General features: G+C 73.3%; 49 protein-coding genes and 3 pseudogenes. 30 read left to right on the forward strand and 22 right to left on the reverse strand.

From position 1 onward, the window contains the following. Nucleotides 1–388: 388 nt before the first annotated feature. Nucleotides 389–1,825 (forward strand): aldehyde dehydrogenase family protein, encoded by a 1,437-nt coding sequence (locus ACFVYK_RS17890; RefSeq protein ID WP_389774617.1) that lies wholly within the window; start codon nt 389–391, stop codon nt 1,823–1,825. Nucleotides 1,826–2,020: 195 nt separating this feature from the next. Here the strand turns inward: ACFVYK_RS17890 and trxA are convergent, their stop codons facing one another. Next, the gene (gene trxA, locus ACFVYK_RS17895; protein ID WP_389774619.1) at nt 2,021–2,425 is read right to left on the reverse strand and encodes a thioredoxin; all 405 of its coding nucleotides are present in this window, start codon (nt 2,423–2,425) and stop codon (nt 2,021–2,023) included. Nucleotides 2,426–2,567: 142 nt separating this feature from the next. Between trxA and ACFVYK_RS17900 the strand changes: the two genes are divergently transcribed. After that, nucleotides 2,568–3,986, forward strand: a complete 1,419-nt coding sequence (locus tag ACFVYK_RS17900; RefSeq protein WP_389774622.1) for a dihydrolipoyl dehydrogenase family protein — start codon at nt 2,568–2,570, stop codon at nt 3,984–3,986. 149 nt (nt 3,987–4,135) lie between these two features. Here ACFVYK_RS17900 and ACFVYK_RS17905 read toward each other — a convergent pair whose 3' ends face one another. Then, nucleotides 4,136–4,780, reverse strand: coding sequence for a peptide deformylase (locus ACFVYK_RS17905; RefSeq protein ID WP_389774623.1), 645 nt, complete (start codon nt 4,778–4,780; stop codon nt 4,136–4,138). 209 nt (nt 4,781–4,989) lie between these two features. Between ACFVYK_RS17905 and ACFVYK_RS17910 the strand changes: the two genes are divergently transcribed. Further along, nucleotides 4,990–6,417: a PepSY-associated TM helix domain-containing protein gene (locus ACFVYK_RS17910; RefSeq protein ID WP_389774625.1), complete on the forward strand. Its 1,428-nt coding sequence runs from the start codon at nt 4,990–4,992 to the stop codon at nt 6,415–6,417. Nucleotides 6,418–6,576: 159 nt separating this feature from the next. On the opposite strand, the gene ACFVYK_RS17915 is transcribed toward ACFVYK_RS17910, so the two are convergent. The 3 genes from ACFVYK_RS17915 to ACFVYK_RS17925 all read right to left on the reverse strand — a co-directional run bounded on the left by ACFVYK_RS17915 (nt 6,577) and on the right by ACFVYK_RS17925 (nt 8,705). Then, nucleotides 6,577–6,951 (reverse strand): tetratricopeptide repeat protein, encoded by a 375-nt coding sequence (locus ACFVYK_RS17915; protein WP_389774628.1) that lies wholly within the window; start codon nt 6,949–6,951, stop codon nt 6,577–6,579. Between the two features lie 126 nt (nt 6,952–7,077). Continuing rightward, a complete protein-coding gene (locus ACFVYK_RS17920; RefSeq protein ID WP_389774630.1) occupies nt 7,078–7,578 on the reverse strand; it encodes a MarR family winged helix-turn-helix transcriptional regulator in 501 nt (166 codons plus the stop codon). A gap of 641 nt (nt 7,579–8,219) precedes the next feature. Continuing rightward, complete coding sequence (locus ACFVYK_RS17925) at nt 8,220–8,705, reverse strand: MarR family winged helix-turn-helix transcriptional regulator (protein WP_389774633.1); 486 nt, start codon at nt 8,703–8,705, stop codon at nt 8,220–8,222. 148 nt (nt 8,706–8,853) lie between these two features. Here ACFVYK_RS17925 and ACFVYK_RS17930 point away from each other — a divergent pair, with 148 nt between their 5' ends. Both ACFVYK_RS17930 and ACFVYK_RS17935 read left to right on the forward strand, forming a co-directional pair. Continuing rightward, nucleotides 8,854–10,017 carry a PP2C family protein-serine/threonine phosphatase gene (locus ACFVYK_RS17930; RefSeq protein WP_389774635.1) on the forward strand — a complete coding sequence of 388 codons (1,164 nt, stop codon included), beginning with the start codon at nt 8,854–8,856 and terminating at the stop codon, nt 10,015–10,017. Nucleotides 10,018–10,203: 186 nt separating this feature from the next. Continuing rightward, entirely contained in the window at nt 10,204–11,400 is a 1,197-nt protein-coding gene (locus ACFVYK_RS17935) for a PP2C family protein-serine/threonine phosphatase (RefSeq protein ID WP_389774637.1), read from the forward strand. 54 nt (nt 11,401–11,454) lie between these two features. Here the strand turns inward: ACFVYK_RS17935 and ACFVYK_RS17940 are convergent, their stop codons facing one another. Further along, complete coding sequence (locus tag ACFVYK_RS17940; RefSeq protein WP_389774640.1) at nt 11,455–11,961, reverse strand: MarR family winged helix-turn-helix transcriptional regulator; 507 nt, start codon at nt 11,959–11,961, stop codon at nt 11,455–11,457. Nucleotides 11,962–12,301: 340 nt separating this feature from the next. Between ACFVYK_RS17940 and ACFVYK_RS17945 the strand changes: the two genes are divergently transcribed. Both ACFVYK_RS17945 and ACFVYK_RS17950 read left to right on the forward strand, forming a co-directional pair. After that, the gene (locus ACFVYK_RS17945; RefSeq protein WP_389774643.1) at nt 12,302–12,871 is read left to right on the forward strand and encodes a TetR/AcrR family transcriptional regulator; all 570 of its coding nucleotides are present in this window, start codon (nt 12,302–12,304) and stop codon (nt 12,869–12,871) included. A 509-nt stretch (nt 12,872–13,380) separates the two neighbouring features. Continuing rightward, entirely contained in the window at nt 13,381–14,082 is a 702-nt protein-coding gene (locus ACFVYK_RS17950) for an SDR family oxidoreductase (protein WP_389774646.1), read from the forward strand. A gap of 101 nt (nt 14,083–14,183) precedes the next feature. Here the strand turns inward: ACFVYK_RS17950 and ACFVYK_RS17955 are convergent, their stop codons facing one another. From ACFVYK_RS17955 to ACFVYK_RS17965, 3 genes are all read right to left on the reverse strand, one after another. Further along, complete coding sequence (locus ACFVYK_RS17955; protein WP_389774649.1) at nt 14,184–15,149, reverse strand: pirin family protein; 966 nt, start codon at nt 15,147–15,149, stop codon at nt 14,184–14,186. Nucleotides 15,150–15,253: 104 nt separating this feature from the next. Continuing rightward, the gene (locus tag ACFVYK_RS17960) at nt 15,254–15,742 is read right to left on the reverse strand and encodes a hypothetical protein (protein WP_389774652.1); all 489 of its coding nucleotides are present in this window, start codon (nt 15,740–15,742) and stop codon (nt 15,254–15,256) included. 26 nt (nt 15,743–15,768) lie between these two features. Further along, a complete protein-coding gene (locus tag ACFVYK_RS17965; protein WP_389774655.1) occupies nt 15,769–16,230 on the reverse strand; it encodes an ATP-binding protein in 462 nt (153 codons plus the stop codon). 129 nt (nt 16,231–16,359) lie between these two features. Here ACFVYK_RS17965 and ACFVYK_RS17970 point away from each other — a divergent pair, with 129 nt between their 5' ends. Both ACFVYK_RS17970 and ACFVYK_RS17975 read left to right on the forward strand, forming a co-directional pair. Continuing rightward, nucleotides 16,360–16,590: a DUF397 domain-containing protein gene (locus tag ACFVYK_RS17970; protein WP_389774657.1), complete on the forward strand. Its 231-nt coding sequence runs from the start codon at nt 16,360–16,362 to the stop codon at nt 16,588–16,590. Between the two features lie 195 nt (nt 16,591–16,785). Continuing rightward, nucleotides 16,786–17,700, forward strand: a complete 915-nt coding sequence (locus tag ACFVYK_RS17975) for a helix-turn-helix domain-containing protein (protein WP_389774660.1) — start codon at nt 16,786–16,788, stop codon at nt 17,698–17,700. A 57-nt stretch (nt 17,701–17,757) separates the two neighbouring features. On the opposite strand, the gene ACFVYK_RS17980 is transcribed toward ACFVYK_RS17975, so the two are convergent. Then, nucleotides 17,758–18,576: an SAM-dependent methyltransferase gene (locus tag ACFVYK_RS17980; protein WP_389774662.1), complete on the reverse strand. Its 819-nt coding sequence runs from the start codon at nt 18,574–18,576 to the stop codon at nt 17,758–17,760. Between the two features lie 210 nt (nt 18,577–18,786). Between ACFVYK_RS17980 and ACFVYK_RS17985 the strand changes: the two genes are divergently transcribed. From ACFVYK_RS17985 to ACFVYK_RS17995, 3 genes are all read left to right on the forward strand, one after another. Next, the gene (locus ACFVYK_RS17985; RefSeq protein WP_389774665.1) at nt 18,787–19,527 is read left to right on the forward strand and encodes a transcriptional regulator; all 741 of its coding nucleotides are present in this window, start codon (nt 18,787–18,789) and stop codon (nt 19,525–19,527) included. Continuing rightward, a complete protein-coding gene (locus ACFVYK_RS17990) occupies nt 19,524–20,501 on the forward strand; it encodes a threo-3-hydroxy-L-aspartate ammonia-lyase (RefSeq protein WP_389774668.1) in 978 nt (325 codons plus the stop codon). The genes ACFVYK_RS17985 and ACFVYK_RS17990 overlap by 4 nt, the downstream gene beginning before the upstream one ends. Before the next feature lie 143 nt (nt 20,502–20,644). Beyond that, complete coding sequence (locus ACFVYK_RS17995; RefSeq protein ID WP_389774670.1) at nt 20,645–21,010, forward strand: cupin domain-containing protein; 366 nt, start codon at nt 20,645–20,647, stop codon at nt 21,008–21,010. Here ACFVYK_RS17995 and ACFVYK_RS18000 read toward each other — a convergent pair. After that, a complete protein-coding gene (locus ACFVYK_RS18000; RefSeq protein ID WP_389774673.1) occupies nt 21,007–21,423 on the reverse strand; it encodes a VWA domain-containing protein in 417 nt (138 codons plus the stop codon). The two genes, ACFVYK_RS17995 and ACFVYK_RS18000, sit on opposite strands and share 4 nt — an antisense overlap. A gap of 122 nt (nt 21,424–21,545) precedes the next feature. On the opposite strand from ACFVYK_RS18000, the gene ACFVYK_RS18005 reads away from it, so the two are divergent. Further along, entirely contained in the window at nt 21,546–22,121 is a 576-nt protein-coding gene (locus tag ACFVYK_RS18005) for a hypothetical protein (RefSeq protein ID WP_389774675.1), read from the forward strand. 126 nt (nt 22,122–22,247) lie between these two features. Beyond that, a pseudogene (locus tag ACFVYK_RS18010) lies at nt 22,248–22,772 on the forward strand (FAD-dependent oxidoreductase); the annotation flags it as partial. A gap of 16 nt (nt 22,773–22,788) precedes the next feature. Here the strand turns inward: ACFVYK_RS18010 and ACFVYK_RS18015 are convergent. The 6 genes from ACFVYK_RS18015 to rhaI form a co-directional block, all read right to left on the reverse strand. Further along, nucleotides 22,789–23,430 (reverse strand): lactate utilization protein C, encoded by a 642-nt coding sequence (locus ACFVYK_RS18015; RefSeq protein ID WP_389774677.1) that lies wholly within the window; start codon nt 23,428–23,430, stop codon nt 22,789–22,791. Continuing rightward, nucleotides 23,427–24,914 (reverse strand): LutB/LldF family L-lactate oxidation iron-sulfur protein, encoded by a 1,488-nt coding sequence (locus ACFVYK_RS18020; RefSeq protein ID WP_389774680.1) that lies wholly within the window; start codon nt 24,912–24,914, stop codon nt 23,427–23,429. The genes ACFVYK_RS18015 and ACFVYK_RS18020 overlap by 4 nt, the downstream gene beginning before the upstream one ends. Beyond that, nucleotides 24,911–25,666: a (Fe-S)-binding protein gene (locus ACFVYK_RS18025; RefSeq protein WP_389774682.1), complete on the reverse strand. Its 756-nt coding sequence runs from the start codon at nt 25,664–25,666 to the stop codon at nt 24,911–24,913. The genes ACFVYK_RS18020 and ACFVYK_RS18025 overlap by 4 nt, the downstream gene beginning before the upstream one ends. Before the next feature lie 72 nt (nt 25,667–25,738). Continuing rightward, complete coding sequence (locus ACFVYK_RS18030) at nt 25,739–27,175, reverse strand: rhamnulokinase family protein (RefSeq protein ID WP_389774685.1); 1,437 nt, start codon at nt 27,173–27,175, stop codon at nt 25,739–25,741. 5 nt (nt 27,176–27,180) lie between these two features. Further along, on the reverse strand, nt 27,181–29,220 hold the full coding sequence (locus ACFVYK_RS18035; protein ID WP_389774687.1) for a bifunctional aldolase/short-chain dehydrogenase: 2,040 nt from the start codon (nt 29,218–29,220) through the stop codon (nt 27,181–27,183). 116 nt (nt 29,221–29,336) lie between these two features. Next, nucleotides 29,337–30,497, reverse strand: a complete 1,161-nt coding sequence (gene rhaI, locus ACFVYK_RS18040; RefSeq protein WP_389774690.1) for an L-rhamnose isomerase — start codon at nt 30,495–30,497, stop codon at nt 29,337–29,339. A 320-nt stretch (nt 30,498–30,817) separates the two neighbouring features. Here rhaI and ACFVYK_RS18045 point away from each other — a divergent pair, with 320 nt between their 5' ends. The 10 genes from ACFVYK_RS18045 to ACFVYK_RS18090 all read left to right on the forward strand — a co-directional run bounded on the left by ACFVYK_RS18045 (nt 30,818) and on the right by ACFVYK_RS18090 (nt 41,716). Further along, entirely contained in the window at nt 30,818–32,335 is a 1,518-nt protein-coding gene (locus tag ACFVYK_RS18045; protein ID WP_389774692.1) for a sugar ABC transporter ATP-binding protein, read from the forward strand. Beyond that, the gene (locus tag ACFVYK_RS18050; protein WP_389774694.1) at nt 32,332–33,423 is read left to right on the forward strand and encodes an ABC transporter permease; all 1,092 of its coding nucleotides are present in this window, start codon (nt 32,332–32,334) and stop codon (nt 33,421–33,423) included. Before ACFVYK_RS18045 ends, ACFVYK_RS18050 begins: the two co-directional genes overlap by 4 nt. Beyond that, complete coding sequence (locus ACFVYK_RS18055) at nt 33,416–34,423, forward strand: ABC transporter permease (protein WP_389774696.1); 1,008 nt, start codon at nt 33,416–33,418, stop codon at nt 34,421–34,423. The genes ACFVYK_RS18050 and ACFVYK_RS18055 overlap by 8 nt, the downstream gene beginning before the upstream one ends. A gap of 36 nt (nt 34,424–34,459) precedes the next feature. After that, on the forward strand, nt 34,460–35,542 hold the full coding sequence (gene rhaS, locus ACFVYK_RS18060; protein WP_389774698.1) for a rhamnose ABC transporter substrate-binding protein: 1,083 nt from the start codon (nt 34,460–34,462) through the stop codon (nt 35,540–35,542). 40 nt (nt 35,543–35,582) lie between these two features. After that, nucleotides 35,583–35,903 (forward strand): L-rhamnose mutarotase, encoded by a 321-nt coding sequence (locus ACFVYK_RS18065; protein ID WP_389774701.1) that lies wholly within the window; start codon nt 35,583–35,585, stop codon nt 35,901–35,903. A 118-nt stretch (nt 35,904–36,021) separates the two neighbouring features. After that, nucleotides 36,022–37,446 carry a BNR repeat-containing protein gene (locus tag ACFVYK_RS18070; protein ID WP_389774704.1) on the forward strand — a complete coding sequence of 475 codons (1,425 nt, stop codon included), beginning with the start codon at nt 36,022–36,024 and terminating at the stop codon, nt 37,444–37,446. Between the two features lie 91 nt (nt 37,447–37,537). After that, entirely contained in the window at nt 37,538–38,569 is a 1,032-nt protein-coding gene (locus tag ACFVYK_RS18075) for a LacI family DNA-binding transcriptional regulator (RefSeq protein WP_389774706.1), read from the forward strand. Between the two features lie 214 nt (nt 38,570–38,783). Further along, complete coding sequence (locus ACFVYK_RS18080) at nt 38,784–40,085, forward strand: alpha/beta fold hydrolase (protein ID WP_389774709.1); 1,302 nt, start codon at nt 38,784–38,786, stop codon at nt 40,083–40,085. Between the two features lie 28 nt (nt 40,086–40,113). Further along, complete coding sequence (locus ACFVYK_RS18085) at nt 40,114–40,857, forward strand: PIG-L deacetylase family protein (protein ID WP_389774710.1); 744 nt, start codon at nt 40,114–40,116, stop codon at nt 40,855–40,857. Nucleotides 40,858–40,882: 25 nt separating this feature from the next. Beyond that, a complete protein-coding gene (locus tag ACFVYK_RS18090; RefSeq protein ID WP_389774713.1) occupies nt 40,883–41,716 on the forward strand; it encodes a pentapeptide repeat-containing protein in 834 nt (277 codons plus the stop codon). On the opposite strand, the gene ACFVYK_RS18095 is transcribed toward ACFVYK_RS18090, so the two are convergent. After that, on the reverse strand, nt 41,678–43,309 hold the full coding sequence (locus tag ACFVYK_RS18095) for a cytochrome P450 (RefSeq protein ID WP_389774716.1): 1,632 nt from the start codon (nt 43,307–43,309) through the stop codon (nt 41,678–41,680). The genes ACFVYK_RS18090 and ACFVYK_RS18095 overlap by 39 nt on opposite strands. Before the next feature lie 108 nt (nt 43,310–43,417). Between ACFVYK_RS18095 and ACFVYK_RS18100 the strand changes: the two genes are divergently transcribed. Then, nucleotides 43,418–44,035, forward strand: coding sequence for a TetR/AcrR family transcriptional regulator (locus ACFVYK_RS18100; RefSeq protein ID WP_389774719.1), 618 nt, complete (start codon nt 43,418–43,420; stop codon nt 44,033–44,035). A gap of 139 nt (nt 44,036–44,174) precedes the next feature. After that, nucleotides 44,175–44,900, forward strand: a complete 726-nt coding sequence (locus ACFVYK_RS18105; protein WP_389774722.1) for a DUF2470 domain-containing protein — start codon at nt 44,175–44,177, stop codon at nt 44,898–44,900. Here ACFVYK_RS18105 and ACFVYK_RS18110 read toward each other — a convergent pair. The 3 genes and pseudogenes from ACFVYK_RS18110 to ACFVYK_RS18120 all read right to left on the reverse strand — a co-directional run bounded on the left by ACFVYK_RS18110 (nt 44,868) and on the right by ACFVYK_RS18120 (nt 48,238). Continuing rightward, nucleotides 44,868–46,151, reverse strand: coding sequence for a lactonase family protein (locus tag ACFVYK_RS18110; RefSeq protein WP_389774725.1), 1,284 nt, complete (start codon nt 46,149–46,151; stop codon nt 44,868–44,870). The genes ACFVYK_RS18105 and ACFVYK_RS18110 overlap by 33 nt on opposite strands. Nucleotides 46,152–46,346: 195 nt before the next feature. Beyond that, a pseudogene (locus ACFVYK_RS18115) lies at nt 46,347–46,956 on the reverse strand (hypothetical protein). Between the two features lie 28 nt (nt 46,957–46,984). Beyond that, nucleotides 46,985–48,238 carry an aromatic acid exporter family protein gene (locus ACFVYK_RS18120; RefSeq protein WP_389774727.1) on the reverse strand — a complete coding sequence of 418 codons (1,254 nt, stop codon included), beginning with the start codon at nt 48,236–48,238 and terminating at the stop codon, nt 46,985–46,987. A gap of 376 nt (nt 48,239–48,614) precedes the next feature. Between ACFVYK_RS18120 and ACFVYK_RS18125 the strand changes: the two genes are divergently transcribed. The 3 genes and pseudogenes from ACFVYK_RS18125 to ACFVYK_RS18135 all read left to right on the forward strand — a co-directional run. Next, nucleotides 48,615–49,961 carry an ROK family protein gene (locus ACFVYK_RS18125; RefSeq protein ID WP_389774729.1) on the forward strand — a complete coding sequence of 449 codons (1,347 nt, stop codon included), beginning with the start codon at nt 48,615–48,617 and terminating at the stop codon, nt 49,959–49,961. A gap of 149 nt (nt 49,962–50,110) precedes the next feature. After that, nucleotides 50,111–50,350: a hypothetical protein gene (locus tag ACFVYK_RS18130; RefSeq protein WP_389774731.1), complete on the forward strand. Its 240-nt coding sequence runs from the start codon at nt 50,111–50,113 to the stop codon at nt 50,348–50,350. A 23-nt stretch (nt 50,351–50,373) separates the two neighbouring features. Next, a pseudogene (locus ACFVYK_RS18135) lies at nt 50,374–50,882 on the forward strand (hypothetical protein); the annotation flags it as partial. Nucleotides 50,883–50,885: 3 nt separating this feature from the next. On the opposite strand, the gene ACFVYK_RS18140 reads toward ACFVYK_RS18135, so the two are convergent. Next, complete coding sequence (locus ACFVYK_RS18140) at nt 50,886–51,914, reverse strand: SDR family oxidoreductase (RefSeq protein ID WP_389774733.1); 1,029 nt, start codon at nt 51,912–51,914, stop codon at nt 50,886–50,888. Between the two features lie 312 nt (nt 51,915–52,226). Here ACFVYK_RS18140 and ACFVYK_RS18145 point away from each other — a divergent pair. Beyond that, nucleotides 52,227–52,559, forward strand: a 333-nt coding sequence (locus ACFVYK_RS18145) for an alpha/beta fold hydrolase (protein ID WP_389774736.1), incomplete at its 3' end; no start/stop codon positions are given.

Raw genomic sequence — 52,559 nt, forward strand, 5'->3', positions numbered from 1 at the left:
CGGTGCCCCGGGCCGGCCACGGGACGGGCGCGCCGGGGTGTCCCGGGTCGGCCACGCGCCGAGGGTGCCCCGGGTCGGCCCCGCGACGGGTGTCCCGGGTCGGCCCCGCGACAGGTGCCCCGGGCCGGCCACGGGACGGGCGCGCCGGGGTGTCCCGGGTCGGCCACGGGACGGGCGCGCCGGGCGGTCCGATTCTCCTACGACGTGACTAAGATATTGCGTGCTCAACCAGACGGGGATGCGTTCGCTCATCGGATGCAGCGCGCCCGGCTGGGCCGGACCACCGCATCCCGCCATGCCGCCGCCGGACCGGCGGCCACCGACACGGAACGTCTCCTCCACCCCGTGAGAGCGGCGAGTCCCGCGGGTCACCGATCGGAGAGCCCTCATGCCGTTGCTCGACCCCCGCACCTCGCAGCCCCGCCCCCTGTCGGGCCCCCGGTACACCGTCATCGAGCCCGCCACCGGCGATCCGCTGGGCACGGTCGTGGCGGCCGGTGGCGCCGACGTCGCTCCAGCCGCCGAGGCCGCCCACGCCGCCCAGGCCGAGTGGGCCCGCCTTCCGCACTTCGCGCGCGCCGCCGTGCTGCGCAAGGCGGGCGACCTCTTCGCCGCGCACGCGGAGGAACTGCGGGAGTGGATCGTCCGGGAGTCCGGCTCGGTGCCCGGCAAGGCCGACTTCGAGCTGCACGTCGCCGCCCAGGAGTGCTACGAGGCCGCCGCACTCACCTCCCGTCCGGCCGGGCAGGTCCTGCCCAGCGAGGCGCCCCGGCTCTCCTACACCCGGCGCGTCCCCGTCGGCGTGGTGGGCGTCATCTCCCCGTTCAACGCCCCGCTGATCCTGTCGATCCGCTCCGTCGCGCCCGCTCTCGCGCTCGGCAACGCGGTCGTCCTCAAGCCGGACCCGCGCACCGCGGTGTGCGGTGGACTGTCGCTGGCCGCCGTCTTCGCCGAGGCGGGCCTGCCGGACGGCCTGCTGCACGTCCTGCCGGGCGGCGCCGAGACCGGCGCGGCCCTGGTCGCCGATCCGCGCGTGCCGGTGATCTCCTTCACCGGATCCACCGCGGCCGGCCGCGCGGTCGGCGAGGCCGCCGGACGCCATCTCAAGCGCGCCCACCTGGAACTCGGCGGCAACTCCGCCCTGATCGTCCTGGAGGACGCCGACCTCGACGCGGTGATCTCCACCGCCGCCTGGGGCTCGTTCTTCCACCAGGGCCAGATCTGCATGACCACCGGCCGCCACCTGGTGCACGCCTCCCTCTACGGGGAGTATGTCGAGCGCCTCGCGGCCAAGGCCGACGCGCTCGCCGTGGGCGACCCGCACCGCGAACAGGTCCACCTCGGACCGCTCATCGACGACGGCCAACTGGCCAAGGTGCACGGTCTGGTGCAGGCCAGCACGGGCGCCGGCGCGAAGCTCGCGGCCGGCGGCACGCACGACGGCCGCTTCTACCGCCCGACCGTGCTCGTCGGGGTCGACGACGACACCCCCGCCTACGCGGAGGAGGTCTTCGGCCCGGTCGCCCCGGTCCGCTCCTTCACCACCGCCGACGAGGCGGCCGCGCTCGCCGCGCGCAGCTCCTACGGCCTCTCGCTCGGCATCGTCACCCGCGACGCCGCCCGCGGCCTCGACCTGGCCGAGCGCGTGCCGACCGGCATCGTCCACATCAACGACCAGACCGTCAACGACGAGGCCGTGGCGCCCTTCGGCGGGGTGGCCGCCTCCGGCACCGGCGCCCGCTTCGGCGGCGAGGCCAACCTGGAGGCCTTCACCGACGTGCGCTGGACGACGGTGCGGGGCGACGTGGCGCCGTACCCCTTCTAGGGCACAGAGGTTCGAGCCGTCGTCCGGGGATCCCGACGTCGGCAATCGGTCCGCGCCTGAGTCCTGAAGTGGACGGCCGGCTGACCCGGCCCCGGGACCGACGGCCCAGGCGCTGATCCGCCGGCCCGGCGGATCAGCGCCATGGTCCACCCGGTCCGGTCGGCGAGGTGTCCGCGCGCGAGCCCGCCGCGGGGCTCACTCGGCCTTGGCGGCCGGGGAGTCGTCGACCTCGCCCTTGGCCTGCTGCTCCTCGATCGACCTGCGGACCTCGTCCATGTCCAGCTCGCGCGCCTGCCCGATGACGTCCGTGAGGGCGGCCTCGGGCAACGCGCCCGGCTGGGCGAACACGGCGACCCGGTCCCGCACGATCATCAGCGTCGGGATCGACTGGATGCCGAAGGCGGCGGCCAGCTCGGGCTGCGCCTCGGTGTCCACCTTGCCGAACACCAGATCCGGGTTCTCCTCGGCGGCCTTGTCGTAGACCGGCGCGAACTGACGGCACGGCCCGCACCAGGACGCCCAGAAGTCGATCAGGACGAACTCGTTCTCGGTGACCGTCTGGTCGAAGTTCTCCTTGGTGAGCTCCACGGTGCTGCTCATGGCCTGAATCCCTCTTCCCGGCGCCTCCTGCCAGGTGCTTCCTGACAGGGATGAGCCGTTCGCGGCAACGCGGCCGGCCGGTCGCGTATTCCGCGCCCCTACCCGTGTGGCCACCCCGCACACCACCCACCAGACTGACCCCATGACGGATACGGAAACCAACCTGTACGACGTGGTTGTGCTCGGGGCCGGACCCGTGGGGGAGAACGTCGCCGACCGCACGCGCGCGGCCGGCCTCACCACCGCGGTCGTGGAGAGCGAACTGGTCGGCGGCGAGTGCTCGTACTGGGCCTGTATGCCCAGCAAGGCCCTGCTGCGCCCGGTCATCGCCCGCGCCGACGCCCGCCGCCTGCCCGGACTGCGCCAGTCCGTGCAGGGCCCCCTGGACACCGCGGCGGTCCTCGCCCGCCGCGACTGGTACACCGGCGACTGGACGGACGACGGCCAGGTCGACTGGCTCGAGAGCATCGGCGCCGACCTCTACCGCGGCCAGGGCAGACTGACCGGCCCACGCACGGTCAGCGTGGGCGACCGCGTGCTCACGGCCCGCCACGCGGTCGTCGTCGCCACCGGCACCCGCGCCGCGCTGCCCCGACTGCCCGGCCTCGCCGAGGTGCGGCCCTGGACGAGCCGCGAGGCCACCAGCGCCCGCACCGCGCCCGGCCGGCTCGTCGTGGTCGGCGGGGGAGTCGTCGCCACCGAGATGGCCACCGCCTGGCAGGCCCTCGGCTCGCAGGTCACCGTGCTCGTGCGGGGCAAGGGGCTGCTCGACCGGATGGAGCCGTTCGCGGGCGAACTGGTCGCCGAGGCGCTCACCGAGGCCGGCGCGGACGTGCGCACCGGCACCTCGGTGACGTCCGTGACGCGCACGGACGGCGTCGTCACGGTCGTCACCGACACCGGCGAGCACATCGAGGCCGACGAGATCCTCTTCGCCGTCGGCCGCGCACCGCGCACCGACGACATCGGCCTGGAGACGGTCGGCCTGGAGCCCGGCTCGTGGCTCGCCGTCGACGACAGCCTGCGCGTCGACGGCACCGACTGGCTCTACGCGGTCGGCGACGTCAACCACCGCGCCCTCCTCACCCACCAGGGCAAATACCAGGCACGGGTCGCCGGCGCGGCCATCGCCGCCCGCGCCGCCGGAACGCCCCTGACGGACACGCAGGCGTGGAGCGCCCACGCCGCCACGGCCGACCACGAGTGCGTCCCGCAGGTCGTCTTCACCGACCCGGAAGCGGCCTCCGTCGGGCTCTCCCTGGCGGAGGCGGAAGCGGCCGGACACCGGGTGCGCGCCGTCGACGTCGACATGTCGTCGGTGGCCGGCGCCGGCCTGTACGCCGAGGGCTACAAGGGCCGCGCCCGGATGGTCGTCGACGTGGAGCAGGAGATCGTGCGCGGCGTCACCTTCGTCGGCCCGGGCGTCGGGGAGCTGATCCACTCCGCGACCGTCGCCGTCGTCGGCCAGGTCCCGATCGCCCGCCTCTGGCACGCGGTCCCGTCCTACCCGACGATCAGCGAGGTGTGGCTCCGCCTGCTGGAGGCGTTCCGGGACAACTGATGCACGGGTGATCCGCGGTGATTCGTGGTGATCCGTGGACGGGCCACGGGTGACGGACGGGGGCGGGCCTGCGGCGGGGCCTGCCTTCCGGCGCGACCGTGCCGCGGCCTTCGGCCCGGGGCGGGCGAGCGCACGGGAAAGCGGACCGCCTACGGCAGGTCGAAGTCCAGGGCGCTCGCCGCCTCCGCCGGCGTCGGCTGGGCCCAGCGCTCCAGCGCCGTCTGCTGGGACGAGAGCGAGCGCAGTTCGGCCCGGTCGAGGTAGAGCAGGCCGTCGAGATGGTCCGTCTCGTGCTGGACGATGCGGGCGGGCCAGCCGGTGAACACCTCGTCCAGCGGCCGGCCGTGCTCGTCCTCGCCGGTCAGCCGGATCTGCGCGGGCCGGGCCACCACCGCCTGGTAGCCCGGCACGCTCAGGCAGCCCTCGAAGAACGCGGCACGGCCCGAACCGACCTGCTCGTACGCCGGGTTGACCAGAACCCGGAACGGCTGGGGCACCCGGCCGCGGGCCAGCCGCACCTCGTCCGGCACCGGCGCGGGATCCTCGATCACCGCGATCCGCAGCTCCACCCCGACCTGCGGAGCGGCGAGGCCGACACCGGGCGCCGCGAGCATGGTGACGCGCAGGGCCTCGACGAACCGGGCCAGAAGCGCCGGTCCGAGCTCGCCGTCGTAGCGTGCCGTGCCGGACCGCAGGACCGGGTCGCCGGCCGCGACGATGGGCAAGGGGCCGCCGGGCGCGAGGAGTTCCTCGACCCGTTCGGCAAGCGGGGCGCGGGGACTGGGAGATGCCATCCGGCCAGCATGCCACGGCCGGACAGTCGGTGACGCAGGTCACTCGCAGCGGCGGGAACCCGGACGGGTTCCCTTCCGACTACTGGGACGTCACGGCGGCAGAACCGCTTCGACAGCCCTGCACGGACCGCTCTCAGCCCCTCCCCGCCGGCGCTCCCCGCGTTCCGCTCGCTTCACCCCTGCTCCCTCGACCCCGGAGAAGCCCGCCGATGTCCACCGTTCCCTCGACGTCCCCCGCTCCCGGCTCGGCCGACGCGGGGGGACCCCCGTCGGACCAGGCCCCGCAGCCGGCGGCCCCCACCCCCAAGTCCCCGGGCCCATGGGCCCCGTTGCGTCCACTGGTGCTGCGCCTGCACTTCTACGCCGGAGTGTTCGTCGCACCCTTCCTGCTGATCGCCGCCGTCACCGGCTTCCTGTACGCCGGCGCGTTCCAGGCCGAGAGGGTCGTGTACGCCCACGAGATGACCGTGCCCGTCGGCGACACGAAGCTGCCGATATCCCGACAGGTGGACGCCGCCCGCAAGGCCCACCCGGAGGGCGCCGTCTCGGCCGTGCGCCCCTCGCCCGAGGACGACGCCACCACCCGCGTGATGCTCTCGGGCGTCGAGGGAGTCGGCGCCACCCACACCCTGGCCGTGTTCGTCGACCCCTACACGGGCCAGGTGCGCGGCGCCCTGGAACAGTACGGCTCGACCGGCGCTCTGCCGCTGCGCACCTGGATCGACGAGTTCCACCGGGACCTGCACCTCGGTGAGAACGGCCGCCTGTACAGCGAGTTCGCCGCGAGCTGGCTGTGGGTGATCGCGGCCGGCGGCCTCGCGCTGTGGTTCTCCCGCCGCCGCGCCCTGCGCACGGTCCGCGGCACGAGCGGACGGCGCCGCACGCTGGGCCTGCACGGCACGGTCGGCGCCTGGGCGGCGGTCGGCTTCCTCTTCCTGTCCGCGACCGGACTGACCTGGTCGACGTACGCGGGCGCCAACATCGACGAACTGCGCACCTCCCTCGGCCAGTCCACCCCGTCGGTCTCGTCGGCCGCGAGCGGCGGCGACCACGCCGGTCACGGCAGCGCGTCCGGCAGCGGCGGCGACGCCGAGCACGGCGTCGGCCTCGACAGGGTCCTGGCCGCCGCGCGAGCCGAGGGACTGGGCGACCCGGTCGAGATCGTCCCGCCCGCGGACGCGTCCTCCGCGTACGTGGTCAGGCAGGTGCAGCGCAGCTGGCCCGAGAAGCAGGACGCCGTCGCGGTCGACCCGAACACCGGCGAGGTCACCGACGTCCTGCGGTTCGCCGACCATCCGCTGCTCGCCAAGCTGACCCGCTGGGGCATCGATCTGCACACCGGCGTCCTGTTCGGACTGGTCAACCAGATAGCGCTGATGCTGCTCGCGCTCGGCCTGATCCTGCTGATCGTGCTGGGCTACCTGATGTGGTGGCGGCGCGGCCGCGGCTCCGCCTTCGGCCGGCCCGTCCCGCGGGGGGCCTGGGCCAAGGTCCCGCCGTACGTCCTCGTCCCGCTGATGGCGGCGGTCGCCGTGGTCGGCTACTTCGTGCCGCTGCTGGGGATCCCGCTCGCGGGGTTCATCGTGGTGGACGTCGTCCTGGGCGAGATCGCGCACCGGCGCCGCCGCACGGCCTGAGCGCGTCCCGGTCCAGGGGCGCCGACCTCGCCGGTCACCCCTGGACCACAGCCGCCCGCGGCAGCCGCCCGCATCACCCGCGTCACCCGTATCGCCCGGGCCGGCAGGCCGGCGGGATCACCGGCATGATCTGCCGCGTCCGAAGACCGGCCCGCGGGGTCAGTCCTGCGGGAAGTCCCCGTTCAGCGCGGCGGCCAGTCGCAGATGCGGTCCCGCCTCCTCGTGCCGCCCCTGTCGCTCCAGGGTGCGGCCCAGCATCAGCCGGGCGTAGTGCTCCACCGGGTCGCGCTCGACGATCGTCCGCAACTCGGCCTCGGCGCGGCGCAGTTGGGCCGAGTGGTAGTAGGCGCGGGCCAGCAGCAGCCGCGGTCCGGTCTGCTCCGGCTCCTCCTCGACCACTGCGACGAGCACCCGCGCTGCGGCGGCGTACTCCTTCGCGCCGAAGAACAGCTGTGCCCGCTCCCACCGCTCGGCCGGCGTTCCGTGGGCGTAGTACGCGGTGGCGTCGGTCGTCGTCTCGTAGGTCGTGTCCACTGGTGACCTCCTTCGGCGCTCACAACCGGAAGGGTTGGTTGAATATTCCAGCACCTAAGGGTGGACGAGAGCTCGGTGGCGGGCCGCCCCGCAGAGCCGGGGACGGGCCGGTGAAGGGCCGCCTGGTCAGGCGTTCTCCGCCGTCGTCTCGGCGGTGAGGTCGAGGGGGGCGTCGAGAGGCGCGTCGAGCAGGGCCGTCAGCTCGCCGGTGAGCGTGCGGGTGCGAGCGCTGTCCAGGCCCCCCAGGGGTTCCAGCAGCTGTTCCAGCAGCCCCTGGACGACCGTGACGGCTCGCCGGGTGACGTCCTGTCCCCGCTCGGTGAGGGCGAGTTGGACCGCCCGGGGATCGCGCGGATCCCGGGTGCGCTCGATCAGCGCCGCGGCCTCCAGGGCGCGCGCGAGCTTGGAGACGTAGAGCGGCTCCAGGCCGGTGTGGTCGGCGAGCCGGCGCTGGCTGGGACGTTCCCCGTCGCGCTGCATGCCGTACAGGGACGCGACCAGCGAGTACTGCGCGTGGGTGAGTCCCAGGGGGGCGACCGCGCGGTCGACGGCCACCCGCCACTTCGTGGACAGGCGCCACACCAGATAACCGGGCGTGACCCGTTCGGAACCCCTGCTCTCGCTCATGCGAAACACATTACATGGCTACTATCCCGTGGCCCGGCGGGAGGAGGGGCCGGGGCGCCGGTCGGTCCTGGTGCGTGATGCCCACCTCGACGTTCAGCGTGCCGGTTGTCGTCGGAGCAGGACCCGGCGACGTCGTTCACGTCCAGTTGCAGGGCTTGAGCGGGCCGGCGTGTCCGACCTGGGTGCAGAGGGGACGCCGAGTTCCACAATCACCCACGCAGGCCGCGTACAGCGGGGTAGTACGGCCGGTCGGTCGGCGGCGGCTCATCGGGCCCGTACGGCCTTGCCGAGCAATCGCCCACCGAGAGGCGAACGGTATGACGCGGCGGCAGCCACCCGCCCGTGGTGGCCATGCACCGCGGACGGTTCCGGGCGAGTGCCGGTGGCCCGCTCCGCAGCGCGTCGCGGCGGAGATTTTGCCCCCGGTGCGAAGGTCGCCGCCTCAGGGGGTAACCGGTTTCCAACGGCAGAGCGGTCCCGGCGGACAGTTGTCGTTTGACAACTGTAGCCGTGAGGCAAGAAAGTGGAGGTCGGACGTGCAGGGGGAAGGATCCGGATGGTCCAGTGGGCGGAGGCCGCTCCGTTCGCTGAACGCCGACGTCGAACGGCGGTCGGCAGGTGAGGCGTCGACGACCCGTCGCTCAGGCGGTCCGGCTCCCGGCGCCCTGGGCGTCGTCGTGTATCTGCGCGGCCGCGGCGTCGCAGAACGCCTCGAGCCCCTGCAGGAGCGCGGTTCGCTGGGCGGCGGGCATCTGTTCCAGCACCGCCTGCAGCGCCGCCTCGCGGCGCGCGCGCAGATCGGCGAGGAACGCGCGGCCCTGGCTGCTGATGTGCAGGCGCACCTCGCGCCGGTCCGCCGGGCTCGTCCCGCGCTCGACGAAGCCGGCCGCCTGCAGGCGGTCGCACAGTCGACTGGTCGACGGCGGCGTGGAGGCGAGAGCGTCGGTGAGCGCGCGCAGACTGACGCCTTCGCGATGTTCGAGGACGAGCAGCACGCGCAGCTGCGACGCCGACACGGGCGCCGTCGTGGCCCGGCCCCACAGCACTTCCAGCAACTCCGCGGCCGTGGAGGTCACACGGGCGACCTCGTCTGGCTCAGGGCGGGGGCGGAAGGAAGTCACAGTCACACTCTCGCAGGCACCGGGATGACCGCCAGCGTACTAGGCCGGTGAACCGGCCGGAGATGGACCGGATCACGGGCCCGGCCGACGCGACGGCTCGGCGCCGCCCTCAGGACCCGCTTACGTTCGACGAAAGATTGGCTCATTGACAACCGTGAACAGATTCGTGACCGCCGAGCGCGCTCTGCGTACGGCGGCGCCCCACGAGTTGCTCGACGCGGTACGGCGCGTGCTCTGCCAGGAGTACGCGGCGGACGCGGTCGAGCTCTTCATGGCCGACTACGGTCTGACCGTGCTGCAGCCGGTGTCCGTGCTGCCGCACACGCTGGAACCGGTGTCGGTGCACAACAGCCCGGCCGGCCGCGCCTTCGGCGCCCAGCGGCCCCATCTCGAGGGCCGCGCGGAAGGCCGGGTGCGCGTGCACCTGCCGGTGACCGTGCGAGGGGACCGGCTGGGCGTCCTGTCGGTGACCGTGCCCGACGAGGAGCACGCCCGCGGCTGCCTGGGCGAGCTGACGGAGATCGCCGACGTGCTCGCGCACGAGGTGGTCGTGGCCGAACGGGACACGGACCTCTACCTGCAGGCGCGCCGCAAGGACCGGCTGACCCTGGCCGCGGAGATGCAGTGGCAGCTGCTTCCCGGCCGTTCCTGCACCCGGCCGGAGTACGAGCTCGGGGCCCAGCTGGAGCCCGCGTACGCGATCTTCGGCGACAACTTCGACTGGTCGGCGACCGCCGACCGGCTGACGCTGTACGTCTCCAACGGCATGGGCGAGGGGATCGAGGCCTCCCTGCTGACGAACCTGGCGGTCAACGCCCTGCGCAACGCCCGGCGGGCCGGCATCGCGCTCCCCGACCAGGCGGCCCTCGCCGACCAGGCGGTCTACGCCCACTACCGGGGCCGCTGCTATCTGTCGGTCCTCATGTTCGACTTCGACCTCGCCAGCGGGCGCGCCCAGGTCGTGGACGCCGGATCCCCCCAGCTCCTGCGCCTGCGCAACGGCACGGTCCAACGCGTCGACTTCGAGGCGCAGCTGCCGCTGGGCATGTTCGAGGAGACCGACTACGTGGCGCAGGACTTCCAGGTCGAGCCGGGGGACCGCCTCGTCTTCGTCAGCGACGGCGTCCACGAGGTCGCTTCCCCCGGCGGGGAGACGTACGGGGACGCCGCTCTGGCCCGCGCGATCCTGTCGACCCGGCTGCTTCCCGCCGCCGAGGTCCCCCGGGCCGTCCTGCGGGAGCTGACGGGCCACCGCGGCCAGGCCACGCCGAACGACGACGCCCTGGTGCTCTGCCTCGACTGGCGCGGGCGGCGGTGACGGCTCTCACGCCGGCCCGTCCGCGGTGCGGTGCGCCGGCGTTGCGTGCGCGAGCCCCGTTCCCGCCCGGCGGGCCGGCCCCTCCATCCGGGGTTCTCCCCGGCGGGCCGGCCCGTCCACCAGTGGTTCCCCCGCAACCGGAGACGGGAACACGTGGCGATAGTGTGGAGACAACAGGGCGAGAGAGTGGATGCCGTGAAAACATCTGAACCAGTTCCGTCCGCGGAGAGTCGGCTTCGCGCCGCCGCGCCCCACGAACTGATCGACACCGCCCGCCGTCTCCTGACCGACCGGGTCGGCGCGCAGGACGCGACCCTGCTCCTGGCCGACTACGCGCTGAGCGTGCTGCAGCCGGTGACCCGTCTGCCCTACACCGCCGACCCGGTCCCCGCCCACGACGGACCCGCCGGACGCGCCTTCATCAGCCAGACGCCGGTCGTCGAGGTCCCCGCCGGCTCCACGTCCACGCACGTCGTCCACCTGCCCCTCACCGTCCGCGGCGACCGGCTGGGCGTCCTGTCCGTCCGCCTGCCCAGCGGCGCGACCGACCCGGCCACCGTGCTCCGGCTCACCGACTTCGCCACCGCCTTCGCCCATGAGGTCACCACCGCCGGCCGCGACACCGACCTGTACCTGCAGGCCCGCCGCACCCGGCGCCTGACCCTCGCCGCCGAGATGCAGTGGCAGCTGCTGCCCGGCCGGGGCTGCGCTCGCGACGAGTACGTGATCGGCGCCCACCTGGAGCCGGCCTACACGATCGGCGGCGACAACTTCGACTGGTCGACCGGCGCCGACCACCTCACCCTCACCGTCACCGACGGCATGGGCCAGGGCATCGACGCCTCTCTGCTCACCAGCCTCGCCGTCGGCGCCCTGCGCAACGCGCGCCGTGCCGGCATAGGGCTCTCGGACCAGGCCTGCCTCGCCGACCAGGCCCTCTTCGCCCAGTACGGCGGCAAGATGTACGCCTCGACCCTGCTGCTGGGGTTCGACCTGAACACCGGCGCCGTCCGCGCCGTCGACGCCGGCTCGCCCCAGCTCTACCGCCAGCGCGGCGACACCGTCGAGCAGATCGAACTCGAGGCGCAGCTTCCGCTGGGCATGTTCGAAGAGACCCTCTACGACGAGCAGACCTTCCAGGTGGAGCCGGGCGACCGGCTGATCGTGGTCAGCAGCGGCGTACACGGCGCACGGGACGCGGACGGCGGATCCTTCGGGCAGCAGGCCCTGCGCCAGACGCTCAGCGCCACACGCCGGGAGCCCCCGCACGAAGCCGCGCGTGCCATCGTGTCCGGCCTGATCGAACACTTTGGCAGCAAGGAACTCGCCGCCGACGCCGCGGTCGTCTGCCTGGACTGGAACGGCCGGGACGTCGTGCGGTAGCGGCCGAGCACCCGCCCACCGCGGTCGGCGGCGGGGTGTTCGTCGCCCAGGCCGTCAGTCGCGGTCCGGGTCCGCAGGGCGTGGCGGCGGGGCGTCCCGCGCGGTGTGCAGGGCGCGCAACCCGCGGCGCAACGCGACCCGGTCGGCCGGCTCCATCCCCTCCAGCACGGCGGTCAGAGCCTGCGCGCGACGTCCGGCCACATCGTTCAGCACCTGCCGGCCGGGCAGCGTCAGGCCCAGTTGCACCTCGCGGCGGCTGAACGGATGGGACCCGCGTTCCAGCAGGCCGGCCGCCTCGAGCCGGTCGCACAGCCGGCTGGCCGTGGGCATGCCGATGTCCAGCCGCTCGGCCAGTGCCGTGAGGTTGAGTCCCGGCTCCCGGGCGACGGCGCGCAGCGCCTTCAGCTGGTGCAGGGACAGCCGCAGTGCCGCCTCCTGTGCCGCCACGGCCCACAGGTCCGCCAGGCTCTCCACGGCGTCGGCGATCTCCCGGGCGACGGCCTCGGGGCCATGGCCCGGGCCCTTCGCCTGATCGTGGTCGGCGCCGTCGAGGTGCGTCACGAACGAGTCTCTTTCAGTAAGCCCGAGGCAATTCACATGCAATGCTCATTCAAACGCACTACCCGAAGAGCCAACGAGCAAGCAACCCGATCGCTCGTTTGCGCGCCGATCGACGCGTCCGGCCCGTTCGTCGCCGAAGCCCGTCGCCGAAGCCGTCGTGGAAGTCGGTCGTGGAAGTCGGTCGGTCCGGGCCCTTGCGCACGGCGCGCGACCGCGCTGCGGGGGCGGACGGCGGGTGGCCGGCAAGTGGCGGAGGGGCAGGTCCGAGTGGCTCCCCTACCGGTCCACAGATGTAAACCGATCGGTTTCGTTTCCGGCGGAACCGGGTTAACCTCACCCTATGACCACACAGGAGAAGCCGACCTCCCGGGACCGGCTGCTGGAGGCGGCGGCCACGCTCGCCTACCGCGAGGGCGTCGGCATCGGCGTCGAGGCGCTGTGCAAGGCGGCGGGGGTGTCCAAGCGCTCGATGTACCAGCTCTTCGAGAGCAAGGACGACCTCCTGGCGGCGAGTCTGGAGCGGCAGGCCGAGTCCTACGCGGCCTCGCTGCTGCCCGCGACGGGCGACGGGCGTTCACCGCGCGAACGGATCCTGTACGTGTTCGAGCAGGTGGAATCGCAGTCCGGCCGACCCGAGTTCCGGGGCTGTCCCTACCTCGCCGTGCAGATCGAACTGAAGGACCGGGATCATCCCGCGAGCCGGGTGGCGCATCGGATCAAGTCCAGTCTGACGGCCTTCTTCCGGACTGAGGCCGAACAGGGCGGGGCGAGCGATCCGGACCTGCTGGCCCGGCAGCTCAGCCTGGTCTTCGACGGTGCCAGCGCCCGTGCGGGGATCGGGGCCGACCGTCTCACCGGCCTCGTCGAGCCCACCGTGGGCTCGCTGCTCGACGCGGCGGGCGTGCGCTGAGTCGTCGGCGTCCGACGCGTCTCGCCCGACGGCCGTCAGTCGCCGGTGACCTCCTCGACTGTTCCCGCCCGTGTGAGCCAAGGCTGCGCCCCCGCCGTTTCCTGGGCGTCGACCGGGCAGGCGGCGACGCGCCGCGCCGTCGACGCCGCGGGCGGGCGGGCGTTGCATCGCCGTCCGCGCCCACGCCCTCGACGGCGACGCACCCCCGCCCGCCGCACCCGCCGAACTTCCACCGCCCCGGCGGCACAGCTGGGTGCTGCGCGCCCTTCTGCCGGGCGTGCTGTGCGCCGAGACCGTCCCCGGCGTGCGCCTCCCCGGCGTGCGCCTCACTGACGGGCGGACCTGTCTCCTCGTGGCCGCCGCCGGCGCCCTCGCCGCGGCGCCTCGGCGTCGACCAGGGCCGCGCCCCCGCTCGCGCTGGAGGTCGGCCTCCCCTTCGGACTTGCGTACGGAAACCGATCGGTTTACGGTTGGGGAAACTGATCGGTTTCTCATGAGTGGAGGCAAGCATGACTGCAGTGAAGGGTGCGAGCGTCTTCGTCACCGGCGGCAGCCGGGGCATCGGCAAGGCCCTGGTGGAGGAGCTCTACAGCCGCGGGGCGGGCAAGGTCTACGCGACGGCCCGCGACCCGCGCACGGTGACGCATCCCGACGCGATCCCGGTCGCGCTGGAGGTCACCGACCCCGCGTCGGTGGCGGCGGCGGCCGCGCAGGCGGGCGATGTCACCGTACTGATCAACAACGCCGGCGCGTCGGTGGGCGCGTCCTTCCTGGACTCGCCGCTCGACGACGTGCGCAAGGAGTTCGAGACCAACTTCTACGGACCGCTGCTGGTCGCCCGCGCCTTCGTGCCGGTGATCGAACGCAACGGCGGCGGCCATGTGCTCAACGTGCACTCGGTGCTGTCCTGGCTGGCTCTCGGCGGCTCCTACAGCGCCTCCAAGGCGGCTCTGTGGTCGCAGACCAACTCCCTGCGCCTGGAGCTGCAGCCGCGCGGCATCGCGGTCACCGGGCTGCACGTGGGATACGTGGACACGGATCTGACGGACGGCATCGACGCGCCCAAGTCCGACCCCCGCGTCGTCGCGGCACTGGCCCTCGACGGCATCGAGGCGGGCGCGCACGAGGTGCTGGCCGACGACGTCTCCCGGCAGGTCAAGGCCGGGCTGTCCGGCGAGCTGGCGGGACTGTACCCGCAGCTGGCGAAGTAGCCCCGAAGAGGGAACGAGTGTGCCGGACGCCGGCACGGGTGTCGCCTCGCTCCCTGCCCGGCCGCGCCGGCGAAGCAGGGCGGCGCCGGGGGCGCCGCAGGTCAGCGCACCCTGCCCCGTGGTTTGAGCGGGGTGGACGGCAGCTCCGGCGCGCGCAGCGGGGCTCCGTCGTAGCCGTGCACCTCGCCGAAGCGGGCGCCGGTCGCCCAGTCCTCGCGGGCCTGTTCGATCTCGGCCTGGGTGCGGCCGACGAAGTTCCACCACATGATGAGCTCCTCCTCGAACGGCTCGCCGCCGAGCAGCATCAGACCCGCGTCCGACTCGGCCCGCAGGGGCAGTTCGGTGCGGCCGCAGCCCAGGTAGAGCAGGGAGCCGGGAAGGACGGGGACGCCGTCCACATGCACCTCACCGGACATCGACAGGACGCCGTACTCGAAGTCGGGCAGCAGCGGCAGCCGGACGTCGGCGCCCCGGGCGAGCGCGAGATCGGCGCCCACGATGGGGGTGTACGCCGTCCCGGGCGAGGTGGAGCCGTCGAGGTCGCCGAGGAGCACCGTGGCGGTGAGCCCGGGCGCCGTTGCCGTGGGCAGCGCGGCGTGATGCTCGAAGCGGGGGTCGGTGTGCCGGTGCGCGTCCGGCAGCGCCACCCAGAGCTGTGCGCCGTGCAGGTGGCGGGCGTGCTCCCGGGGGCTCTCCTCGGAGTGGCTGATGGCGCGCCCGGAGGTCATCAGGCCGAGTTCGCGCGGCCGGATGGTCTGCAGACTGCCGGTCGAGTCGCGGTGCAGCACCTCGCCCTCGTGCAGCCAGCTGACCGTCTGCAGACCCATGTGGGGATGCGGCGGGACCTGCATGCCGGGCTCGTCGGCGATGTCGTCGGGGCCGTAGTGGTCGACGAAGGCCCAGGCGCCGATCATGCGGCGGCCGAGATTGGGCAGCAGCCGGCGCACCTCGGTGGTCCCGCCGAGTTTCAGATGGCGGGGGCTCAGCAGCTCGCGGACGGGTTCGGCGACGACGAATCCGCGGCCACCGCACACACTCGGCACGGGCGAGCGGTCAAGGTTGCTCATGCGGTCAACCTAGCGCTCGTGCGGGGGTGCGTGAGACGGGGAAGGCGGCCGCGCTCGATGAGCCCCCTGATCCGGGTCGGCCGGGCGGTCGGTCAGTCGGGCGGTCAGTCGGTGAGGGCGGCGGCGAGTTCCGTGGTCGCCCGCACTATCTCGGTGTCCCGCTCGGCGAGCAGCTGACGCAGGACGTCGCGTTCGGCGCGCACGGCGTGGCGGGCCGCACGCTCCCAGGCCACGTAGTTGCCCGGATGGTGCAGCAGCTTCGGGTACGCGACGGCCGTGGTCTCCCACTGCCGCGCGTCGGCGATGCTCTTGAGCAGGCGCAGGATCTTCGCGCGGCAGGTGACCTGGGGGAGTCGGACCAGTTCCCAGAGGAAGGGCACCGTCGCCGCCGTGGCCTCGTCCACGACGAAGCCGAACTGGCAGATTCTTCGCCTGAGTTGACGGAAGGCCGAGTCGGCGCTGTCGGCGTCGCCCCGGGCCAGCGTGGTGAGCAGGGCGGGGATGCCCGCGGCGGATCCGGTGGAGTCCTTGATCTGGGGCCACGGCACGTGTCCCAGGTCCGCGAGCGGTGCGGTTCTCTTCGTGGCAGTCATGTCCGGTGTCTGGTGTGGGTCGGGGATCAGGGCTGGTGTCGGGTGGGCAGCATGGCCCAGACGGTCTTGCCCACCGGGCAGCGGCGGGTCCATCCCCAGTGCTCGGAGAGGGCCTCGACGATGTGCAGTCCGCGGCCGTGTTCCAGGAGGGTGTCCTCGGGGTGCGGGTAGACGGGCAGGCTGTCGCTCGGATCGGTGACGGCGCACACCAGGTGGGAGCGGCGCAGGGTGAGCCTGAGGCGGACGCGCGACTCGTCCGCCGAGGTGCGCGGGAGCGCGTGCAGGACCGCGTTGGCGGCCAGTTCGGTGATGACGGTGACCGCGTCGTCGCTGCAGTGGCCCAGGGACCAGCAGTCGAGGGTGCGGTGGGTGAAGTCCCGAGCCAGGGCGAACCCTTCGCGGCTGCCCGAGAGGTTCAGGGCGGCGGTTCTGGGCGAGTCGCGGACGGAGACGGACTCGTGGCTCCGGAACTGCGCAGGTGATGACACGGGGCATCTCCCTGAGACGACGTCAGGACGGTGGGCCAGAAGTGCGGTTGACGGCATGGCTATTATCCACGCTGAAGATGTCCTCGTGCAATTTCACGGGAAATTGCGCGTACGAACGAGGAGAATGGCATGCCGTCAGTGCCGAACGGAGTCCGGGCGAGTTCGCTGGGCGCCCGCTGGACCAAGAGCAGTCACAGCAACGCCGAGGGGAACTGCGTCGAGGTCGCGGCCCTGGAAGGGGGAGGCGTCGCGCTGCGCAACTCCCGTGATCCCGACGGCCCCGCACTGGTGTACACGCCGGCCGAGGTGGCCGCCTTCGTGGCCGGTGCGAAGGACGGTGAGTTCGACCATCTGGCGTGAGGTTCGGGTGAAGGGGACGTGAGGGTCCGGGGTGGGCCCGACGGGCCCGGGGCGCGCAGCCGGCTGCCGGAGCGCGAAGGCGTTCGACGAGGCGCGAAGGTGCTCGGCGGATACTCAATTCCCGTGCCGCGTGCGGCCGGAGGCGTTCGGATGCGATACTGCGGTTTGTCGTCTGCCGGTCCACGGGGAGTCAGGATGTCCGTCGAGTCACCTCGCGTGTCCCGTCTCGAACCGTATCTGAACCGGGCCGAGCCCGCCCCGACCTTGCTGAAAATGCTGGTCGGCGTGCAGCTGGCCGGCATCCGGGAGGACGCCGGCTACTCCCAGGACGCTGCCGCCCGCGCCCTGGGGTTCAGCCCGGCCAAGCTGTCGCGCATAGAGGCGGGCAAGGGGCGCAGGCCTCCCGTCGAGGACGATGTGCGCGCCCTGCTGTCGCTGTACGGCGCCGGCGACCACGAGGCCTCGGTGCTGATCCAGCTGCTGCGGCAGGCGGGACAGCCCGGTTGGTGGCAGCGCTACGACAAGCGGCTGATGCCCGAGTGGTTCGACCGGCTGGTCGGCCTGCAGGAGGCGGCCACGGCGATCCGCACCTTCGAGATCCAGTATGTGCCCGGTCTGTTGCAGACGCCCGCCTACGCGCGCGCCGTCGTGGAGCGCGGACTTCCCTCGGCCACGTCGAGAGAGGTCGAGCGCCGGGTGGAGCTGCGGACCCGGCGAACCGAACTGCTGCGCCGACCCGACGCCCCGCGGGTCTGGGCCGTTCTCGACGAGTCGGTGCTGCTGCGGGTGCTGGGCAGCCGTGAGGTGATGCGCGAGCAGCTCGACCACCTCGTGGAGCTGGCCGGCCTGCCCCATGTCACCGTCCAGGTCGTGCCGTTGGACGTCACGCACGCCTCGGCGCCGGCCATACCGGTCACCTATCTGCGCTTCGGCGGCGTCGATCTGCCCGATGTCGTCTATCTGGAACAGATCCGCAGCGCCACCTTCCTGGAGGACCGGGACGAGACGGAGGAGTACCGGGTGGCGCTGGACCGGCTGGCCGACGAGGCGCTCGACCCGCGGGACTCCATCGCGCTGCTGAAGTCGACCGCGCGGCAGCGCTACTCCTGACGTCGCCGAACCCGGACCGGACCGCCCGGTGACGCCGGCCGGCGCGGGTCCGGCGTGTCAGACCAGTCGGCCCACGCCGCCGAACTCGATCCACTCCTGCGTGAGTTGGCGGGGCGCGACCTCGGTGTCGGGCCGCCAGGTGGAGACCTCGACGAGCCCCGGGTCGAGGATGTCCAGGCCGTCGAAGAGCGCGGCGACGTCCTTCTCCTGGCGCACCCGCCCCCAGTGCCCCTGGGTGGCCTTGTCCATGAAGTCGGTGACGAACTCCCGGACCGCCGGGTCCTCGCTGACCAGCTGGCACATCAGGACGAAACTGCCCGGGGCGAGGTGTTCCATCACCCGGCGGACGACCGCCTGCGGCCCGTCGGCGTCGCTGTCGGGAATGCAGTGGAACACCGAGTTGAACAGCACGGCCACCGGCTGGGAGAAGTCGATCAGGCGCTGGGTGTCCTCGTGGGCGAAGATGGTCTCCGTGTCCCGAAGGTCGGCGTGGATGACGGTGGTCCGCTGGTGCTGCTCCAGCAGGGCCCGCCCGTGCACCAGCACCATGGGGTCGTTGTCGACGTAGACGACGTGCGCGCTCGGGTCGATGCGCTGGGCGACCTGGTGCACGTTGTCCTGGGTGGGCAGACCGGAGCCGTGGTCGAGGAACTGCCGGATGCCGTACTCCTGGGTCAGGGTCCGTACGGCCCGCTGCAGGAAACGCCGGTTGTTCAGTGCGAGGGTGCGGGTGCTCGGCACGACCTTGTCGAGTTCCGCGCAGGCGGCGCGGTCGGCCGCGTAGTTGTCCTTGCCGCCCAGGTAGTGGTCGTACATACGCGCGGCCGTCGGAATCGTGGCATCGATCGACGTGGACAGCTGCTTGTCGGGCTGCATCTCTTCTCCCGGTTCCCGCCGTGCCACGGGTGGGCGCGGGCGACAACCCATCCTAGGGAAGCGGCAATTGGGGGCACCACCCTTTGATCGACGGTTCCCCTGAAGGTGTCCGCCCGGCATCGGGTGCGAAACGCCCGCCCGGGACGGGGAACCGAGCCCGTTCGCCTTGGACCTTTCGTCCAGCGGATGGACGCATGGTCTAATGGTGGCATGGAAGCCACGGGAGTCACGGGAGCCTGGGAAGCGGCGGGAGCCGTGGAGGCGAGCGGAGTACGGGACACCGAGCGGGACACGATCCTGCGGGCGCTGGCTCCCGTCGTCGACGGGATCGCGGCCACCTTCGGACCGGTGTGCGAGGTGGTCCTGCACGACTACCGGCGTCCGGAGCGGTCCGTGGCCGCCGTCGCCGGATCGGTGACGGGACGGGCGGTGGGCGGCGCGATGAGCGAGATCGGCATGCGGGTCCTCGCCCGCGGCGACGACGCCGTCGACGAGCTGAACTACGTCACCCGCACCGGAGCCGGAAAGCTGGTGAAGTCGTCCACGATGGTGCTCCGCGACTCCGCCGGCGCGGTGTTCGGCGCGCTCTGCGTCAACGTGGACGTCACCGCGGTGGACCGGGTGCAGGGCCTGCTGGCCGCGCTCGCGGGGACGGCGGGAGCACCGGCCGACGCGCCGGTGACCACCTTCGGCGACGACATCGACTCCGTCGTCGAGGCCCTCCTCGACGCCCATCTGGCGCGCCAGGACCAGACCTGGGCCGGACTCGACCGCCCCCGCCGGCTGGCGCTCTTCCGCGGGCTGGACGAACGCGGTGTGTTCGCCGTGCGCCGCGCCGTCGAGCAGATCGCCGCCCGCCTCGGCATCTCCCGCGCCTCCGCCTACAACTACCTGTCCCAGTCCAGAGCCGCGCGCGACGCCGACGGCACCCCTAAGGGAGCTCACCCGTGACGACGACCCCCCTGCCGATCACCCTCGACGACGTGCGGGACGCGGCCGTCCGCCTCCAGGGCGTCGCCCACCGCACGCCCGTCCTGCGCTCCCGGACCCTCGACCGGATCGTCGGCGCCGAGGTCCTGTTGAAGTGCGAGAACTTCCAGCGCGTCGGAGCCTTCAAGTTCCGCGGCGCCTACAACGCGGCCTCCCGGCTGGCCCCGGAACAGCTCGCCCGGGGCGTCGCCGCGTACTCCTCCGGCAATCACGCCCAGGCCGTCGCGCTGGCCGCGCGCGAGCTCGGGACCACGGCGGTGATCGTCATGCCCGAGGACGCGCCCCGCTCCAAGCGGGTGGCGACGGAGGGCTACGGCGCCGAGATCGTGACCTACGACCGCTACAGCGGCGACCGGGTGGCCGTCGCCCGGGCGCTCGCCGCCGACCGGGGCCTGGCGCTGATCCCGCCCTACGAGCACCCGCACGTCATGGCGGGGCAGGGCACCGCCGCGCTGGAACTCCTGGCGGAGGCGGGAGAGCTGGACGTCCTGCTGGCGCCGGTCGGCGGCGGCGGGCTCATCGCCGGCAGCGCGACCGCGGCCAAGGGGCTGCGGCCGGGCGTCCGGGTCGTCGGCGTCGAACCGGAGGCCGGGGACGACACCAGGCGGTCGCTGGAGGCGGGCCGGCGCGTCGAGATCCCCGTGCCGCGCACCATCGCCGACGGCCAGGCCCTGCGCGTCCCCGGAGAGCTGACGTTCTCGGTGAACCGGCGGCTCGTGGACGAGATCGCCCTGGTCTCGGACGACGAGATCCGCTCGGCCATGCGGTTCGCCTTCGAGCGGCTGAAGATCGTCGTGGAGCCCAGCGGCGCCACCGGCCTCGCCGCCCTGCTCGCGGGCCGGGTCGCCTTCCCGGACCGGCGGATCGGTGTGATCGTCTCCGGCGGCAACATCGACGCCGCCCGTTTCGCCGAGCTGTGCGGCGACGCCCCCTGAGACCGCGGGCGCCCGGCTGGCGGTCCCCGGTGGACGGGCGGACGATGGAGGCGTAGGGGCACGGCTGCCACCGGTGACGTCCAGGGCCGCCGGGGAGGCCGGCCCCGGCCGTGGTTCGTGCGCGGCCGGAAGGGAGGAGCGTCATGATGGAAGTGAAGACGCTCGACAAGCCGGACGAGCGCCGCGATTTCCCGCGCGGCCACATCGAGGCCGTCCACCTGACGGGGCTCGACTTCGCCGTGGCGACCTTCGAGCCCGGCTGGCGCTGGACCGAGTCGCTCGCCTCGATCGCGGGCACCGACACCTGCGTGATCCACCACAACGGGTACGTCGTCTCCGGACGCATGCACATCGCCATGGACGAGGGCGGCGAGGCCGAAATGGGCCCCGGCGACGTCTTCGTGGTCCCGCCCGGCCACGACGCCTGGGTGGTGGGCGACGAGCAGTGCGTGGTGTACGACTTCGCGGGGGCGATGGCCACCGACTACGCGAAGGCCGAGCACGGTTAGAGGGAAAGCGCAGGGAGAACGCCGGGAGAGCGTGAGCCGGGGAGGGCCCGGAGCGCCCGGGGCGGCTCAGACGGGGAGCAGACGCCGATGAGCGCGCCGAGCCGGCGGGCGTTGCGGCATTCGTGCATCGCCACCAGCTCGGCGTACTCCGGTGCGGCCGAGTCGCCGGTGCCCCACCGCGAGCGCGGCTCCGGCTCCGGGTTCGACCAGTGGAGCCGGCGGGCCCGCTCGGCGATCTCACGGACGGCCGACAGATTCGTGTCGCCCATGTCGGTGCGCGCGTCCCCGAGGACGAACACCGTCGTGCGCGGGCCGGCGGCCGCGCCGTGCCGCTGCGCGAACTCGCCCAGGGCGACGCCGTAGCCGCTCTCCGCCGGACGGGCGCAGACATCGTCGACGGATGTGAACAACAACGCTGCCTCCGGGCGGTCGGGCACGGGGGCGGACGTGATCGGGTCAGTATCTAAGCGCTTGTTCACCGGCTTTGTCATCAGAGCCGGGACCGCTGTCGGTGGCGGGCGGTACGTTGCGGATCATGGGTGTGTATCTGGTGAGCGTGGACGCGCGCGAATGGCTCGGGCGGCACGAGGGCGGTCACGGCGACCTCGCCGCGGCGCTGAACGAGGAGTTGCGGCGGCGCGGACAGCCGGCGTACCGGCCGGGCGAGCCCGCGGGCGACGCGAGGGGCTGGTTCGAGGAGAAGATGAGCCCGTCCATGGACGGGTTCGCCGCGCTGTGCCGGGCGCGTCTGACCCGGGCCGAGGAGGAGACCCTGTGCGGGTGGTCCGTCCTGGTGCCGCTCTTCCTCGAACGGGAGATCGAGCTGCCGATCGGCACGGCGTACAGCGACGAGACGCTGGTCGCCGGCGCGCCGCAGGTGCTCGCGATCGCGGAGCGGCTGGCCGCCGTCCTCGGTCTGCCCCTGGACGCGATACCGGCCGCCGGCAACCTCGAACTGACCCTGTGGTTCCTGGACGGGGCGGGGCGCGAGGTCGCCGCGGCCCGGCCCGGTCCGTGGGCCGAGGACCTGGACACCGCCTTCTACGTGGCGGTGTATCTGCGCGCCGCCCAGCACTCCCTGCGGCACGGCTGCCCGATGGTGTACTCCTGACGCCCGCGGACGCCCTGCGGACGCCGTCGGGTGAGGGTGTGACCGGGCCCCGCCCGGGCGAGGGCGGCTGCGGTCCGGGCGCCGTCACCCCGCCCAGGCGGCGGCCGGCGCGGAAACCCGGGCGCCATGGACGAGCAGGCGGACACGGACACCATGGAGTCGTACCGGCTGCGGACCGCGCCGCCCGGTGAGCCGTCCCCGCCGCCGCAGGGGCCGTTCACCGTGGACGTCGCGGTCGTCGGCGCAGGCGTCGCCGGGCTGAGCACGGCGTGGGAGCCGGCCCGACGAGGGCGCTCGGTGGCCGTGCTGGAGGCGGACCGCATCGCGGCCGGCGTCACCGGGCACACCACGGCCAAGCCGAGCGCGCCGCACACCCTCGTCCACGACCGGCTGCCCTCGCCGTCCGCCCCGTCCGTCGAGGAGTCCGCCGGCGACGGCGCGGTCGTCCGCCTCGGCGCCGAACGCTGCGCCGTCCATCGCGACGCGGAAGGGCAACTGCACGCGGTCTCCGCCCGCTGCACGCACCTGGGCTGCCTCGTCGCCTTCAACCGCGCCGAGCAGGCCCGGGAGTGCGCGTGCCACGGGTCGCGCTTCGACGTGCGCGGACAGGTGGTGCAGGGCGCGGCGGTCGAACCGCTGGAACCCCGCGACCTGTCAGCGAGACCGCTCAGCCGACCAGGATCACCTCCAGGGTGCGCGGACCGTGCACCCCCTCCACCCGGTCCAGCTCGATGTCGCTGGTCGCCGACGGACCGGAGATCCAGGTCAACGGGCGGGCCGGGTCGAGCCGTTCGAGGGCCTGCGGCACGGACGACACGACCTGTCCGGGGACGCGCACCACGCAGACGTGGTGGTCCGGCACCAGCGTGATGCGGCGCCGGCCCTGGTCGGGCCCGCCGTCCAGGACGATCGTCCCGGTCTCGGCGACGGCCACCGCGCATGCCGTGACCACGCTGTCCACCTCGTCCAGTTCGTGCGCGCCGCTCTCCGCCCGGTCCGCCACCCGCGCGACGTCCGTCTCCGCCAGCCACGCCTCCTCCAGCCCGGGCGGCACGAGCACGCTCGCCGCCTTCCGCTCGGCGAGCAACCGGGCCAACAGCGACGGCAGTTCGTCTTCGGCGCACCGGTGGACGATCGCCCGGTAGTCCGCCAGGTTCTCCGCCAGCAGCGCCACCGTCTCCTCGGCGTCGCGCTCCCCGTGCTCGCGCAGATAGTCGCGCGCGACGGCGCTCTCGTACGGGGTGTCGTCCGGGGGCACGTCGGCCAGCGCCCGCCGCACCCGGCCCAGGACCAGTTCCCTGCTGCTCACTTCGCCGTCCCCTCCTCGTCGGCCCCGCCGTTCGTCCGCTGCCACCAGTCGCGGAACGGCTCCGCGGGCACGGCCGGCAGATCGCGGGTGGCGCTCCACGCCCTGCCGGGGCCCGGCAGGGTCCGGGGGTGCAGACCGCGGGTGCGCGACGCCAGCCGCTGTCCGGCGCGCAGAGCGCCGGGGCGGGTGAACGCCCAGCGCGCCGCCCGCATCGCCGCCCGCTCGGCCGCGTGCCCCTTGGCCGGCTTGAGCACCGTCTTGTTGCCCGCCCGGGTGACCGGACCGCCCTGGACGACCCGCTCCCGCAGGTGCACCAGCACCTCCGGGATGTCGATGGCGACCGGGCACACCTCGTAGCAGGCGCCGCACAGCGAGGAGGCGTACGGCAGCGAGGCGTCGATCTCGCTCGCCGTGCCGCGCAGTTGGGGGCTGAGGATCGCGCCGATCGGGCCCGGGTACACCGAGCCGTAGGCGTGGCCGCCGGCCCGCTCGTACACCGGGCACACGTTCAGACAGGCCGAGCAGCGGATGCAGCGCAGCGCCTGGCGGCCGACCTCGTCGGCGAGGGTGTCGGTGCGGCCGTTGTCGAGCAGCACCAGATGGAAGGTCCGCGGCCCGTCGCCGTCGGTCGTGCCGGTCCACGTCGAGGTGTAGGGGTTCATGCGTTCGGCCGTCGACGAGCGGGGGAGCGTCTGCAGGAAGACCTCCAGATCGCGCCAGGTGGGCACGATCTTCTCGATGCCGACGACGGAGATCAGCGTCTCCGGCAGGGTGAGGCACATACGGCCGTTGCCCTCGGACTCGACGACCACCAGGGTGCCCGTCTCGGCGACCATGAAGTTCGCGCCGGAGATCCCGACCTTGGCCCGCAGGAACTTCTCCCGCAGATGGAGCCGGGCCGCCTCGGCGAGTTCGGCGGGGGCGTCGGTGAGGCCCTGTGGCGCCGGACGGCCCCACTCGCCCATCTCCGCGCGGAAGATGTCCCGGATCTCACCCCGGTTGCGGTGGATGGCCGGCACCAGGATGTGCGAGGGGCGGTCCTTGCCCAACTGCACGATCAGCTCGGCCAGGTCGGTCTCGTAGGCCCGGACGCCCTCGGCCTCCAGCGCCTCGTTGAGCCCGATCTCCTGCGTCGCCATGGACTTGACCTTGACGACCTCCGACTCGCCCGTCTCCTTGACCAGCCGGGTCACGATCCGGTTGGCCTCGTCCGCGTCGGCCGCCCAGTGGACCGTGCCGCCGGCCGCGGTGACCGCCTCCTCCAACTGCACGAGGTACCGGTCGAGTCGGCGCAGGGTGTGGTCCTTGATCCGCTTGCCCGCCTCCCGCAGCTGCGCCCAGTCGGACACCTCGGCCACCGCGGCCGCGCGCTTGGCGCGGATGGTGTGCGTGGCGTGCCGCAGGTTGCCGCGCAGGGTGGGGTCGGCGACCGCCTCGCGGGCGGCCTTCGGGAACGCCGGCATCCCGACGAACGTCCCGCTCACAGCGCCGGCTCCGTGCGCGTGCTCGCGAGGATCTCCGCGATGTGCACCGGCCGCATGCCGGTCCGCAGCCGGGTCATGGTCCCGCCGAGGTGCATCAGACAGGAGTTGTCGGCCGCGCACAGCACCTGCGCGCCCGTCGACTCGGCGTTGCGCACCTTGTCGGCGCCCATCGCCGCCGAGACGTCCGCGTTCTTCAGCGCGAAGGTGCCGCCGAAGCCGCAGCACTCGTCGGCGCCCGGCAGTTCGACCAGCTCCAGACCCTCGACGGCCCGCAACAGCCGCCCGGGTCGGTCTCCGAGCCCCAGCCCGCGCAACCCGTGGCACGTCGGGTGGTACGTCACCGTGTGCGGGTAGTACGCGCCGACATCGCTCACGCCGAGCACGTCCACCAGGAACTCGGTGAGCTCGTACGTCTTCGGGACCACCGGGGCCAGGGCGGTGGCCAGCGCCTCCCCGCGCCCCTCGGCCCGGGCCCGTTCGCCCATCCGCGGATACAGCTCCCGCACCATCGCCCCGCACGATCCGGACGGCGTCACGATCGCCTCGTACTCCCCGAAGACATCGGAGAAATGCCGGGCCAGCGGTTCGGCCTCATGGCGGTAACCGGTGTTGTAGTGCGCCTGGCCGCAGCAGGTCTGCGCCATCGGGAAGTCGACCTCGACGCCCAGTCTGGTCAGCAGTTTCACCACGGCACGGCCGGTGTCCGGATAGAGCGTGTCGTTGACACAGGTCAGGAACAGTGCGACACGCATCGCGGCTCCTTGAGGTTGGTCATCGGATGAGTGAAGGGTAGTCCGGCTCGGCGGTCCGGGGGAGGCCCCGGCTCAACGCGCGCCGAGCCGGGCCTCCGCCTCCCGCCACCGCTCGGCGTCGCCCTGCGGCTCGTAGCGTGTCAGGGGCTGCGTGCGGCCCAGCAGCCGGCGCATGTCGGCGCGCTCGCCGACCAGCCCGTGCGCCCGGGCCTGGACCAGCACGTTGCCGAGCGCGGCCGCCTCGGTGGGGCCGGCCACCACAGGCAGCCCACAGGCGTCGGCGGTCAGCTGGCACAGCAGCGCGTTGCGGGTCCCGCCGCCGACGACGTGCACGACGTCGACGGGGTGGTCCGCCAGGCGCCGGGCGTCGGCGACCGCCCGCCGGTGCGCCAGGGCCAGGGAGTCGAGGATGCAGCGGGTGATCTCACCGGGTGTGCGCGGAACCGGCTGGCCCGACGCCCGGCACGCCTGCGCGATCCGCTCCGGCATCCGCCCGGGCGCGAGGAAGACGGCGTCGCCCGCGTCGACGACCGACCGCAGCGCGGGCACGGCCGCCGCGTCGCGCAGCAGTCCGCCCAGGTCCGGGTCGCCCCAGTCCCGCACGCACTCCTGGAGCAGCCACAGGCCCATGATGTTGCGCAGATAGCGGACCGTGCCGTCCAGGCCCAGCTCGTTGGTGAAGTTGGCGGCGCGGCTGTCCTCGGTGAGCACGGGCGCCGTCAGCTCCAGGCCGGCCAGCGACCAGGTGCCGGTGCAGATGTAGGCGAAGCGCTCGCCGACCGCCGGGACGGCGGCCACGGCGGACGCGGTGTCGTGCGAGCCGACCGTGGTCACCGGAACCGGGCCGGTCAGTCCCGTCTCCTCCAGCACCGACGACCGCAGCAGCCCCGCCGGCTCGCCGGGCCGGCGCAGCGGCGCGAACAGCGCCAGGTCGATGCCGAGCCGCGCGGCGACGTCGCGGGACCAGTCGCCCGTGCGGGGGTCGATCAGCTGGGTGGTCGAGGCGTTGGTCAGCTCGGTGCCCTGCTCGCCCGTCAGCCAGTAGGCCAGCAGGTCGGGAATGAGCAACAACCTTCGCGCCTGCGCCAGTTGGGACGTGGAAGCCGCGGCCGAAAGCTGGTACAGGGTGTTGAAGGGCGCGTACTGCAGGCCCGTCGCCGCGTACAGCTCGGCCGCCGGCACGGTGGCCCACACCTTCTCGGCGACGCCCTCGGTCCGCGCGTCCCGGTAGTGGACCGGGTTGCCCAGCAGGGCCCCGTCGGCGTCCAGCAGGCCGTAGTCCACGGCCCAGCTGTCGATGCCGACGGAGTCCACCCGACCGGCCGCCCGCAGCCCGTCCAGCACGCCCGCGTACAGGGACAGCACATCCCAGCGCAGCCCCTCCGGCACCCGGACCGGCCGGTTGGGGAAGCGGTGGGCCTCGGTCAGCTCCAGCGAGTCCGGGCCGACCCGGCCGACCATGACGCGCCCGCTCGACGCACCGAGGTCGACGGCGGCGTACGCCTTCACGGCCGTCACCGGAGGAAAGCGGCCGCCACACCCGCGTCGACGGGGACGTGCAGCCCGGTGGTGTGGGTGAGCTCGCCGCCGGTGAGCGCGAACACGGCGTTGGCGACGTGCTCGGGCAGCACCTCGCGCTTGAGGATGGTGCGCTGCGCGTAGAACTCGCCCAGCTTGTCCTCCTCCACCCCGTACACGGCCGCGCGCTGCGCGCCCCAGCCGCCGGCGAAGATGCCGGACCCGCGCACGACGCCGTCGGGGTTGACCCCGTTGACGCGGATGCCGTGCTCGCCCAGCTCGGCGGCGAGCAGCCGCACCTGGTGGGCCTGGTCGGCCTTGGTGGCGGAGTAGGCGATGTTGTTCGGGCCGGCGAAGACGGCGTTCTTCGACGCGATGTAGACGATGTCGCCGCCCAGCCGCTGGGCGATCATCACCCGGGCCGCCTCCCGCGACACGAGGAAGGAGCCGCGGGCCATGATGTCGTGCTGCAGGTCCCAGTCCCGGGCCGAGGTCTCCAGCAGCGGCTTGGAGATGGAGATGCCGGCGTTGTTGACCACCAGGTCGACCCCGCCGAAGGCGAGCGCGGCGGACTCGAAGGCGCGGGCGATCTGCTCCTCGTCCGTCACGTCGACGGTGACGGCGACGGCCCGGTCGGCCCCGCCCAGCTCCTCGGCGACGGCGGCCGCGTTCTCGGCGTTCAGGTCGGCGACGACGACGCAGGCGCCCTCGGCGGACAGCCGGTGCGCGATCGCCCTGCCGATCCCGCTGCCGCCGCCGGTGACCAGGGCCACCCGGGTGGCCAGCGGCTTCGGCTTCGGCATCCGCTGCAGCTTGGCCTCTTCGAGCGCCCAGTACTCGATGCGGAACTTCTCCGACTCCTCGATCGGCGCGTACGACGACACCGACTCGGCGCCGCGCATCACGTTGATCGCGTTGACGTAGAACTCGCCGGCGACCCGGGCCGTCTGCTTGTCCTTGCCGAAGGAGAACATGCCCACGCCCGGCACCAGCACGATCGCCGGGTCGGCGCCGCGCATCGCGGGCGAGCCGGGCTCGGCGTGCCGCGCGTAGTAGGCGGCGTACTCCTCGCGGTACTCGGCGTGCAGCTCCGCCAGCCGGGCGACCGCGTCCGCCACCGCGGCGGTGGGCGGCAGGTCCAGGACGAGCGGGCGCACCTTGGTGCGCAGGAAGTGGTCCGGGCAGGAGGTGCCGAGCGCCGCGAGCCGGGGGTGCTCGGCCCGCGCCAGGAAGTCCAGCACGGCCTCGGAGTCGGTGAAGTGCCCGACCTGCGGCCGGTCCTGGGAGGCGATCGCCCGTACGTGCGGGGCGAGCGCGGCGGCCCGCCGCCGGCGCTCGTCCTCGGCCAGCGCCTCGTAACCGGCGACGAGCGGTCCGAAGGGCTCGGCCTTCCCCCGCTCCGCGAGGAAGGCCTCCGCGGTGCGGATGACGTGCAGCGAGTTGCGCTCGCACTCCTCGGCCGTGTCGCCCCAGGCGGTGATCCCGTGGCCGCCCAGCACCACGCCGATCGCCCGCGGGTTGGCCTCCTTGACGGCCGCGATGTCCAGGCCGAGCTGGAAGCCGGGCCGCCGCCACGGCACCCAGGCGACCGAGTCCCCGAAGCACTCGGCGGTCAGCTTCTCCCCGTCCGCCGCGCAGGCGAGCGCGATCCCGGAGTCCGGGTGCAGGTGGTCGACATGGGCGGCGTCGACGAGCCCGTGCATGGCGGTGTCGATGGACGGAGCCGCCCCGCCCTTGCCGTGCAGGCAGTAGTCGAACGCGGCGACCATCTCGTCCTCGCCCTCGACGCCCGGGTACACGTCGACGAGCCCGCGCAGCCGGTCCAGCCGCAGCACGGCCAGCCCCGCCTCGGTCAGGGTGCCGAGGTCGCCGCCCGACCCCTTCACCCACATCAGCTCGACGTCCCCGCCGGTGACGGGGTCGGTGTCGACGCCCTTGGCGGAGGCGTTCCCGCCGGCGTAGTTGGTGTTGCGGGGGTCGGCGCCCAGCCGGTGGGACCGGGCGAGCAGGGCGGCTGCTTCGGGATGGGTGGACATGCAGTTTCCTCACTTCTCGAACGCGGGTGACGGAGCGCGCCCCGAGGGGGCGCGGGGAACTGCGCGACCAGCCGCGACGGGCCCGCAGTCCGCGACGGACAGGTGACGGCGGACGCCTACGCGCCCCAACCCGCCTGCTCCCCGCCGACCCGCGAGGCGACGATCTTCTCGGCGTACCCGGACGCCCGGTACGCCACCATGGGCTCGGGGTCCAGCCCCATCTCCTCCCGCACCTCCCGCAACAGCGGCCGCACGTCCGTGTTGTACGCGTCCATCAGCACCGCGTTGGCCTCCAGCACGTCCCCGGAAGCCTGCGCGGCACCGAGCGCGGACCGGTCGACGAGCAGCGCCTTGGCCGTCGCCTCCTGCACGTTCATCACGGACCGGATGATCGCCGGGATCTTCGCCTCGATGTTGTGGCACTGGTCGAGCATGAACGCCACCTCGGAGCCGAACCCGCCCCCGCGCACCACCTCGTACATGATCCGGAACAGCTGGAAGGGGTCGGCGGCGCCGACCATGAGGTCGTCGTCGGCGTAGAAGCGCGAGTTGAAGTCGAATCCGCCGAGCTTCCCCTCGCGCAGCAGCGTGGCGACGATGAACTCGATGTTGGTCCCTGGCGCGTGGTGGCCGGTGTCGACCACCACCTGCGCCTTCGGGCCCAGCTTCAGACAGTGCGCGTACGCCGTCCCCCAGTCCGGCACGTCCGTGGAGTAGAAGGCCGGCTCGAAGAACTTGTACTCCAGGAGCATCCGCTGCCCGTCCCCGAGCCGCGCGTACACCTCGGCCAGGCCCTCTGACAGCCGGTCCTGCCGCGCCCGCAGGTCGTCCTGGCCGGGATAGTTGGTCCCGTCGGCGAACCACAGCTTCAGATCGGCGGAGCCCGTCGCGTCCATGATGTCGACGCACTCCAGCAGATGGTCGAGCGCCTTGCGCCGTACCGCCGCCTCCGGGTGGCAGATGCTGCCGAGCTTGTAGGCGTCGTCCTGGAAGGTGTTGGAGTTGATCGCCCCGAGCTTCACGCCCCGGTCTTCGGCGTGTTTCGCAAGTGCGGAGTAGTCCTCCACTTCGTCCCAGGGGATGTGCAGCGCGACGGTCGGGGCCACGCCGGTGAAGGCGTGCACCTGTGCGGCGTCGTCCAGCTTCTCCTGCGGGGTGCGGGGGACGCCCGGCTGGGCGAACACCTTGAACCGGGTCCCCGAGTTCCCGTACGCCCACGACGGTGTCTCGACGGCCTGGGTCTTCAGCGCGGCCTTCACCGCTGCGAGGTCGGTCACTTCGGGCTCCTGTGACATCGGTCCGGAAGAACATCCGCAGCGGCTGCCAGAGCCTTCCGAGGACGCTTCTGGAAACGCTGTTGATGAAACGATTCAGAACGGGAAGCTATGAGCCCACCGGGGGAGTGTCAAGCCCCCGGGCCTGGCTTGTTGTCCGTGACCGCCGCGTGACCTTCGGCTATCGAAAACTTTTCGAGACGCACCCATTGACGTGACATGGCCCCCATGCCTAACGTCCCGGCAATCCAGTTGAAACCTTTCACGACGTCGTGACGGCCCCCGGTGGGTGTCGGTTCGCGGACGTCGTCGAGGAGCCACCCATGACCCACCCGTCCGACACGGGACCGGCCCCGGTGCTGGCACTGAGGGACGTGACCAAGTCCTTCGGCGCCGTACGCGCCCTGCGGGGCGTCTCCCTGGAGCTGTTCCCCGGCGAGGTCCACGCCCTCGCCGGGGAGAACGGCGCGGGCAAGTCGACCCTGATCAAGACCCTCGCGGGGGTGCACCGACCGGACGCCGGCCGGGTGCTGCTCGACGGTGAGCCCGTCGTCTTCCACGGTCCCGGCGACGCCCGCGACGCCGGCATCGCCGTGATCTACCAGGAGCCCATGCTCTTCCCCGATCTGTCGATCGCCGAGAACATCTTCATGGGCCGCCGGCCCCGGCGCGCCTTCGGCCGCATCGACCACAAGGCCACCCACGCGGCCACCGCCGCCCTGATGAAGCGCCTCGGGGTCGACCTCGACCCCGACCGCCCGGCGAGCGGCCTGTCCATCGCCGACCAGCAGATCGTCGAGATCGCCAAGGCGCTCTCCTTCGACGCCCGCGTCCTGATCATGGACGAGCCGACCGCGGCCCTCACCGGCAGCGAGGTCGCCCGCCTCTTCGGCGTGGTGCGCACCCTGCGCGACCAGGGCGCGGCCGTTCTGTTCATCTCGCACCGGCTGGAGGAGATCTTCGAGATCTGCCGCCGGGTGACCACCCTGCGCGACGGCGCGTGGATCGCCAGCGAGCCGGTCGAGGGCATGACCGAGGACGACCTGGTCCGCCGGATGGTCGGCCGCGACCTCGACGAGCTCTACCCCAAGCAGGACGTGACACCGGGCGAGGTCGCCCTCAGCGTCCGCCGGCTGACCCGCGAGGGCGTCTTCACCGACGTCTCCTTCGACGTGCGGCACGGCGAGATCGTCGGCCTCGCCGGACTCGTCGGCGCCGGCCGCACCGAGGTCGCCCGCGCGGTCTTCGGCATCGACCGCTGGGACGCGGGTGAGGTCTTCGTGCACGGCCGCCGGCTCACCAACGGCGCCCCCTCCACCGCCATGGCCGCCGGCCTCGCCCTGGTCCCCGAGGACCGGCGCGCCCAAGGCCTGGTGATGGACATGTCCATCGAGCGCAACATCGGCCTCACCGGCCTGCGCACCACGGTCCGGGCCGGCCTGATGGACCGCGGCGCCGAGCGCAGCCGCTCCCTCGACTGGGCGGTCAGGCTCCAGGTGAAGTACGCCAGGCTCGCCGACACCGTCGACACGCTCTCCGGCGGCAACCAGCAGAAGGTCGTCCTCGCCAAGTGGCTCGCCACCGGCCCCCAGGTGCTGATCGTCGACGAGCCGACGCGCGGCATCGACGTCGGCACCAAGGCCGAGGTGCACCGGCTGCTGTCCGAGCTGGCCGCCGACGGGGTCGCCGTCCTGATGATCTCCTCCGACCTGCCCGAGATCCTCGGCATGGCCGACCGCGTGCTGGTGATGCACGAGGGCCGGCTCGCCGCCGAGATCCCCCGCTCCGACGCCACCGAGGAAACCGTGATGGCCGCAGCCACCGGGAGGGCCGCCGCATGACGGTGACCACTCCCGAACAGGCCCCCGTCGCCGAGGCGCCCCGCTCCAGCGGCACCCGCCTCGTCGACCGCGTGTTCAAGATGCGCGAACTCGCCATCCTGGTGGTCTTCCTGGCGATGATCGCCGTCACCCAGGCCGGCAACAGCGCGTTCCTGTCCGAGCAGGGCGTCAAGGACCTCCTGCTCAACGCGACCATCCTGGTGCTGGTCGCCACCGGCCAGTCGCTGGTCGTCATCACCCGCAACGTCGACCTGTCGGTCGGCTCCACCCTCGGCGTCAGCGCCTTCGCCGCCGGCACGTATCTGCACGGCGGCGGCGACCCGGTGATCGCGATCGCGCTGGCCGTCCTCTTGGGCGTCGCCTTCGGGCTCCTCAACGGCCTGCTGGTCAGCCTCGGCCAGGTGCCCGCCCTCGTCGTCACCCTCGGCACGCTGTACATCATCCGCGGCATCGACTCCATCTGGGTCGGCTCCCGCCAGATCACCGCGGCCGACCTGCCGAACTCCTTCGTCGACTTCGGCTCCGGAGGTCTGTCGGCGGTGCCGTGGCTCGCGCTGATCGCGCTCGCCGTCCTCGTCGCCACCGCGTACTTCCTCAAGCACTTCGGCAGCGGGCGCGAGCTGTACGCGCTCGGCTCCAACCCGGAGGCCGCCCGCCTCGCCGGCATCCCGGTCCGCAAGCGGATCCTGGCCGCCTACACCTTCTGCGGCGGCCTCGCCGGCCTCGCCGGCGCCATGTACCTGGCCCGGTTCGGCAACGTCGACTCCAGCACGGGCAACGGCTACGAACTGACCGTCGTCAGCGCGGTCGTCGTCGGCGGCGTGGTGTTCACCGGCGGCTCCGGCAGCGTCTACGGCGCAGCCCTCGGCGCCCTGCTGCTCACCTCCATCAACAGCGTCCTGCCCGCCCTCGGCGTCAGCTCGGTCTGGGTGCTCGCCATCAACGGCGTGCTGCTCCTGCTGGCCATCGCCATCGACCGGATCGTGGCCGTCCGGGTGGCGTCCGCGCTGAAGAAGAAGGCGGCCGCGGCCAGGACCGCCGCCGCCGTGCAGACCCCCGTCAAGAAGGGAGACGCTCACGATGCCTGAGTCGTTCACCCGCGCGATCCGCTGGTCCGCCCTCAGATGGGACGGGGTCGTCGGCGCCCTCCTGATCGTCCTGCTCCTGTTCTCCTTCACCTTCGTCGACGGCTTCGGCAACGCGCTGAACCTGTCCTTCCTGATCGGCAACACCCTGCCGATCGCGCTGGTCGCCCTGCCCATGACCCTTCTGGTCGTCTCCGGCGAGATCGACCTGTCGGTCGCCTCCACGGCCGGTCTGTCCGGCGCGGTGATGGGGGCGCTGTGGAACCAGGGCATGACGATCGAGGCGATCATCCCCGTCTGCCTGCTGCTCGGCGTGGTCTGCGGGCTCGTCAACGGCCTGCTGGTGACCCGGCTCGGCCTGCCCTCCCTCGCCGTCACCATCGGCACCCTGGCCGCCTACCGGGGCGTCGCGCAGATCGTGCTCGGCTCCGACGCGGTCACCGACTTCCCCGGCCAGTACCTGGACTTCGCGGCCGGCCGCATCGGGGACACCTTCCTCCCGCAGGCCGTCCTGCCCTTCGTCGTCCTGCTCGCGATCGCGGTGGTCGTCCTGCACGCCACGCCGTTCGGGCGCTCGCTGTTCGCCATCGGCGCCAGCGAGGAGGCCGCCCGGTTCGCCGGCGTCCGGGTCAAGCGGCACAAACTGATCCTGTTCACGGTCACCGGCCTGATGGCCTCGCTCACCGGGATCTTCTGGGCGCTGCACTACGCCAGCGCCCGCTACGACAACGCCACCGGCCTCGAACTCTCCGTCATCGCGGCCGTCCTCCTCGGCGGCATCGACTTCGACGGCGGCAAGGGCACGCTCGGCGGCGCGATCGCGGGAGTCTTCCTGCTCGGCGCGGCGCAGAACGTGATGAGCCTCCAGGACGTCTCCGCCCAGTCGCAGATCGTCGTCACCGGCGTCCTGCTCGTCGTCTCCGTGCTCGGCCCCCGGGTCGCACGGCAGATCTCCGTCGCGCGGGCGGGCCGCCGGACGGCTGCCCCGACACCGACGCCGTAACCCGCTCCGCCCACCTCGCAAAGGACCCACACCATCATGCGCAAGTCATCGCTCCGCCGTGCCTGCGCGGCCCTCGCGGCCGTCTCCTCGCTCGCCCTCGCCGCCACCGCCTGCGGCGGCACCACCAAGGACGACGTCAAGAACGAGAGCACCGGCGCGGCCGCCGCGGCCGGCAAGGCCGACCCGAACGCGGCCACCAAGAAGGGCCTGACCGTCGGCTTCCTGCCCAAGCAGGTCAACAACCCGTACTTCACCTCCGCCGACAAGGGCGGCGAGGCCGCCCTGAGGGAGCTCGGCTCCAGCTACAAGGAGGTCGGCCCGTCGAGCGCGACGGACACCTCCGGGCAGGTGTCGTACGTCAACACCCTCACCCAGCAGCAGGTCGACGGGATCGCCGTGTCCGCGCAGGACCCGGGCGCCCTGTGCACCGCCCTCAAGCAGGCGATGAGCAACCAGATCAAGGTCGTCACCTACGACTCGGACACCAACCCCGGCTGCCGCAACGCCTTCGTCTCGCAAGCCTCCGCCGAGGACCTGGGCCGCACCGAGGTGCAGCTGCTCGCGCAGCAGATCGGTTACAAGGGCGAGATCGCCATCCTGTCGGCCGCGCAGACCGCGACGAACCAGAACGTCTGGATCGACTTCATGAAGAAGGAGCTGGCGGACCCGAAGTACAAGGACGTCAAGCTCGTCAAGGTCGCGTACGGCAACGACGACGCCCAGCAGTCCTTCCAGCAGACCCAGGGCCTGCTCCAGCAGTACCCGAACCTGAAGGGGATCATCTCCCCGACCACCGTCGGCATCAAGGCGGCCGCCCAGTACCTGTCGGGCTCCAAGTACAAGGGCAAGGTCAAGCTGACCGGCCTGGGCACCCCCAACGACATGCGCACCTACGTCAAGAACGGCACCGTCGACGCCTTCGAGCTGTGGGACCCCTCCAAGCTGGGCGCGCTCGCCGCGCAGACCGCGGTGGCGCTCGTCTCGGGCCAGATCACCGGCAAGGAGGGCGAGACCTTCAAGGCCGGCGGCACCACGTACACGCTCGGCAAGGACGGCGTGATCAGCCTCGGCAAGCCGACCGTGTTCGACGCCAAGAACATCGACCGGTTCAACTTCTAGGCGCCCTCGCCCCGACCCCCCACCCGAGGAGCGGTACTCCATGCAGCGCGTGTGTTTCCTGCTCAAGGTCCGTCAGGACAAGCTGGCCGAGTACCGCGAACGCCACGCCGCCGTGTGGCCGGAGATGCTCGACGCTCTCTCGGCCACCGGCTGGCACAACTACTCGCTCTTCCTGAGAGACGACGGCCTGCTCGTCGGCTACCTGGAGACCGAGGACTTCGCGGCCGCCCGGGCCGCGATGGAGGCCACCGAGGTCAACGCCCGCTGGCAGGCGCAGATGGGCTCCTTCTTCGAGTCCCTCGACGGCGCCCGGCCCGACGAGGCCATGCAACCGCTCACCGAGGTCTTCCACCTCGCCTGAACCCCCGCACCCGCCCGGCCCGCCGACGCCCCTCCCCGGCGCCGCCCCCGCCGCGTCACCCCCGCCCGTGCCCGTGTCCCCCGTCCCCCCGCTCTCGCCCGACAACGGAGTCCCCGAGATGAGACGACGCACCCTGCTGGCCGGCGCCCTCGCCGGCGCCGCAGCCTCCCCCGTGCTCGGCGCCGGCGCCGCACGCGCCGCCGCCCCCGGCCCCTCGGTCACCAGGAAGGCCACCAGCCGACTGGACGCTCAGGCGCTGTTCTTCGTGTCCTACGACGGCCTGGTCAACAACAACTCCTTCCAGAAGAACGGACTGCTGACCTACAAGGGCTACCAGTACGCCGCCTGGTACACCTCCACCAGGAACGCGGTCGTCGCCCGCCGCGTCCTCGGCGGGACCACCTGGTCCACCGTCACGCTCGCGCACCGGCTCAAGTCCGACGACTCCCACAACGTCATCTCCCTGGGCGTCTCGAGGACCGACGGCCGGCTCCACCTGAACATGGACTCCCACAGCGACGGCTTCTTCTACGTGAAGTCGGCCGCCGGGCTCCTCGACGCCCCGGCGAGCACCGCCTGGACCTCCGCGGTCTTCGGCCCCGTCCAGACCACCCTCGACGGTCTCGCGCTGACCGGCCAGTTCACCTACCCGCAGTTCGTCTCCACCCCCGAGGGAGGGCTCCAGCTCAGCTACCGGGCCGGCATCTCCGGCAACGGCCGCAACGCCCTGGCGGAGTACGACGGCTCGGCCTGGACGAACCTCGGCGAGTGGTCCGGCTCGACCGGCACGTACACCAGCGAGCACGGCTCCTCGACCGCCCGCAACATGTACCTGCACGGCATCGACTACGACGTCAACGGCCGGCTGCACTCCCTGTTCACCTGGCGCGAGCAGAACGCCGCCGTGATGTGCTCGAGCGGCGGCATCACCAACCACGACACCGGCTACGTCTACTCCGACGACCGCGGCCGGACCTGGCGCAACGACGCGGGCGCCGTCGTCGGCGTCACGGGAGGCTCCGACAAGGTCGCCGTCACCGACGCCGGGCTCGTCGTGGACGCGCTCAACCCGGACCACTCCCTGATGAACCAGGAGAGCCAGGCCACCGACTCCGCCGGCCGGCCGCACGCGATCATCAGCTACGTACCCGGCCGCTTCGGCCAGTGCACCACGAACTACGTCGCCGACCGCACCGCCAACGGGCGCGCCTTCCACCTGCGCAAGAACGCCTCGGGCAGCTGGCAGAAGACGGAGATCCCGGTCGCGCTCGGCTCCAGCCAGCGCACCAGACTGATCCTCGACACGTACGACAACGCCTACGCGATCTTCCCGTTCGGCCGGATCGCCGGCGCCTCCAAGGCCTCCGGTCACAGCGACTGGACGGTCCTCTTCGACGGCAGCGGCCTCAACGCGTTCGGCGAGGTCGTCGTCGACGAGCTGCGGGTCAGGGCCGACAACACGCTGTCGTTCCTGTACCAGGAGAAGTCCAGCGGGACGACCCCGTCGGCGCTCCACGTCGTCGACTTCGCGCTGCCCGCATGAGCGGCGCACCGACTCGGCCGGGGTCCCGACGGCATGACGGTAATGTGAAGGCCGTCCCGCCGTGCCCCGTTCACCTGGAGGTTCCCGCCTGATGGCCCAGTCGGTGGGTATCAAGGACGTCGCCCGTGCCGCCGGAGTCTCCGTCGGCACGGTGTCCAACGTCATCAACCGCCCGGACACGGTCGCCGCCGAGACGCGGGCCCGGGTGCTCTCGGCGATAGACCGCCTCGGCTACGTGCGCAGCGAGTCCGCCCGTCAGCTGCGCGCGGGACGCAGCCGGATCATGGGACTGCTCGTCCTCGACATGGGCAACCCCTTCTTCGTGGACGTCGCCCGCGGCGCCGAGCGGGCCGCCCGGGACGCCGGCCTCGGCGTGATGGTCTGCAACAGCGCCGAGAGCGCCGGCGAGGAGGCCGAGTACCTGTCGCTCTTCGCAGAGCAGCGGGTACGCGGGGTCCTGCTCACCCCGGCCGACGCCACCGGCCGCAACATCGAGTCGTTCCGCCGGCACGGCATCCCCTTCGTGCTCGTCGACCGGGTCTCCGAGGGCACGGCCGAGTGCTCGGTGTCGGTGGACGACGTCGCGGGCGGCGCGCTCGCCGTGCGCCACCTGATCGACGCCGGGCACCGCTCGATCGCCTACGTCAGCGGCCCGCCCGGCTTCACCCAGGTCCGCGACCGCCGCACCGGGGCGCTGAACGCGCTGGCCGAGGCCGGCCTCGGCCCCGACAGCCTGCGCGAGCTGCCCACCGAGCGGCTCGACGTCGCCGCCGGACGCGACGCGGGCGCCCGGCTGCTGGGCCTCGCCGACCGGCCGACCGCCGTGTTCTGCGCCAACGACCTGCTCGCGCTGGGCGTCCTGCAGGCCATGTACGCGGCGGGCGTCGGAGTCCCCGACGACCTCGCCATCGTCGGCTACGACGACATCGAGTTCGCCGCCGCCGCGGCCGTCCCGCTCACCTCGGTACGGCAGCCCGCCGTGACCATGGGCGCCCTCGCCGCCGAGATGCTGCTGGAGGAGACCGAGGAGGGCGCCGAGGGCGCGAAGCGGGCGCACGAACACCGGCGCGTGGTGCTCCAGCCGGAGCTGGTGGTGCGCCGGTCCAGCCTGTCCGCGCGCTGAGCGGCGCACCGGCGCCACGCCGACGGCCCGTTCGCGGCGCCGGACCCCATGTCGGCAACGTACTGATCCGCTGTTCAGCAGCGTACTGATCGGCTGTTCAGCACCGCGCCGAGCCGCTGTCCGGCGCCGTTCATGATCCCCCGGTCTCGGACGCCGCCCGGACATGTGCTGAACTGGGACGCGGTCCGTACACCGATCGTCCCGGGAGCCCGCGTTGTCCGTCAGCTACCGTCAGCCCGGCGTCGTCCTCACCGACCGCCGTTTCACCGTGCCCCTCGACCACGCCGACCCGGCCGGGGAGACGATCGGCCTCTACGCCCGTGAGGTCGTCGCGAGCGACAAGGCGGACCAGGACCTGCCGTGGCTGCTCTACCTCCAGGGCGGCCCCGGCTTCGGCGCCCACCGGTTCGTCGGCCGGCCGGCCTGGCTCGGCCGCGCGCTGGAGGAGTACCGGGTCCTCCTCCTGGACCAGCGCGGCACCGGGCACTCCACTCCGGCCAACCGCCAGACGCTCCCGCTGCGCGGCGGTCCGGCCGAACAGGCCGACTACCTCGCGCACTTCCGCGCCGACTCCATCGTCCGGGACTGCGAGCTGATCCGCCGCGAGGTCACCGGCGGCGCCCCCTGGACGGTCCTCGGCCAGAGCTTCGGCGGCTTCTGCACGGTCACGTACCTCTCCCTCGCCCCCGAGGGCCTGACCGCCGCCCTGATCACCGGCGGTCTGCCCGCCCTGGACGCCCACGCCGACGACGTCTACCGCGCCGCCTACCCGCGCATGGAACGCAAGGTCGCCGCGCACTACAGCCGCTACCCGCTCGACGTCGAGCGCGCCCGCCGCATCGCCGACCACCTGCTGCACCACGAGGTGATCCTCCCCACCGGCTACCGGCTGACCGCCGAGGCCTTCCAGACGCTCGGCATCCTGCTCGGCGGCGGCGAGGGAAGCCACCGGCTCCACCACCTCCTCGAAGAGGCGTTCGTGACCGCCCCGGGCGGCCCGGAGCTGTCGGACGCCTTCCAGGAGGAGCTGCAGGGACAGCTCTCCTTCGCCGGACACCCCCTCTACGCCCTCGTCCACGAGGCGACCTACGGACAGGGGGCCCGGCCCACCGACTGGTCGGCCGAGCGGGTGCGCGCCGAGTTCCCGCAGTTCGACGCCGCCAAGACGCTCACCGGGGACGGCCCGCTCCTTTTCACCGGCGAAACGATTCACCCCTGGATGTTCGACGTCGACCCGGCTCTGCGCCCACTGCGCGAGACCGCCGAACTCCTCGCCGCCCGCACCGACTGGCCGACGCTGTACGACCCCGACCGCCTCGCGCTCAACGAGGTACCGGTCGCTGCGGCGGTCTACCACGACGACCTGTACGTCGACACCGCCCACTCGCTGCGCACCGCGCGGGCGATCCGGGGGCTGCGCACCTGGGTCACCGACGAGTTCGAACACGACGGCGTCCGGGCCGGCGGCCCGCGCGTCCTGGACCGCCTGCTCGCCCTCGCCCGTGACGAGGTGTGACGCTCCGGTCACCGGTTAGGCTGCGGGCATGACCGAACCGACGATCCCCCGGCTCCAGCCCCTGCCCGAGGACTGGCAGCGTGCCCTGGCCGTGGTGGCGCACCCGGACGACCTGGAGTACGGGTGCGCCGCGGCGATAGCCGCCTGGACCGACGCCGGCCGTGAGGTCGGCTATGTGCTGGCGACCCGCGGCGAGGCGGGCATCGACACCCTCGCGCCCGCCGAGTGCGGTCCGCTGCGCGAGCGGGAGCAGCGGGCGAGCGCGGCCGTGGTGGGGGTGTCGTCGGTCGAGTTCCTCGACCACCGCGACGGCGTCGTCGAGTACGGTCCCGCCCTGCGCCGGGACATCGCCGCCGCGATCCGCCGGCACCGACCCGAACTCGTGATCACCCTCAACCACCGTGACACCTGGGGCGGGGTCGCCTGGAACACCCCCGACCACGTGGCCGTCGGCCGCGCCGTCCTCGACGCGGCCGGGGACGCCGGGAACCGCTGGATCTTCCCCGAACTCGTCGAGCAGGGTCTGCAGCCCTGGGACGGCGTGCGCTGGGTCGCCGTGGCCGGGTCCACCACGCCCACGCACGCCGTGGACGCCGCCGCGGGCCTGGAGCGTGCGGTGGCCTCACTGCTCGAACACCGCACCTACATCGAGGCGTTGACCGACGAGGAGCCCGAGGCGTACGCGCGGCGGTTCCTGACCGGGTCGGCGACGGCCGTGGGGGAGAGGTTCGGCGGACGGCCGGCCGTGGCGTTCGAGCTGTTCAGCCGGTAGTGCGGCAGGTCAGTAGGCTGGCGGCATGCGAGACATGACGGTGGAGCCGGCCGGGCTGCGCGGCGACTGCGAGAACTGCTTCGGGCTGTGCTGCGTGGCCCTGCCCTTCGCCCGGTCCGCGGACTTCGCGATCGACAAGCCCGCCGGCACGGCGTGCCCCAACCTGGGCCGGGACCACCGCTGCGGCATCCACGCGCGGCTGCGGCAGTCCGGCTTCACCGGCTGCACGGTCTACGACTGCTTCGGCGCCGGGCAGAAGGTCTCCCAGGTCACCTTCGGCGGCCGGGACCGCAGTACGGCCTCGCGCGAGGAGGCCCGTCGCATGGCCGAGGCGTTCCCGGTGGTCCGCCAGCTCCATGAGCTCCTCTGGTACCTCGCCGAGGCGCTCGCCCTCCCCGCGGCCCGCCCGCTCCACGGCGACCTGCGCCGGGTCCTGGACCGCACCGACCGACTCACCCTGCTGTCCCCGGACGAGCTGGCCGCGCTCGACGTGCCCGCCCACCGGCAGGACGTCAACGCGCTGCTGCTGAGGACCAGCGAACTGGTCCGCTCCGGCATACCCGGGTGCAAGAAGAAGGAGCGGCGGGGCGCCGACCTGGTGGGCGCCCGGCTCAAGGGCGCCGATCTGCACGGCGCGAACCTCCGCGGCGCCTGTCTGATCGCCGCCGACCTCACCGGCGCGGACCTGCGACGAGCCGACTTGATCGGCGCCGACCTGCGCGACACCGACCTGACGGACGCCGATCTGACCGGCGCGTTCTTCCTGACCCAGCCGCAGCTGAACGCGGCCCGGGGGAGCGCGGGCACCCGTCTGCCGGAGTCAGTCGCCCGCCCCGCGCACTGGACAGCGCGAGCCTGAACCCTGCGCCCCGCCCCGCCCCTCGCCGGCCGGGCCGTCGACCGGCGCGTCGAGCGGGCCGGCGGACGGTGTGGGCGTGCGCCGTTCCAGGTGCATCCGCAGCCCCTCCGGCATCAGCGTCAGCCGTTCCGTGACGCGCAGCCGGTAGGCGGGGTCCGGCCGCAGCTCGTACCGGCGCAGCAGCAGCCCCAGCACCAGCACGGCCTCGTGCAGCGCGAACTGCCGGCCGATGCAGGCCCGGGCGCCGGTCCCGAACGGCTTGTAGGTGTGAGGGGCCCGCGCGCGTACGGCCTGGGCGTCGAAGCGGTCGGGGTCGAAGCGTTCGGCGTCCGGTCCCCACACCCCGGGGTCGCGGTGCAGCATGGCGGTGAGGACCAGCGCCCAGCCGCCGCGCCGCATCGGGTGCTCGCCGCCCAGCACGGTGTCCGCCCGGGCCTCGCGCGCGAACGCGGGCGCCGTCGGCCACAGCCGCAGCGCCTCGTCGAGCACCCGGCGCACGTACCGCAGCTTCGCCACCTGTGCGTAGCCGGGCAAGGCCGCGTTCCCCCACACCCGGTCCACCTCCTGCCGGGCGCGCGCCGCGATGCGCGGGTTGAGGGAGAGGTAGTGCAGGGCGAAGGAGAGCGCGCCCGAGGTCGTCTCATGGCCGGCCACCAGGAAGGTGACGACCTGACGGCGCACGTTCACCGCCGACAGCCGTTCGCCCGTCTCGGGGTGGGCGGTGTCGAGCATCCGGTCGAGCAGGTCGCCCTCTCCGCCGCCCGCCGACCGGCGCGCCCGCACCAGGTCGTCGACCGTGCGGTTGAGGAAGGCGATGTCGGCCTCGTTGCGGCGGGTGGCCCGCCGCAGCAGGGCGGGCGAGGGCACGGCGTTCAGGCGCTGCGCGTAGGTGAGGGTGCCCACCATGGCGGTGACGAAGGGGTGCGGCCGGGTGCGCTCGAAGGACCCGAAGTCGTGCCCGAAGCCGGTGCGCGCGATCGTCTCCAGGGTCAGTCTGGTCATGTCACCGGGCACGTCCACCGGCCGGCCGGCGGCCAGTTCCGCGTCCCAGTGGCCGGTGAGGCGGGCCGCCACGTCGAGCATCATCGGGTGGTAGGCGGCCATGGCCTCGCGGCTGAACCCCGGCGCCAGGACGTCGTGCGCCAGCTGCCAGTTCGGCTCGTGGTTGTACGCCGTGAACAGGGCGTCCCCCACCACCGGGCGCAGGTTGGCGATGCCCAGCCCCACGTGCTTGGCGAACCGGTTCTCGTCCGCCAGGTCGGCGGCCAGGTCAGCGCCTCCCACGAACACGAACTCCCGGTCGAACACCTTGCGGCGGAAGATCGGCCCCAGCTCCGTGGCGTAGCGCAGGGAGTCCTGGAGGGGGGTGCGCCGGCTCGCGCCCAGGAGATCGCCGAGCAGGGGGATCCGGTGCGGCGGATGCGGTATGCGCTCCAGCTCGGGCCAGCCGAGCTCGGCGCTGCGAAAGCCCTTCGGCAGGGCGTCCACGGCCACCGACCCGGCCGCAGGCCTCGCGCCCGTGGGCTCCGGCGCCGCCGTGCCCGGCGTGGACCCCGTCGACCCGGCCGTTGCGGCCGTCCCCGTCTCCGCCATGACGCGATCTCCCTTGATGCAGCGGCAGGTTGAGCATGTTGTACATGGGTTCAATAGCGCGTCTCAGTCTGCTGCCGCCGCAGAACCGGCGTCAAGTAAGGTGCGGCCATGGCCGCGAACCAGGGGGAGGGGCGCACCCGGCGCCGACTCGGCACCGAGGAGCGCAGGGAACAGCTCCTGTCGGTCGGCGCGCGGCTGTTCTCGGAGAGCCCGTACGACGACGTGTGGATCGAGCAGGTCGCCGAGATCGCCGGGGTCTCCCGTGGACTGCTCTACCACTACTTCCCCGCCAAGCGGGACTTCTTCGCGGCGGTCGTCGAGCGGGAGAGCGAGCGGATGCTGCGCATGACGGCGGCCGTGCCCGGCGTTCCGGTCCGCGAGCAGCTCGCGTCCGGTCTCGACACGTACCTGGAGTACGTGGAGACCCACGCGCACGGATACCGGGCGTTCCACCGGGCGGACGCCGCCGGCGACCAGGCCGTGCGGAAGGTCTATCAGCGGGCGCTCGCCGTACAGGAACAGCAGATGCTGGCCGCCCTCGGCGCGGACCCGGAGTTCGGTCCGCTCGTCGAGGCGCGCCCCGACGTACGGCTCGCGGTGCGCGGCTGGCTGGCGTTCACGACGGCGGTCTGCCTGGAATGGCTGCGCGGGTCGGAGCTGTCGCGGGAGCAGGTCCGGGAGTTGTGCGCCAGGGCGCTGCTGGGGGTCATCCCCTCCCCGGGGTGAACGCCGAGGCGTGGGCGGAGGCGAGCGTGCCCGCGTGCTGTCCGCGTGCGGAGCGGCGGTCGTCCGCACGGGCGGGCGTGGTTGGCGCGAGCCCGGATCTCCGATAGCTTAGGCAAGCCTTACCTTAGGAGGTTTCAGGATGGGTGACAGCCAGAGCTGGGCCGCGGCGCCCGCCGCCGCCGAGCGGGCCCGTTCGGTGCTCGCCGCAGCGTGGTCCTGCACGGCGACCGCGGACGGCGGGCGCGAGGAGCTCGTCGGCGCGCACACCGTCGACGACGGCGGCCGGGTGGTCCTGCGCGTGCCCGAGGACAGCGCCCTGCGCACGGCGATGATCTGCGCACCCCGCGGCGAGCCGTCCGCCGTGCTGGAGTTCGCCGACGTGGCGCCCGTCCCGGTGCGCAGCCGGATCCGCGCCCGGCTCTGGCTCGCCGGCTGGTTCACCCCCCACGAGGACCGTCTCGCCTTCCAGGCCACCCGCGTCGTGTTCACCCCGCTCACCGGCGCGGTCGTCGTCGCCCGCGACGAGTTCGCGCAGGCCCGGCCCGACCCCCTCGCCACCGCCGAGGCGCAGCTGCTCGGCCATCTCGCCGACGCGCATCCCGACGCGGTGGAGCGGCTCAGCCGGCTCGTCCCGCCGGACGCCCTGCACGGGGCCGTGCGCGTCCAGCCGCTCGCCGTGGACCGGCACGGACTGACGCTGCGCGTCGAGCGCGCCCGCGCCCACGGCGACGTCCGGCTGCCCTTCCACGCCCCCGCCGACGACGTCGCCCAGCTCACCGAGCGGATGCACGTCCTGCTCACCCAGGCCGCCGCCGCGTCCTGCCCCCGCGCCCTACAGTGGCAGCGCGCAGACGGCGACGGGTGAGGCGAACGGCTCGCCCGCGAGCCGCAGCCCGCCCCTCGCGCCGTCCACCCGGAAGACGCTGACCGTGCCGGAGCGCTGGTTGGCGGCGAACAGCAGACCGCCGTCCGGGGAGAGCGCGATCTGCCGGGGGAAGTCGCCCTCCACCGGCGTCGTGCCGAGCAGCCGCAGCCGGGCGCCGGCCGCCTCGACCGCGTAGCGCGCGACGGTGTCGTCGCCGCGGTTGGCGAGGAAGGCGTACGCGCCGTCCGGCGTGACCGCCAGCTGCGCGGGGTAGTTGGCGTCCGCTTTCGAGCCGGTGGACTGCGGCCGCCCGATCGTCAGCCGGCCGCTCGACGGCTCGTAGGCGCACACCGCGACCGTGTCGTCGGCCTCGTTCGCGAGGTAGGCGTGCCGGCCGCCGGGATGGAAGGTGAGGTGGCGCGGGCCGGCGCCCGTCCGGGTGTGCGCCTGCGCGACCTCCGTGAGGACGCCCGTCCTGTCGTCCAGGCGGTAGCTGTACACGGTGTCCGTGCCGAAGTCGACGGCGAGCACGTGTCCGCCGTCCGGTGCCGTTATGAACTGGTGCGCGTGCGGCCCCTGTTGGCCCGGGCGGGGCGTCGGCCGGGTGTGCTCGACCAGGTCGGTGCGCTCGCCCAGCGCCCCCGAGGCCTCGATCGGGTGCACGGCCACGGTGCCCGAGCCGAAGTCGGCGCTCAGCAACCACCGTCCGCCGGGGTGGACGGACAGATGGCAGGTGGCCGCCCCGCCGGTGGCCCGGCTGCCCAGCACCTTCCCGTCGGCCAGCCGCACCGCGGTCACCGCGCCCCGCTCGCGTTCGTTCACCGCGTACAGCGTTGCGCCGTCCGGGTGCACCGCGAGGTAGGACGGGTCCGGCACGCCCGTGATCGTCGACCGCCCGGTGATCCGCCCCGAGGCGCGGTCGTACGAGGCGACGCCGATGCCCTCTCCGCCGCCCTGCGCGGAGGTGTACGTGCCCAGGTACAGCGGGCGCGCGCCGGACGGGCCCGGCGAGGGGGCGGGCGAGGCCTGCTGACCGGCCGACGACGACGGCTGCCGGGGCGGTGCGCCCCGCCGCTCCGCCCGGGCCCCGGACGGAGCGCCGTCGCCGTCGGCGCCGCAGCCGGCCAACGCCGATGCCGCGGCGGCGGCGCCGAGCGCTCCGACGAAACGGCGCCTCGTCCAGCCCCGGCGGCTCCCGGACCCCGGCGAACCGGGCGACCCCCGCCGCGCCGCTTGCGTCTCCTCGCCCATGCCCGCACCTCAGGTCGTCGTCCGCCTCCGCCGTGACAGCCACCTTGACCCGGACCGGCCGACGAACGCAAAAGGGGGACGTGCCGCGAGAGGTCCGGGCGGGCGCGCCGAGGTGCGGCAGGCGGACGCGACGGGTCACGCGCGAAAGGGCCAGGGTCGGTCCGGGCCGTGCCGGTCCCGGGCCGGGCGGCGGCGCTACCAGTCGCCGTCCTCCACGGGCCGGCCCGGCGGGTCCCCCGGCTGCCGCACCTGGCCGGGGACGGGCGGCTGCCACGGGTCCGGGTCGGGCCCCAGCCAGTCGCCGACCGGCTTCACGCCCTCGAGCACCTCGCCGGGGGCGACGTCGCAAGCGTCCTCGTCGTAGTAGTCGAACCAGGGCAGTCCGGCCCGGGTGTACGCGGCACGGGCGACGGCGGCGGCTCCTCGCCGGTGATGCGGCGCCACTGCGGGGGTGTCACCAGGTGCACGAAGACCCGGGCGGCGGGCTGCTCGGTGTAGTGCGAGAGGGGGCGGGTGTCCTGGTACATCTCCTGCCGCATCGAACCGCCGGCTCCGCCGACCCCCCGAAGCTCAGCCACATCGCCTCGCGCGGATACATCGGCGGCAGCACCCCGCCGCGCGCCGGCCAGGCGGCGGGCACGGCGTCGGCGTGATCGCGCACCCGGCGGACCGGGAACTCGCCGAGGCCCGGCCGCGGGTCGTGCGTGCCGCTCTCCGGAAGCCGCAGCGTGCGCATGAACCGCACCCCCACCCCGCCCGGCAGCCTCAGCGTGTTCCCGTCGACCCGGACGGCGGTGTCGGCCATCGTCGTGCTCCCCTCGTCGTCGCGCACATCAACTGGAACGACGGGCGGCGGCGTCCCGGTTCCGCCGCAGCCGCACCGGGGCCCGCAGCCGCGCGCCCATCCGGTACAGCCGCGGCCGCCGCTCACGCTGCTCGCGGCTGTTGCGGTCCAGCTCCTCCAGGAGCCGCTGGGTGCGGTGCTCGGTGTCCAGCTCGTCGAGGATGCGGTTGACCTCGGTCAGCACCGCGCCGTGCAACTGCCACTGGCGGGCGTCGTGCTGCAGCTGCTCCAGCAGCAGCTGGGCCAGCTTGTCGCGGGTGGTGGCGGCCTGCCGCAGCTCGGCGGTGAGCCGGGTCTCGGCGGCGTTCGCGTCCAGGCTGACGTGTGTGGTCACCAACACCGCGAAGCTGACCACCGCGTCGGCGATCTCGGACAGCACCTGCTCCACGACCTCGCCGGTCGCGGGCGGGAACAGCGGATGCGGCTCGCGCTCCTTGGCGAGGTCGGTGAGGGAGCGGGCCAGCACCCGCAGCACGACCGTGCAGATCTCCAGCGTGTCCAGACCGGTGCGCAGCACCACCCGGTGCAGCAGCCCCTCCCGCACCCGCGGGTTGAGCCGCAGACTCTCCTCCGCCTGCCGCAGGGCCGCGTCCACCTCGACGATGTCGTGGTCCAGCCGCCGCGCCTCGTGCAGCCGGGCGGCCGCCTGCTCGGCCGGGGTGCCGCCCGCGGCCTCCTCGCCGATGCGCAGCATGAGCTGGCGCAGCCGGCGCGCCAGCCCCTCGATCGACTCGCCGGCCTCCTCCACCCACACCGGCGGCGGCAGCAGCAGATTGCAGCCGAGGCCGACGACCGCGCCGATCAGGGTCTCCACCACCCGCGCCCACGCCGTGTCGCCGACGGTGGTGACGCCCAGCACCAGCATGGCGCTGATCGCCACCTCCGGGACGTACTCGTCGACCCGTACCAGGTGCCCGACCCCCAGCGAGGCCACGATCAGCAGACCGAGGCTCCACCAGGTGAGCCCCACCAGAAGGCTGAAGACGATGGCGACGACGACGCCGGCGACCACCGCGGTCACCCGGCGAACGCCGTTGGTGAGCGTCGCGTACAGGGTGACCTGGACGACGAGCAACGCCGTCAGCGGCGCGGTGAGCGGCAGCGCCTCCGGGCTCAGGCGGAGCGCGATGACGTAGGCGAGCGAGGCCGCGGCGGCCGACCGCAGAGCCTGGAGGACGACGGGTTCCCGGTGGCGCCGCACCAGCCGCACGAGCGGCGCCGCGCGCTGACGTACTTCTTGCATCCCCAGACCAGTTCCCCTTCCTCCCCTGCTCGAACGTTTCTTCCACCCCACGATGGCCCGGATGGCCGACGGGGCCACCGCCCGCCCCCGTCGAGCCGGATCCGGCGGACGGCCAGGGGCGCCGGGCAGCCGGCGCCGCGTGCGGTCGGTGCCGAGCACCTGCGCCGGGCAGTCGGCGGCCGGGCCGCGTGCGGTCGGTGCCGAGCACCTGCGCCGGGCGCGGGAGAAGGTCGCCGCGGAGCCGCTCGCGGCGCCGGACGGGAGGGCCGGCGCGCGGCTGCCTTAGCTCACAACGTGAACTAAGGGTTGGAGGATGTCGCGCCCGCCGTTCCGTAGAGGTATGTTGCAGGTCGGGCAGGGCTCGGAGGGGAGCGACATGACGGGGCGGAACGGGCGCACGGTACGCGACCTGAGGCGGGCCAACCGCACGGCCGTGCTGCAACGGCTCTACTTCGACGGGCCCCTCAGCCGCTTCGAGCTGGGGCCGGCCACCGGTCTGAGCTCGGGCTCGATCAGCAACGTCGTCGCCGACCTGGTCGCCGACGGGCTGGTGGAGGAGGCCGGCAGCGTCGAGTCGGACGGCGGCCGCCCCCGCATCCTGCTGCGTGTGGCCCCCGGCAGCGGCCACATGATCGGCGTGGACGTCGGCGAGACCCGGGTGCGGATCGAGCTGTTCGATCTCACCCTCACCGAGCTCGCCCGCGCGGAAAGGCCTTTGGAGCAGCGCCGGTACGAGGTGGACGGGATCGTCGGGCACATACGCGAGGGCGTCGCCGAGGTGCTGGCCGCGGCCGGCGTCGCTCCCGAGCGGCTCCTCGGGGTCGGCATCGGCGTCCCGGGCATCGTCGAGCACACCGCCGAGCGCGGCGCCGTCGTACACGGCCAGACCATCGGCTGGGACGCGGTCCCGCTGGAGGCGCTGCTGCGCGAGAGCTCCCTCCTGCCCGAGAGCGTCCCGTACTTCATCGACAACGGCGCGAAGACGCTGGGCCAGGCCGAGATGTGGTTCGGCGGCGGCCGGGGCGCGCGCAGCGCGGTGGTGGTCCTCTTCGGCTCGGGCGTCGGAGCGTGCCTGGTCACTCCGGAGGTGGAACACGGCCGGGCCGTCGAATGGGGGCATCTGACGGTCCGGGTGCGGGGTCGGCGCTGCCGCTGCGGCGCCCTGGGCTGTCTGGAGGCGTACGCGGGCGCCGAAGCGCTGCTGGAACGCTGGCGCGAGGAGGGCGGCCGGCCGCCGCGCGACGTCGACGAGGAGACCGCGCTGACCGCGATGCTGGCCGCCGCCTACCCCTCGGACGCCGGCCGGCCCGCCGAGGACGGTGCGACCCCCGACGATGGCGCGACCGCCGACGCGGGGCCGGCCGCGGACCCGGTCGCGCTCGCCGTCCTGGAGGAGACCGCCGAGTACCTCGGCGCCGGTCTCTCCGACCTGATCAACCTCTTCCAGCCCGAGCGCATCCTCATCGGCGGCTGGGCCGGTCTCCAGCTCGGGGCCCGCTTCCTGCCCGCCGTACGCCGACATGCCACCGCGTACGCGCTGCGCCACCCCGCCCAGAAGGTCACCGTCGAGCTGGGGCGGCTCGGCCCGGACGCGGTCACCGTGGGAGCGGCGATCCTTCCGCTCGCCGACTTCTTCGGCCGCGGCGGCCGACGCCCCGAGCCCGCCCCCGCCGGCCCGGCGCCGGCCTGGCGGACGGTGCTGGAGGAACGCGCCCCGCGCTGACCCGGACGCGTGCCCTGCTCCGACCCGGGCCGGCCTGCGCAGGCACGTTTCGTGGGCCGCGCAGGAGGTACCCGCGAGTCGCCCGGGCGAACGCCGTCCGGGAGTTGTCGCCCGCGTCCGGCGCGGTGCGACCGCGAAGGGAGCACGTCGTGGCCGAACACCGACTCCAGAGCCCGGACGGGAACGGCGCACCGGTCCCGCGGGACCTTCCGGACCAGCAGGCCGGCGGAGGCGACGACCGCTGGGACGCCGCCGAGCCCGAGCCTCAGCAGCCCGCCGGGGCCGAGGACGTCCCCGACACCGACGAGGCGGGCACCGGCCCACAGGGCGCCCCGCCCGCGGGCACCGGCCCCTCCGAGAGCCCCGAGCCCGAAGAACCCACCGCCTGACGCCTGAGGGGCCTTGCACGGGCATGGCCGACCGGGCCCGTTCCTGGCCCGTCCTGCGTCAGCTCACCGGCGACGACCGCACGGGACGGGGCAGCGAGCGCCGCGAAGTCCGCGCGCACGGAGCGGCTGCGCCCCCGCCCCGACACCGCCGCCCCCGCACCGACACCGCCGACCGCGTCGTCCCGTCCGTGTGCCCCTGCTGCGCCGTCGGGTGCGGCCAGCGGGTCTACGTCGAGGGCGACCGGGTCGTGCGGATCGAGGGCGACCGGGTCGTGCGGATCGAGGGCGACCCCGCCTCGTGCGGATCGAGGGCGACCCCGCCTCGCCGGTCAGCCGCGGCCGGCTCTGCCTCAAGGGCTCGGCCATCCGCCAGCTCACCACCGTCTCCGCCCGCCACCCACCAGGTGCTGTCCGCCGCCCGCACGGCACGGACTGGGAGCACGGCACGGACGGGGAGCCCCTGGACCTGGAGACGGCCATGGACATGGTGGCCGACCGGGTGATCCGCACCCGTCGCGAGACCTGGGAGTGGACGTCAGCTCGCCTTGCGGGGGCGGAGAGGTTCCGTCCGGGCGCCCGCTCCCTCGCGCATGCCGAGCAGGAACTCCTCCAGCACCTCCGGCGCCGTGTGCTCGGGGCGCCAGCCGAGTTCGACGCGGGCGCGGGTGCAGTCCATCAGCGGCAGGCGCAGGACGGCGTCGAAGAGGTGCGGTGAGGCGGGCAGGAGATGGAGGTTCCAGGCGGCGGCGATCGCGGTGCGCGCCGCCGTGCGGGGCAGCCGCACCGGCTGGGCGCCGAACATCTCACCGAGCAGTTTCGCGTCCACGGTCGGCTCGGCGGCCAGGTTGAACGGGCCGCGCACCTCGGTGTGCAGGGCGAGCCGGTATGCCTCGGCGGCGTCGTCGGTGTGCAGCGCCTGCATGCGCAGCCCCGGGACGTCCGGCACACAGGGCAGCAGTTCGGGGCGGGCCAGCGGTCCGGGCAGGAACCTGCCCCCGAAGATGCGCCGCTGTTCGCTGGCCGAAGCGCGCTGGAACAGGAACGCGGGCCGCATACGCACCACCCGCGTCTGCGGACGTTCGCGCTCGAAGGTGTCCAGGACGCGTTCCAGGTAGGCCTTCTCCCGGCAGTACGCGGCGTCCGGCCAGCCGTGCGTGGGCCAGGACTCGTCCACCGGCCGGTCCTTGGGGCCCGGCGAGTACGCGCCCACCGAGGACGCGTGCACCAGCACGGGCACCTGCGCGGCGGCCACCGCCTCGAAGACGCGGAGGCTGCCGAGGACGTTCGTCCGCCAGGTCGTCGCCGGATCGTGCGTAGGCTGGAACGCCCAGGCCAGATGCACCACCGCGTCGGCCCCGCGGAACGCCGCCGCGAGATCCGCCCCTTCCGAGGCCAGGTCGACGGCCGTCCACTCGGTCTTCGGCGGTGACCAGTCCGGGATCCGCCGCGCCAGCCCGTGGACCGACGCCACGTCCGGATCCTCCGACAGGCGGCGCACCACACTCGTGCCGACGTTGCCGGTGGCGCCGGTGACCACGACCTTGCTGCCCGTTGAGCTGCTCACCTTCGGCTCCTCTCGGGGTCCTGGGGGAGCCGACCGAGTACCCGGCCCGGACCGGCGCACGCGGCGCCGGGCCGAGGCGCATGACCCCGGGGGTGATCGACGCCCGCCGGCCGCGCCGGAAGCATGGACGGCGTCACCCGCTCACCGCATCCCGCACCCTTCGCAGGAGGACGTCCATGCCGTACTTCACGAGCCCCCGTCGACGGCGCCCCGGCTGCACCACGAACTGATGCTGGCCGGCGCCGAGGCCTTCCGGCGCGACCGGCCGCTGGACCGTCCCGCAACGACCTCTCCGAGGCGTACGTCGAGACGATGGTCCGGCGCTGTCACGGCTCGACGGCGCGCGCCGCAGTCGCCGTCCTGGAAATCATCGCCGCCCTCGACCTGGCGCCCGAAATGGCCGCGCTCGATCTGCCCGTGCTCGTCGTGCACGGCGCCCACGACGCTTCCGGGCCGATCGAGCTGACCGGCCGCCGTGCCGCCGCCCTCGCGCCGAACTCCAGCCTGGAGGTGTACGAGAACGCCGGCCACGGCCTCTTCGCGACCCACGCCGACCGGCTCACCGCCGACCTGCGGAAGTTCGCCGCGGGGGGGGGTGCCCCTATGGGTTTCGTCAAGCTGATGGGGCGGGCTGGGGTTCGTAGA

The sequence above is a fragment of the Streptomyces sp. NPDC058291 genome, from assembly GCF_042880855.1.
Lineage (GTDB): Bacteria > Actinomycetota > Actinomycetes > Streptomycetales > Streptomycetaceae > Streptomyces.

Excerpts from the sequence above, each read along its gene's own strand:
- ACFVYK_RS18105 (WP_389774722.1), top strand. The coding sequence starts at position 44,175 with ATGGGTGACAGCCAGAGCTGGGCCGCGGCGCCCGCCGCCGCCGAGCGG.
- ACFVYK_RS18095 (WP_389774716.1), bottom strand. The coding sequence starts at position 43,309 with ATGGCGGAGACGGGGACGGCCGCAACGGCCGGGTCGACGGGGTCCACG.
- ACFVYK_RS17975 (WP_389774660.1), top strand. The coding sequence starts at position 16,786 with ATGTCCGTCGAGTCACCTCGCGTGTCCCGTCTCGAACCGTATCTGAAC.
- ACFVYK_RS18055 (WP_389774696.1), top strand. The coding sequence starts at position 33,416 with ATGCCTGAGTCGTTCACCCGCGCGATCCGCTGGTCCGCCCTCAGATGG.
- ACFVYK_RS17900 (WP_389774622.1), top strand. The coding sequence starts at position 2,568 with ATGACGGATACGGAAACCAACCTGTACGACGTGGTTGTGCTCGGGGCC.
- ACFVYK_RS18035 (WP_389774687.1), bottom strand. The coding sequence starts at position 29,220 with ATGTCCACCCATCCCGAAGCAGCCGCCCTGCTCGCCCGGTCCCACCGG.
- ACFVYK_RS18005 (WP_389774675.1), top strand. The coding sequence starts at position 21,546 with ATGGGTGTGTATCTGGTGAGCGTGGACGCGCGCGAATGGCTCGGGCGG.
- ACFVYK_RS18050 (WP_389774694.1), top strand. The coding sequence starts at position 32,332 with ATGACGGTGACCACTCCCGAACAGGCCCCCGTCGCCGAGGCGCCCCGC.
- ACFVYK_RS17890 (WP_389774617.1), top strand. The coding sequence starts at position 389 with ATGCCGTTGCTCGACCCCCGCACCTCGCAGCCCCGCCCCCTGTCGGGC.
- ACFVYK_RS17995 (WP_389774670.1), top strand. The coding sequence starts at position 20,645 with ATGATGGAAGTGAAGACGCTCGACAAGCCGGACGAGCGCCGCGATTTC.
- ACFVYK_RS17980 (WP_389774662.1), bottom strand. The coding sequence starts at position 18,576 with ATGCAGCCCGACAAGCAGCTGTCCACGTCGATCGATGCCACGATTCCG.
- ACFVYK_RS17905 (WP_389774623.1), bottom strand. The coding sequence starts at position 4,780 with ATGGCATCTCCCAGTCCCCGCGCCCCGCTTGCCGAACGGGTCGAGGAA.
- ACFVYK_RS17985 (WP_389774665.1), top strand. The coding sequence starts at position 18,787 with ATGGAAGCCACGGGAGTCACGGGAGCCTGGGAAGCGGCGGGAGCCGTG.
- ACFVYK_RS18125 (WP_389774729.1), top strand. The coding sequence starts at position 48,615 with ATGACGGGGCGGAACGGGCGCACGGTACGCGACCTGAGGCGGGCCAAC.
- ACFVYK_RS18090 (WP_389774713.1), top strand. The coding sequence starts at position 40,883 with ATGCGAGACATGACGGTGGAGCCGGCCGGGCTGCGCGGCGACTGCGAG.
- ACFVYK_RS18070 (WP_389774704.1), top strand. The coding sequence starts at position 36,022 with ATGAGACGACGCACCCTGCTGGCCGGCGCCCTCGCCGGCGCCGCAGCC.
- ACFVYK_RS18075 (WP_389774706.1), top strand. The coding sequence starts at position 37,538 with ATGGCCCAGTCGGTGGGTATCAAGGACGTCGCCCGTGCCGCCGGAGTC.
- rhaS (WP_389774698.1), top strand. The coding sequence starts at position 34,460 with ATGCGCAAGTCATCGCTCCGCCGTGCCTGCGCGGCCCTCGCGGCCGTC.
- ACFVYK_RS17955 (WP_389774649.1), bottom strand. The coding sequence starts at position 15,149 with ATGAGCAACCTTGACCGCTCGCCCGTGCCGAGTGTGTGCGGTGGCCGC.
- ACFVYK_RS18085 (WP_389774710.1), top strand. The coding sequence starts at position 40,114 with ATGACCGAACCGACGATCCCCCGGCTCCAGCCCCTGCCCGAGGACTGG.
- ACFVYK_RS17910 (WP_389774625.1), top strand. The coding sequence starts at position 4,990 with ATGTCCACCGTTCCCTCGACGTCCCCCGCTCCCGGCTCGGCCGACGCG.
- ACFVYK_RS18065 (WP_389774701.1), top strand. The coding sequence starts at position 35,583 with ATGCAGCGCGTGTGTTTCCTGCTCAAGGTCCGTCAGGACAAGCTGGCC.
- trxA (WP_389774619.1), bottom strand. The coding sequence starts at position 2,425 with ATGAGCAGCACCGTGGAGCTCACCAAGGAGAACTTCGACCAGACGGTC.
- ACFVYK_RS18100 (WP_389774719.1), top strand. The coding sequence starts at position 43,418 with ATGGCCGCGAACCAGGGGGAGGGGCGCACCCGGCGCCGACTCGGCACC.
- ACFVYK_RS17960 (WP_389774652.1), bottom strand. The coding sequence starts at position 15,742 with ATGACTGCCACGAAGAGAACCGCACCGCTCGCGGACCTGGGACACGTG.
- ACFVYK_RS17950 (WP_389774646.1), top strand. The coding sequence starts at position 13,381 with ATGACTGCAGTGAAGGGTGCGAGCGTCTTCGTCACCGGCGGCAGCCGG.
- ACFVYK_RS18110 (WP_389774725.1), bottom strand. The coding sequence starts at position 46,151 with ATGGGCGAGGAGACGCAAGCGGCGCGGCGGGGGTCGCCCGGTTCGCCG.
- ACFVYK_RS17970 (WP_389774657.1), top strand. The coding sequence starts at position 16,360 with ATGCCGTCAGTGCCGAACGGAGTCCGGGCGAGTTCGCTGGGCGCCCGC.
- ACFVYK_RS17920 (WP_389774630.1), bottom strand. The coding sequence starts at position 7,578 with ATGAGCGAGAGCAGGGGTTCCGAACGGGTCACGCCCGGTTATCTGGTG.
- ACFVYK_RS18045 (WP_389774692.1), top strand. The coding sequence starts at position 30,818 with ATGACCCACCCGTCCGACACGGGACCGGCCCCGGTGCTGGCACTGAGG.
- ACFVYK_RS18025 (WP_389774682.1), bottom strand. The coding sequence starts at position 25,666 with ATGCGTGTCGCACTGTTCCTGACCTGTGTCAACGACACGCTCTATCCG.
- ACFVYK_RS17945 (WP_389774643.1), top strand. The coding sequence starts at position 12,302 with ATGACCACACAGGAGAAGCCGACCTCCCGGGACCGGCTGCTGGAGGCG.
- ACFVYK_RS18120 (WP_389774727.1), bottom strand. The coding sequence starts at position 48,238 with ATGCAAGAAGTACGTCAGCGCGCGGCGCCGCTCGTGCGGCTGGTGCGG.